This is a genomic window from Streptomyces sp. NPDC004134, assembly GCF_042874195.1.
GTDB lineage: Bacteria > Actinomycetota > Actinomycetes > Streptomycetales > Streptomycetaceae > Streptomyces.
Genome location: NZ_JBIAMS010000032.1, coordinates 1 through 57,671, shown reverse-complemented (window position 1 = coordinate 57,671; position 57,671 = coordinate 1). Strand labels below are relative to the sequence as shown.

Genomic DNA, 57,671 nt, shown 5'->3' with positions numbered 1-57,671 from the left:
CGCTCCCAGCGGGCCACCTCCTGGAGCCCCACGACCTCGGGCGCGCGGGCCGCCAGCAGGTCGGCGAGGGCCGCCGCGCGCTCGCGGAAGTCCGTCGCCTCCATCGCCGCGTACACCTCGCCCGCGCGCGTGACCAGCTCGGCCTGGCTGCCCGCGTCGAACAGCGGCTTCAAATCGGCGCCCAGGTAGACGTTGTACGTGGCCACGCCCACGGCGCGCGCCCGGCGCCCGTCGCCGTCCTCGCGCGCCTGCCCGTCCTCCCGCGCCCGTTCCGTGCCCGGCGCGTCGTGCTCCCCCGGTCCGCCGTCCGGCTCCGGCCCCTGCCTGCCCGGTGCACCGCACCCGGCACCCAGCGCCGTGACCAGCGCCGCCAGCACCACCAGACCGGCCAGCTTCCCGCTGCGCCGTACGCTCCGCATCGCTCCGCCTCTCCCGCGCACCGCCGGCCACCGGGACCGTACGCGCACACCGCATCCCAGCATCCGGGACACCCCCGGGCAAGCATGGTCATGTCCCGACCACGGCCCCTTTACGTGATCGTCCGTCTTGTTTAACGTCACGTCTTCAGCCTCGGCAGCACCACCAACACCACGAGAGCGAAGGTCAATTGTGAAGCTCGTGAGATCCCTGCTGCGGGCGGCGCCCGTCCTCGCGGCCCTGACGGCCGCCGGCATCCTCGCCGGCGCGTCCGCCGCCCAGGCCGCGCCCGCCGGGCCCGACGTCATCGCCCACCGCGGCTCCTCCGGCGTGGCGCCCGAGAACACCGCGGCGGCGACCCGGCTGGCGGTCCGCCAGGACGCCGACTTCGTCGAGATCGACGTGCAGCGCACCAAGGACGGCAAGCTCGTCAACTTCCACGACTGCAGCATGGAGCGGACCACCGACATCGAGGAGGTCTATCCGGGCCGGCCGGGCTACCGCGTCTCCGACTTCACCTGGGCCGAGCTGAGCCGCCTGGACGCCGGCTCCTGGTTCTCCGCCAGGTACGCGGGCGAGCCGATCATCACCGTCGACCGCGTCATCGACCTCGTCGACCGGAAGTCCGGCCTGCTGGCCGAGATCAGCCCGTGCGGGCACTACGACGCGAGCCTGCCCGCCGACCTGGCCGAGCTGCTGCAGGCCAGGCCGAGCTACGTGCAGCGCGCGCTGGCGGACGGCCGACTGGCCGTCCAGTCCTTCGAGCTGGACGACGCGCAGGGCTTCAAGAACCTGATGCCCGAGGTGCCCATCGGCTTCCTCGACGCCGACCGCCCCACCGAGGCCGAACTGGTCGCGCTGAGCGAGTGGGCGGACCAGGTCAACCCGCAGTACACCGTCACCGACCAGGCCCTGGTCGACCGCGTCCACGAGCTGGGCATGGACATCAACGTCTGGACCGTCGACGAGCCCGGCGCGATGCGCAGGATGGCCGGTCTCGGCGTCGACGGCATCATCACCGACTACCCGCAGTCCCTCACGTAGGGGCACCCGGGAGGCGAGGCGGCGGCGCGGCAATGGCACACCCCGCCAAAGACCCGCGCCGCCGCTTTGCTGGATCTCCACTGCCCAACCCGGGGCACACCCGGCAGACTCGAAGGGCAGCGGACGACCAGTCACCCCAGCGGAGGCGGCCCATGACCGGATCGCGGATCCTCGCCCTCGGCCACTACCAGCCAGGCAAGGTGCTGACGAACGACGACCTGGCGAAGTTCGTCGACACGAACGACGAGTGGATCCGCAGCCGGGTCGGCATCCGCGCCCGGCACGTCGCGGCCGACGACGAGACCGTGGACATGATGGCCGCGCACGCCGCCGCCAAGGCGCTCGCCGGCGCCGGCACCAAGACCGAGGACGTCGACCTGGTCATGGTCGCCACCTGCACCGCCGAGCACCGGGTGCCGAGCATGGCCGCGCGGGTCGCGGAGCGGCTCGGCATCCCCTCGCCGGCCGCCATCGACGTCAACGTCTCCTGCTCCGGCTTCACCCACGCCCTCGCCCAGGCCGACCACACCCTCCGCGCCGGCGCCGCGAGCCGCGCGCTGGTCATCGCCGCGGAGAAGCTGACCGGCGTCACCGACTGGAACGACCGCTCCACCGCCGTCCTCACCGGCGACGGCGCCGGTGCCGCCGTGGTCGCCCCCGCGGCCGGGCCCGAGGACGCGGGTGCCATCGGCCCCGTCGTGTGGGGCTCCGCGCCCGGCATGGGGCCGGCGGTACGCATCGAGGGCTCGCCGCCCGTCTTCGCCCAGGAGGGCCAGGCCGTCTACCGCTGGGCCGTCAAGGAGCTGCCGCCGATCGTCCGCCGGGTCTGCGAGCGCGGCGGGGTGGCGCCGGCCGACCTCGCCGCGATCGTGCTGCACCAGGCGAACCTGCGGATCATCGAGCCGCTCGCGCGCAGCCTCGGCGCCCCGCAGGCGGTCGTCGCCACCGACGTCACCGAGTCGGGCAACACCTCGGGGGCGAGCGTGCCGCTGGCCTTCTCCAAGCTGGTGGCGCGCGGCGAGGTGGAGTCCGGCGCGCCGGTGCTGCTCTTCGCCTTCGGCGGCAACCTGTCGTACGCCGGCCAGGTCGTGCGCTGCCCGTAGCGCCCCCCGCCCGGTCAGCCGCCGAGCGCCGACAGCCGGGCGAACTGCTCGTCCGACAGCGCCACATCCCGCGCCGCCACGTTCTCCGCCAGGTGGTCGAGCGACGTGGTGCCCGGGATGGGCAGCACGTTCGGCGCCCGCCGCAGCAGCCAGGCCAGCGCCGTCTGCGCCGGCGTGGCGCCCAGCTCGGCCGCCACCTCCGCGACCGCGCCGCCGGGCGCGGCCAGCGTGCCGACGGCCATCGGGAAGTACGGCACGAAGGCGATGCCCTCGGCGGCGGTGTAGTCGACGACGGCCTCGTGCTGGCGCATCGCCAGGTTGTAGAGGTTCTGCACGGAGGCGATCGTGGCGATCTCGCGCGCCGCGCGCAGTTGGGCGACGTCGACCTCGGACAGCCCGATGTGCCGCACCTTGCCCTCGTCCTGGAGCTCCTTCAGCGTCCCGACCTGGTCGGCGAGCGGCACGTCCGCGTCGACGCGGTGCAGTTGGAACAGGTCGATGCGGTCCGTACGCAGCCGGCGCAGGCTCAGTTCCGCCTGCTGCCGCAGGTACGCGGGACGCCCCAGCGGCACCCACTGCCCCGGGCCCGGCCGGGCGAGCCCGGCCTTCGTGGCGACCACGACCCCCTCCGGGTACGGGTGCAGCGCCTCGGCGACGACCTCCTCGACGGCGCCGAGGCCGTAGGAGTCGGCGGTGTCGACGAGCCCCACGCCCAGCTCGACCGCGCGGCGCAGCACGGCGACGGCGCCGGCCCGGTCCCGCGGCGGCTCCCAGATGACCGCCTCCGACGGGAGGATGCCGGGGTGGTCGGTGAGCCGCATCGTGCCGTAGCCGATGCGGCCGACCGGCATGTCGCCGCCGATGTCGAACGTGGGGCCCGCGGCGCCCGGTACCGGTGCGGTCGGTGAGTGCGTCATGCGGCGACGCTACAACCTGAGGCGGCGCCCCGGCCCTCACCGACGCGGGGGAGCGCCGGGGTGTCAGCCGGCGGCGTTCGGGAAGAGCGTGGTGAACGGCTCCAGCATGCCCTCCGAGTCCCGGACGTAGGGCTGGTCGAACTCCCAGACCAGGAAGAGCAGGAAGGCCAGCAGCCCGCTGTGCAGCCCGGCGAGGATCAACTCGCGCGCCGAGCGCTGGATCTGCAGCGCGAAGACCATGCCCATGGCCACCAGGCCGCCGGCGATCAGCCCGAACCACACCAGCGACGGCATCGTCGGCCCCGAGTTCAACGCCCGTTCGTTGCGGGCCTCCTCGGCCGCGGCGATCTGGTCGCCCAGCGCGTAGGCGGCGCGGTTCTCGGCGTCGGTCTCCGGCGCGTACGCGAAGAGCCCGCGGCGCACCTCGTCGAGCAGTTCGTCACCGCGCTCGCTCAGCCCCTCGCCGTCCTGCATCGCCGGCCACTCCTCGTGCACCGCGTAGCCGACGTACGCCGCGATGTCCGCCCGGATCTCCTCGCGCACCGGGGCCGGGTACTCGGCGAGCCGCTCGCTCGTCTCGTGCAGCGCGAACGCCTCCCGCTGCACCGAGTCCTCCGCGCTGCCCTTCGCCTCCCAGACGCCGGCGATCGCCAGCCCCAGCACGATCGCGTACACCACCCCGATCATCATCGTCATGTACTCGATGACGTCGGGGGTCTCGGTGGGGTCGAACTCCTCGTCCGGGCGGCGGTGCCGGAGGACGGTGACGAGCACGACGACCGCGATGGCCGCGGCCATCGCGAGGGTGAGCATGAGCCATTCGGACACGGGCTGCCTCCGGCGGTCGGGCTGCGGGGCGGTCAGGAGCGGTTGCGGGCCGCCGCGCCCGAGCCGCTGAGCGCGGCGGCGGCGAGGATCGCGGGGGCGACGAAGAGCAGCGTTCTGGTGACGGGCGAGGTGCCCTCGTCGACTTCCCGGGGCGGCGGCTCGTGGTAGAGGGGCCGCAGCGAGGGCGAAGGGGTGGGGGAGGGTGCCGGGCTCGGCGTGCGGCTGGGTGAGGGGGAGGGCGTGGGGGTGGGCGTCGGCGCGGGAGCCGGGGCCACGGGCACGGTGGGCGGCGGCGCGGCCGGCTCGGGTGCGGCCGGCTCCGGCGGGTCGGGCGCGGGTGCACGCGGCGACGGCGCAGGCGACGGCGGGGGCGGCGTGGGCGTCGGGGTGGGGCTCGGTGTGGGTGTCGGGGTCGGCGTGGGCTCGGGCGGTGTGGGGGTGGGCGTCGGCGAGGGCTTCTTGCCGCACCCCTGCCGTACCGCCTCCCCGACGCCCCGCTCCCGCGCGATCCGCCCCAGCTCGTCCAGCGGCAGGTCCACGCCGATGCGCACGCACCCGTCGGCGGGCAGCGCCCACCCCCGTACGGCGGCGGTCCGCGGCGCGTCGGCGGCGGCGGGGCCGGCGGCAAGGGCAGCGCCGGCGGCCGGGCCGGTGGCGAGGGCCGCCAGCAGCACGGCGGCGCGTACGGCGGGCCGCGCCGCGCGCGGTGTCATCTCCCGTGTCACGGACCGAAGTTGCTCCGCGCCGCGCCCGGCTACGCCCCCCGTGCCCGCAATCCACCCGCAGGCGCGGTCCGCCGCACCCGTACCTCGCACGAACGCTCGTCACTCGCGCCCCGGTTCGCCACCGCGCGGGCCCCGCCCGCGGCCCGTACGCCCTCCGGGTGGTTTCACGAGTTCTTCACAAACAGGCAATGGCGTTCTGCGGACGGCCGCCCGGATGATCGACGTCATGCCGAAAACGCCGCCGTCCGACGAGACCTCGTACGACCGCCGCCGCCTGCGCCAGTGGCTCGACGGCGACGCCCGCACCCCGGGCGTCGCCCGGCGCGACATGCTGCGGCTCTTCGCCGCCGCCGGCGGGGCCGGCGCGCTGGGCGCCCTCGGCGCCACGCCCGCGGGAGCGGCGCAGGCCGCGCCCCGGGCCGCCGCCGGCATCGTCAAGCCGCTGCCGCCCGAGCTGTTCACGATCCGCGGCACCAACGCGGAGACCAACTGGCCCGCCCTGAAGGACACCGGCTACCTCACGCCCGCCGACCGCTTCTTCGTCCGCAACCACACCGCCACCCCCGTGCTCGACGCCGCCGACTGGAGCCTGCGCGTCTGGGGCGACGGACTGCGGGGCGGCGAAGCCGAGTTCGGGCTCGACGACCTCAAGGCGCTGCCGTCCGCGGTCAGGTCCGCGTTCGTGGAGTGCGCGGGCAACGGCCGCAGCTTCTTCGCCAGCCAGCAGGGCGGTACCGTCTCGGGCACCTCCTGGACCCTCGGCGCGATCGGCGTCGCGCGCTGGCGCGGCGCCCGGCTGGGCGACGTGCTGCGGCGGGCCGGGCTCACCCGGCACGCGGTCGACGTGATGCCGAGCGGCCTTGACGACGTGTACCTGGCGGACGGGATCGACCTCGGCCACGTGCGCCGCCCGCTGCCGGTGGCCAAGGCGCTGGACGACGTGATCCTCGCGTACGAGATGAACGGCGAGCCGCTGCCCGCCGACCACGGGCACCCGGTGCGCGTGCTCGTACCGTCGTGGGTCGGCATCTCCTCCATCAAGTGGGTCGGCGACGTGCAGGTCTCCGCCGAGCCGCTGTACTCCCCGTGGAACACCGACTTCTACCGGCTCTTCGGCCCCTCCTACCCGCCGGAGGGCAGCGAGCCGCTCAGCCGGCAGACCCTCAAGAGCGCCTTCGAACTGCCCTGGAACGCCACCCTCGCCGCCGGCGAGACCCACCGCCTGACCGGCCGCTCCTGGTCCGGCGCGGGCGGCGTGCGGGCCGTGGAGGTCAGCACCGACGGCGGCACCACCTGGCGCCGCGCCAAGCTCGCCGACGCCCCGCGCGCCGGCGGCTGGGTGCGCTGGTCGGCCACCTGGCGCCCGGAACGGCCGGGCCCCGCCGACGTACGCGCCCGCGCCACCGACGTGAGCGGCAGGACCCAGCCCGCGCAGACCGTCCACAACGACCAGGGCTACCTCTTCGACGCGGTCGTCCGGCACCCGGTCACCGTCGCCTGAGCCGCGGGCGGTCTCCCGCGCGCCGGGGGTGAGCGCGCACACTGGTGATCCCCCGGCACCAGGCAGGAGGCCGCCCGTGACGTACGACCTGGCCGCACTACGCGCCCGTATCCCGGCGCTGAAGGACGGGACCGCCTACTTCGACGGCCCCGGCGGCACCCAGACGCCCGCCCCCGTCATCGAGGCGATGGCGGCGGCGCTGGCCGCCCCGCTGTCCAACCAGGGCCACGTCACCGCCGCCGAGCGCAACGCCGAGGCGATCGTGGCCGGCGCCCGGGCCGCGCTCGCCGACCTGCTCGGCGTGCCCGCCGGCGGGGTCGTCTTCGGGCGCAGCGCCACGCAGCTCACGTACGACGTCGCCCGCACCCTCGCCCGCGCGTGGGGGCCCGGCGACGAGGTCGTCGTCACCCGCCTCGACCACGACGCGAACATCCGCCCCTGGGTGCAGGCCGCCGAGCGCGCCGGGGCAGCGGTGCGCTGGTGCGACTTCGACCCGGACACCGGCGAGCTGACGCCGGGGCACCTGGCCGCCGTGCTCTCCGAGCGGACCCGGCTGGTCGCCGTCACCGCCGCCGCCAACCTCCTCGGCACCCGGCCGCCGGTGCCGGAGCTGGCCCGGATGGCGCACGACGCGGGGGCGCTGGTCCACGTCGACGGCGTGCACTACGCCGCGCACGCGGCCGTCGACGCCGAGGCGCTCGGCGCGGACTTCGTCGTCTGCTCCCCGTACAAGTTCCTCGGCCCGCACCTGGGCGTGCTCGGTGCCCGTCCCGAACTGCTGCGCAGCCTCGCGCCGGACAAGCTGCTGCCCGCCACCGACGCGGTGCCGCAGCGCTTCGAGCAGGGCACGCTGCCGTACGAACTGCTGGCCGGGGCCCGCGCCGCCGTCGACTTCCTCGCCGGCCTCGACCCCGAGCCCGCCGCCGGCGGCGACCGCAGGGCGCGGCTGATCCGGGCGTACGCGGCGATCGAAGCCCACGAGGACGCGCTGCGGCTGCGCGCGGAGGACGGCCTGGCCGGACTGCCCGGCGTCACCCTGCGCTCCCGCGCCGCCCACCGCACCCCGACCCTGCTGCTCACCCTCGAAGGCCGCAGCACCGGGGACGCGTACCGCTTCCTGGCCGAGCGCGGCGTCAACGCCCCGTCCGGCTCCTTCTACGCCCTGGAAGCCTCCCGCCGCCTCGGCCTCGGCGACGGCGGCGGGCTGCGGGCGGGGCTCGCGCCGTACAGTTCGGCCGAGGACGTCGACCGGCTGGTCGCGGGCCTCGGGGAATTCCTGCGTACGACGGCCTAGTTCCCCCGCCCCGGATGCGGTCCTACAGTGGCGCACATCACAGCGCCACGGACCCGTCCGTTCCGGGGAGGGCACATGAGCCGCATCTCGGTCACAGTCGACGGCACGACCTACGAGGACGACGTGGAGCCGCGCCTGCTCCTCGTGCACTATCTGCGCGACCGCCTGGGCCTGACCGGCACACCCGTCGGCTGCGACACCGGCAACTGCGGTGCCTGCACGGTCGACGTGGCGGGCGCCAGCGTCAAATCCTGCTCCATGCTGGCCGTTCAGGCGGACGGGACGGAGGTGACGACGATCCAGGGGCTGGCCGAGGACGGCCGGTGGCACCCGCTGCAGCGCGCCTTCCACGAGGAGCACGGGCTGCAGTGCGGCTACTGCACGCCCGGGATGATCCTCGCCGCCCGCGACCTGCTGCGCGCCAACCCGCACCCGACCGCCGAGGAGGTCAGGCACGGCCTGGAGGGCAACCTCTGCCGCTGCACCGGCTACCAGAACATCGTGCGCGCGGTCCTGGCCGCGGCCGAAGCGGGAGCAGGGGCGGGAGCAGGGGCGGATGCCGGAGCCGGCGACGGCGGGGAGGCCGCCATATGACCACCGCAGAGCAGGCGGCACCCGCCATCGGCCGCTCCCACCCGCGCAAGGAGGACGCGCGCCTGGTCACCGGCCGGACGAGCTGGACAGACAACATCACCCTGCCCGGCATGCTCCACATGGCGGTGCTGCGCAGCCCGATGGCGCACGCCCGCATCGACCGCCTCGACCTCACCGCGGTCCGCGAACGCCCCGGCGTCGTCGCCGCGTTCCGCGCCTCGGACCTCGACGGCGAGCTGGGCTCCCTGCCCTGCGCCTGGCCGGTGACCGAGGACATCGTCCACCCCGACCACCCGCCGCTGGCCGCCGTCGAGGTACGCCACGCCGGCGACCCCGTCGCCGTCGTCGTCGCCCGCGACCGCTACGCCGCCGCCGACGCGCTGGAGGCCGTCGAGGTCGACTACACCCCGCTGCCGCCCGTGCTCGACATGGAGGCCGCGCTCGCCGACGGCGCCCCGCTCGTACACGCGGACAAGGGCACCAACCGCTGCTTCGACTGGCCGCTGGCGAGCGGGGACTACGCCGCCGCCAGGGCCCGCGCCGACGTCGTCGTCACCCGCCGCTACGTGCAGCAGCGCCTCATCCCCAACGCCATGGAGCCCCGCGCCGTCGTCGCCGCCCCCGCGGCCACCGGCGCCGACGAGTACACCCTGTACTCCGCCACCCAGATCCCGCACATCCTGCGCCTCATGCTCGCCGTCGTCACCGGCATCCCCGAGCAGAAGATCCGCGTCATCGCCCCCGACGTCGGCGGCGGGTTCGGCTCCAAGCTCCAGGTGTACGCGGAGGAGGCGCTGGCGCTCGTCGTCGCCAAGCGGCTCGGCCGCCCGGTGAAGTGGACCGAGTCCCGCTCCGAGGGCTACCTCGCCACCCACCACGGCCGCGACCAGATCCAGGACGTCGAGGTCGCCGCGACCCGCGACGGCAGGCTGCTCGGCATGAAGGTCGACCTGCTGGCCGACATGGGCGCGTACCTCATGCTCGTCACCCCCGGCATCCCCATCCTCGGCGCCTTCATGTACCCGGGGATCTACAAGATGGACGCCTACGCCTTCCACTGCACCGGCGTCTTCACCACCAAGACCCCCACCGACGCCTACCGCGGCGCCGGCCGCCCCGAGGCCACGTACGCCGTCGAGCGCGTCATGGACGAGCTCGCCGCCGAACTCGGCCTCGACCCCGTCGAGTTGCGCCGGCGCAACTGGATCGGGCACGGCGAGTTCCCGTACACCTCGGTCGCGGGCCTCACCTACGACAGCGGCAACTACGAGGCCGCGACCGACAAGGCACTCGCCCACTTCGGCTACGCCGCGCTCCGCGCCGAGCAGCAAGAGCGGCACGAACGCGGCGACACCGTGCGGCTCGGCATCGGCGTCTCCACGTACACCGAGATGTGCGGCCTGGCGCCCAGCCGCGTGCTGCGCGACCTGCGGTACGCGGCCGGCGGCTGGGAGGCGGCGAGCATCCGCATGCTGCCCACCGGCAAGGTCGAGGTGATCACCGGCACCAGCCCGCACGGCCAGGGGCACGCCACCACCTGGAGCCAGATCGCCGCCGACGCGCTCGGCGTGCCCGTCGAGGACGTCGACGTGCTCCACGGCGACACGCGCATCGCCCCGCAGGGCATGGACACCTACGGCTCGCGCTCGCTCGTCGTCGGCGGCGTCGCCGTGCACGAGGCGGCGGTGAAGGTCGTCGGCAAGGCGCGCCGGGTCGCGGCCCACCTGATGGAGGCGAGCGAGGAGGACCTGGAGTTCACGGCGGGCACGTTCGCCGTACGCGGCTCGCCGGAGGCGACGAAGACGATCCAGGAGGTCGCCTTCGCGACCTTCACCGGCCACGACCTGCCCGACGGCATGGAGCCGACCATCAACGCGGGACACGTCGTGGAGCCGGACAACTTCTCGTACCCGCACGGCACCCACCTCTGCGCGGTCGAGGTGGACACGGAGACCGGGGCGGTCCGCATCCGCTCGTACGTCGCCGTCGACGACGTCGGCAAGGTCGTCAACCCGCTGATCGTGGAGGGCCAGGTGCACGGCGGTCTCGCCCAGGGCATCGCGCAGGCGCTGTACGAGGAGGCCGTCTACGACGACGACGGCAACCTCGTCACCGGCACCCTCGCCGACTACCACGTGCCCGCCGCCCCCGACCTGCCCGACTTCGTCACCGACCGCACCGAGACCCCCGCCACGTCCAACCCGCTGGGCGTCAAGGGCGTCGGCGAGGCCGGCACGATCGCCTCCACCCCCGCGGTCGTCGGCGCGGTCGTCGACGCGCTGCGCCCGCTGGGCGTCACGGATGTGCGGATGCCCTGCTCGCCGGAGCGCGTGTGGCGGGCGATCCAGGACGCACGGAAGGGAGGCCCCGCATGATTCCCGCGGCATTCGACTACGTACGCCCCGAATCGGCCGGCGCGGCCGTGAGCGCGCTGGCCGAAGCGGAGGCCGCCGGGCTGGAGGCGAAGGTGCTCGCCGGCGGGCAGAGCCTGCTGCCGCTGCTGCGGATGCGCCTGGCCTTCCCCGACCTCGTCGTGGACGTCGGCCGGATCCCGGGGCTCCGCGGCGTACGCGACGACGGCGACGCGCTGGTGATCGGCGCGCTGACGACCCACCACGAGGTGCTCGCCGACCCGCTGGTACGCCGCCACGCCGGGCTGCTCGCCGCGGCCACCGCCACCGTCGCCGACCCGGCGGTGCGGCACCGCGGCACCCTCGGCGGCTCGCTGGCCCACGCCGACCCCGCGGCCGACCTGCCGGCGGTGGCGCTCGCGCTGGACGCCGAGCTGACCGCGGAGGGGCCCGGGGGCCGGCGGACGGTGCCGGCGCGGGAGTTCTTCACCGACTACCTGACCACCGTGCTGGCGCCGGGCGAACTGCTGACCGAGATCCGGGTGCCCAAGTACGACGGCTGGGGCTTCCGCTACGAGAAGTTCAGCCGGGCCGCGCAGGCGTGGGCCCTCGTCGGCGTGGCCGCCGCGGTGCGGCGGCACGACGGCGGGCGGATCGCCGAGGCCCGGATCGGGCTGACGAGCATGGGCCCGACGCCGGTGCGGGCGGCGGCCGTCGAGGCGGCGCTCGCCGGGGCCGATACGACGGAGGAGTCGGTCGCGGCGGCGGCGTCGGCCGCGGCGCAGGGCACGCGTCCGGCGGCGGACCTGTCGGGGTCCGCCGCGTACCGCGCGCATCTCGCCCGGGTGCTGACCCGCAGGGCGGTGCTCGCGGCGGCCGGGCCGGCGTGACGGGCGGCCGGAACGCGACGGCCGGTGCCCGAGGAGGCGAGCGCGGTGGGGCGTGAGGAACCGGCGGGGGAGCCGGAGAAGCGCGGGCCGCACGGCGGCGCCCGCGACGCGCGGGCACCAAAGTCCGTGCGGCCCGCGTCGGGGGCCGCACGGCCCGAAGCGGCAACGGGCGCGCGGCCCGCGTCCGTCGGGGAGCTGCGGGCCCGGCTGGAGGCGACGGGCTATCTCGCGGACGACGGCCTCGCCACCGCCTGCCACCTCGCCCTCACCCTGCACCGCCCGCTGTTCTGCGAGGGCGAGGCAGGCGCCGGCAAGACCGCGCTGGCCGCCGCCCTCGCCGAGGTCGTGGGCGCGCCGCTGCTCCGGCTCCAGTGCTACGAGGGCATCGACGCCGCCCAGGCGCTCTACGACTGGGACTTCCCGCGCCAGTTGCTGCACCTGCGGGCGGCGGAGGCGGCCGGCGTCACGGACGCGGGCCGCCTGGAGGACGAGCTGTACGGCGAGCGGTTCCTCGTCGCCCGCCCGCTGCTGCGCGCGCTGCGGACGAGCCCGAGCGTGCTGCTGATCGACGAGATCGACCGCGCGGACGACGAGTTCGAGGCGTTCCTGCTGGAGCTGCTGTCGGAGTACGCGGTGACGATCCCGGAGCTGGGCACGCTGCGGGCCGAGACCCCGCCCGTGGTCGTGCTCACCTCCAACCGCACCCGCGAGGTCCACGACGCGCTCAAACGGCGCTGCCTCTACCACTGGTTCGCGCACCCCGGCTACGCCCGCGAGCTGGCGATCGTCCGCAGCCGCCGCCCGCGGGTGGCGCGGCGGCTGGCGGAGCAGGTGACGGCGGCGGTGCAGCAGTTGCGCGGCCTGGACCTGGTCAAGCCGCCGGGGACGGCGGAGACGATCGACTGGGCGGAGGCGCTGGCGGCGCTCGGCGCGACGGAGCTGGACGCCGATCTGGCGGTGGCCACGCTGGGCTCGGTGCTGAAGTACCGCGAGGACACCGAGCGGGCGGTGGCACTGGACCTGCGGGGGCTGCTGGCCGCGGCCCGGGGGAGCTGACCGCGGTGGGGGAGCGGGGAGGAGAGAGGGACGGCAGGGGTACGGGCCTGGGCGGGCCGGACGCGGGCGCGCCGGACTCCGGCCGTACGGTCCCGGGCCCGGCCGCCACGGGCCCGGGCGCCGCCGCGGGCCCGGTCGCGACCGGAGCCTGGGGCGACGGCGTCGCCGTGCTCGTCGGGTTCGCGCGGGCGCTGCGGGCGGCGGGGGTGGCGGCCGACGGCGAACGGGTGCAGGCGTTCCTCGGCGCCGTCGACGCGCTCGGCACCGGACGGCGTGACGTGTACTGGGCCGGCCGGGTCACGCTCTGCGGCCGCGCGGAGGACCTGGCGCCCTACGACCGCGCGTTCGCCGTCTACTTCGGCGACCGCGCGGCGCCCCCGCGCCCGCCCCGTACCGCACCACCGCCCCGCGTCCACCGCACCGCCCCCGCCGCCGCCGAGGCGCCCGGCGACGACGGCGACCGCACCGGGCCCGCGGCGCCCGCCGCCGCCCGCGCCGGCTCCGCAGAGGTGCTGCGGCACCGCGACATCGCCGGGCTCACCGCCGCGGAGCGCGCCGAACTGCACCGGCTGCGCACGGCGTTCGCGCTCCGCGGCGAGCACCGCCGCACCGCCCGCCGCCGCCCGGCCCGCCGCGGCGCCGTCGACCCGCGGCGTACCGTACGGGAACTGCTGCGCGGCGGCGGCGAACCGGCGGCCCTGCGCCACCGCGCCCCCGTGCGGAAGCCGCGCCGCGTCGTGCTGCTCCTCGACGTCAGCGGCTCCATGTCCCCGTACGCCGACGCCCTGCTGCGCTTCGCCCACGCCGCCCGCCACGGCCGCCCTGCCCGCGCCGCCCCCGCCACCGAGGTCTTCACCCTCGGCACCCGGCTGACCCGCGTCACCCGGCAGTTGTCCCACCGCGACCCGGACGCCGCGCTGGCCGCGGTCGGCACCGCCGTGCCGGACTGGAGCGGCGGCACCCGGCTCGGCGAGACCCTGCGGGCGTTCCTCGACCGCTGGGGGCGGCGCGGCCTGGCCCGCGGCGCGGTCGTCGTCGTGCTCTCCGACGGCTGGGAGCGCGGCGACGTCACCCTGCTCGGCGCGCAGGCCCGCCGGCTGCACCGGCTGGCGCACCGGGTGGTGTGGGCCAACCCGCGCAAGGCGCGCCCCGGTTACGCGCCGCTCGTCGGCGGCATGGCCGCCGTGCTGCCGCACGTCGACGCCTTCGTGGCCGGGCACAGCCTGGCCGCGCTCGAACGGCTGGCGGCGGTGGTGCGGGGAGCGGCCGACGCATGACGACGAACCCGGCAACGAAGGGACCGCCATGGAGCTGCGGCACGAGTTCACCGTTCCCGTACCGGCCGACGAGGCGTGGCGGGCGCTGCTCGACATCGAGCGCATCGCGCCCTGCATGCCGGGGGCGGCGGTCGAGAGCTTCGACGGCGAGACGGTGCGGGGCACGGTGACGGTGAAGGTCGGCCCGATCACGCTCACCTACCGGGGCACGGCGTCCTTCCAGGAGAAGGACGAGGCGGGCCGGCGCATGGTGCTGTCCGCGAACGGCAAGGAGGCGCGCGGCACGGGCACGGCGCGGGCCACGGTCACGGGGGAGCTGACCGGGACCGGCGACGGCACGCGGGTGTCGGTGGTGACGGACCTGGCGGTCACGGGCAGGCCCGCGCAGTTCGGGCGGGGGGTGCTGGCGGAGGTGGGCGACCGGCTGGTGGGGCGGTTCGCGGAGTGCCTGGCGGGGAAGCTGGCGGACGGCGGCACGCAGGCGGTCGGCGAGGACGCCGTTGCAGACGCCGTACGCGCACCCGCGGCCGGAAGCGAACCCGCGTCGGCCCCCGGGCCCGCCGCGCCCGCCGCACGGACCCCCGCCCCCGGGACCGAGCCGCTGGACCTGGTCCGTACCGCCGGCGTCCCCGTCGCCAAGCGGGCCGCCGCCGGCGCCGCGGTCGCGGCGGCGCTCGCCGCCGCCCTGGCCGTACGCCGCGCGCGCCGCCGCCGCTGAGCCCGGCGCGGCTACCGCCCAACCCCGCCCCGCTCGGCGGTTGCCGGCTTCGCGTGGTACTTCTGTTCTCCGGAGGAGGAGCGCGCCGCGCCAGGCGGCGCGCGCGTACCGGCCGACGGGAAGGGAGCAGGGGGGACGATGGCGGCGAACCCGGCGAGCGCGGGCCGCCTGCTGCGCCTCATCCGCAGCGGCGAGGCGCCCACCCGCGCCGAACTGCAGCGGGCCACCGGGCTGTCCAGGTCCACCGTCGGGCTCCGGCTCGACCAGCTCTTCCGCGCCGGCTGGATCCGCGAAGTGGCCGGCACCTCCACCGGCGGCCGGCCCTCCGCCCGGCTGGAGTTCGACGACCGGCACGCCGTCGTCCTCGCCGCCGACCTGGAGACCCGGCACGGCCGGGCCGCCGTGCTCGACCTCGCGGGCAACTTACTGGCGGAGAAGACCGGCCCGCTGGTCATCGGCGACGGTCCCGAGCCGGTGCTGGAGGAGGTGTGCCGCTGGTTCGGCCCGCTGCTGGCCGAGGCGGGCGAGAGCGCGGCGCGGGTCTGCGGCATCGGCCTCTCCGTGCCCGGGCCCGTGGACGTCGCGGCCGGCCGCGTCGTGGAGCCGCCGATCATGCCGGGCTGGGACGGCTACCCCATCACCGGACACCTGCGGCGTACGTTCGCCGCCCGGCTGGGCGGCGCCCCGGACGTCCCCGTGTTCGTGGACAACGACGCCAACCTCATGGCGTACGGCGAACAGCGCGCCGGCTTCCCCGGCTGCGCCGCCTTCCTGCTCGTCAAGGCGTCCACCGGTATAGGCGCGGGCGTCGTCGTGGACGGCGGGGTCTACCGCGGCATCGACGGCGGCGCCGGCGACATCGGGCACATACGGCTGCACGACAGCCGGGAGGCGCTGTGCAGTTGCGGCTCGTACGGCTGCCTCGCCGCCGTCGCCAGCGGGCACGCGCTCGCCGCCCGGCTGGACCGCCTCGGCGTGCCCGCGACCTCCGGCTCCGACGTGCGCGACCTGCTGGCCGCCGGGCACCCGGAGGCGGTGCGGCTGGCCCGGGAGGCGGGGCAGCGGGTGGGCGAGGTGCTGGTCACGGTGGTCACGCTGCTCAACCCCGGGGTGCTGATGATCGCCGGCGAGCTGTCCTCGGTCCCGTTCCTCACCGGCGTACGCGAGCTGCTGTACCGGCGCGCGATGCCGCGGACCACGGCGCACCTCGACGTCGTCACCGCCCGGCTCGGCGACCGCTCGGCGCTCGTCGGCGCCGCCGCCATGGCCGTCGACGGCCTCTACGCCCCGGACCGCGCCGACGCCCGCCTCGCCGCCGCGGTCGCCGCCGCCCCCGGAGCCGCCGGCCCCGGTGGCGAAGCGGGCGACACGGCGGCACGCCACCCCGGTTGATCGTTCCGGGCGGCCGCGGCCGTACGCTGGCTGCCGCGCAACCGGAGGAGGGCCACGTGCCGTCAATCATCGTCTTCGACCTGGAGTTCACCACCTGGCCGGGGGCGCCGGAGCGGGACTGGTCGGCGCCGGGCGAGCTGCGGGAGATCGTGCAGATCGGCGCCCTGCGGCTGGACGCGGACTTCGCCGTGACGGACGAGTTCGAAATCCTGGTCCGGCCCGTCGTCAACCCGCGGCTGTCCCCGTACTTCAGCGAGCTGACCGGCATCGACCAGGAGACCCTCGACCGCGAGGGCCGCGACCCCGCGGCGGCGCTCGGCGACTTCCTCGGCTTCTGCGCGGGCCGCTCGGTGCTCTCCTACGGCAACGACATGATCGTGCTCGGCGAGAACGTCGGCTGGGCCAGGGCCCGCGGCGAGCAGGTCGCGCACGGCTTCCTCGCCAACGGCTTCCACAACGTGCGCCCCTGGCTCAACACCCTCGCCCCGCAGACCGCCTCGGTCAACTCCGGCAGGCTCTGGCAGGCCCTCGGCCTGTCCAGCCCCGCCGCGGGCGCCGAGCACTCGGCGCTCTTCGACTGCCACTCCATCGCCGCCGCCCTCCGCCACCTCCGCGCCGGCGGCGCCGCGCTCCCCGCCGGCTGGCTCTAGCGGCTTGCCCTCTCGGCCTCTTCCGGCCGCGCGCCGGGCTCGTACGCTCCAGGCATGACACCACTCAGAGCGAAGGACATCACCGGGGTCTGGGGAACGCTGCTGCTGCCCCTGGACGCCGGTGACGCGATCGACCGGGGCCGGCTGGCGGGGCAACTGGACGTGCTGCTGGACGCGGGTCTGCACGGGATCTACGCGCACGGCACGGCCGGCGAGTTCCACACCCTGACCGAGGACGAGTTCGACGGCATCAACGAGCTGCTCGCCGAGCGGTGCACCGCGGCGGGCGTGCCGTTCCAGATCGGCGCCTCCCACCCGGTGGCGCAGACCGCCCTCGCCCGGGTGCGCCGCGCCCGCGAACTGGCCCCCGGCGCACTGCAGGTGATCCTCCCCGACTGGCTGCCGCTCGCCGACGACGAGGCCGTCGCCTTCCTCGCCCGGATCGCCGAGGCCGCGGACCCGGTGCCGCTGGTGCTCTACAACCCGCCGCACGCCAAGACCCCGGTGTCGCCCACGCTGCTCGGCCGGCTGCTGGACGAGGTGCCCGCGCTCGTCGGGCTGAAGACCGCGGGCGGCGACGACGACTGGTACGCCGCCGTACGCCCGTACGCCGACCGGTGCTCCGTCTTCGTCCCCGGCCATCTGCTCGCCACCGGCGTCGCCCGCGGCGCGCACGGCAGTTACTCCAACGTCGCCGCCCTCGCCCCGGCCGGCTCCGTCCGCTGGTACGAGTCGATGCACACCGACCCGGCCGCCGCCCGGGACGTCCAGCGCCGGCTGGCCGAGCTGTTCCGCCGGCACATCGCGCCGCTCCAGGTCCGCGGCCTGTCGAATCCGGCGCTCGACAAGTTCCTCGCCGCCGTGGGCGGTTGGGCCGACACGGGGGTGCGCACCCGCTGGCCGGCCACCCCCGCGCCCGAGGACGCCGTGCTCCCCGCCCGCCGCGACGCCCACGACCTGGTCCCGGAACTTTTTTCTCTCGGATGACAAAGTATGGACAGGCCCGGACGAAGTCTTTAGGCTCAGCGCCGCACCCGCCCGGAATCCGAAGGTTCTTCCCGCCCCCTTTCGCGTCTGGAGGAACGAATGTCCGCACGGCTGTACCACCGTGTCCGCAGACGGATGACCACGGTGCTCGCGGCGGCCTTCCTCGTCGGCGGGGTCTGGGCCGCACCCGCCGGCGCCGATCCCGCACCCGATCCGGCACCCGGTGCCGACCGGGCACCCGGCCCGCAGAACCAGCCCTTCGCCGAACTCCCGCCGCAGGAGCCAGGCGTGACGCTGCGCACGTACGACGTGCAGGTCCCGCTCGACGAGATCTGCACGCTCAAGCCCGCGCAGACCCCGAACGTCGACAAGCTCATGCCGCAGATCGACTTCTCGACCGCCGGGGACTTCGGCTTCGAGGACAACTTCGTCTCGCACACCATCGCCAACGTCAACGTGCCCCAGGACGGCACGTACGCCTTCCGCCTCACCAGCGACGACGGCTCGCGGCTGCTCATCGACAACCAGGTCGTCATCGACCACGACGGGCTGCACGGCACCGATCCCCCCAAGGACGGCACCGTCGAGCTGACCGCCGGCTACCACTCGCTCTTCATCGAGCACTTCGAGCGCGGCGGCGGCCAGCAGGTCACCCTGGCCTGGCAGCCCCCGGGCGCCGGTGGCTTCGCCACCGTGCCGAACTCGGTGCTCAGCACCGACGCCGGCGTCGTCCGCGTCACCGCGCCGGGCCGCAAGGAGTGCGAGGGCTACACCGACTCGCCCGGCGACGGCCTGCCGCTGAACAGCGTCCACCCGGACTTCGAGCTGACCGACCTGCGCCCCGACGGCTTCGAGCCGCAGGTCACCGCGATGGACTGGCTGCCGGACGACCGGCTCGCGGTGACCACCTGGGGCGGCACCGACAACGTCACCGGCGAGGTCTACCTCCTCGACAACGTCACCGGCGACACCTCGCCGGAGAAGGTGACGGTGAAGAAGGTCGCCGAGGGCCTGAAGGAGCCGCAGGGCATCAAGTACGTCGACGGCGACCTCTACGTCTCGCAGAAGCACGAGCTGACGCGGCTGAAGGACACCGACGGCGACGAGGTCACCGACGCGTACGAGACCGTCGCCACCTGGCCGTTCAGCGACAACTTCCACGAGTTCGCCTTCGGCCTGCTCTACAAGGACGGGTTCTTCTACCTGAACCTCTCCGTGGCCATCAACTACGGCGGTGCCACCACCGACCCGCAGCCCTCCGAGAACCGCGGCACGACCATCAAGGTCAACCGCAAGACGGGCAAGATCAGTTACGTCGCCGGCGGTCTGCGCACTCCCAACGGCATCGGCTGGGGGCCGAAGGACGACCTGTTCGTCCTCGACAACCAGGGCGGCTGGCTGCCGTCGTCGAAGCTCCTGCACGTCAAGCAGGACCGCTTCTTCAACCACTACACCAACCCCGACGGGCCGTTCGACGACCGTCCCGTCACCCAGCCCGTGCTCTGGCTGCCGCAGAACGAGATAGCCAACTCGCCCAGCACGCCGCTGTACATGGACAAGGGCACGTTCGCGGGCCAGCTCCTCTTCGGCGACGTCACCTACGGCGGCATCCAGCGGGCCGACCTGCAGAAGGTCAGGGGTGAGTACCAGGGCGCGGTCTTCCGCATGACCCAGGGCCTGGAGGCCGGCGTCAACCGCATCAGCATGGGCCCCGACGGCGCGATCTACGCCGGCGGCCTGGGCGCGGGCGGCAACTGGGGCCAGCCGGGCAAGCTCAAGCACGGCCTGCAGAAGCTGACGCCCGGCGGCAACGAGGCGTTCGACATCGTCTCCATGGACGCCACCGAGACCGGCTTCGAGATGAGCTACACCAAGCCGCTGTCGCAGGAGACCGCCGACGCGCTCGCCGAGAGCTACTCGGTCACCCAGTGGCGCTACGTCCCCACCCCCGAGTACGGCGGGCCCAAGGTGGACGAGGAGGTGCTGCCGGTGACCTCCGCGAAGCTGTCGGACGACGGCAAGAAGGTCACCCTGGAGATCCCCGGCCTGAAGCCCGGCCACGTGGTGCACGTGCGCTCCCCGCGCCCGTTCACCGCCGAGGGCGGCCAGGAGCTGTGGAGCACCGAGGCGTGGTACACGCTGAACAACATCCCCGGTGACGAGGAGCGCGTGCCCACCGCGTACGAGGCCGAGGAGGCCCGGCTCGAAGGCGGCGCGAACCTCGCCTTCGACCACGCCGGCCACTCCGGCCGCGGCTTCGTCGCCGGCTACGGCACCAAGGGCGCCTCCACCACGTTCGACGTCACGACCGCGAAGGGAGGCACCTACGACGTCGGACTGCGCTACTCCAACGGCCCGAACCCCTTCACCGGCACCAAGACGGTCAGCATGTACGTCAACGGCACCAAGGTGAAGCAGGCGCAGCTCGCGTCCACCGGCACCTGGAAGGAGTGGACGACCAGGACCGAGAAGGTCTCGCTGCGCGCGGGCAGGAACACCATCCGCTACGTCAACGAGGGCGACGACACCGGGCACGTCAACCTCGACATGATCAGCGTGCACCGCAGCGGCGAGCCCGTCACGCTCTTCGACGGCGCGGACCGCTCCGCCTTCCAGCACGTGGACGGCAGGACGCCCGAATGGCCGCTGCTCGACGGCGAGGCCATGGAGGTCTGCTGCGGCGACATCCGCACCAAGAAGGCGTACGAGGACTTCAAGCTGCACGTGGAGTTCTGGCTGCCCGAACTGCCGCCGGACGTCACCGGGCAGGACCGCGCCAACAGCGGCGTGTACCTCCAGGAGCGGTACGAGGTCCAGATCCTCGACTCGTACGGCAAGGACCCGCTGGCGAACGACGACGCCGCCGCCATCTACAAGAAGAAGGCGGCCGACGTGAACGCGGCGAAGCCGCCGGGGACCTGGCAGACGTACGACATCACCTTCCGGGCAGCCCGCTTCGACGCGGACGGCAAGAAGACCGAGGACGCACGCATCTCGGTGGTGTGGAACGGCGTCAAGGTCCAGGACGACGTCGCCGTCGACGGCCCCACCGGGGCCGGGAAGCCGGAGACGCCGGTCGCCGGCGCCATCCGGCTCCAGGACCACGGCAACGCGGTCCGCTACCGCAACATCACCGTCCAGCCCCTGTGATCCGGCGGTGAGCCCGGCCGGCCCCGGAGCCCTACGGCTCCGGGGCCGGTTCTCTTCCGCCGCCGCCGCGGGAAAGCGACCAAAGTCGTACCCGCCGCCGCGCTCCGCAGACCTTCGGCCGATCCGCCGCCCCGTCCCGCGTCCGTAGCGTCGCCGGGGACCGGCAGGAAGGACGACCGACGATGGATTCCGGAGCACCCGCGATGTCCTGTGACGACCGCGGCAGCGGCGAGCCCGACGGCGGACCCGGTGGCGAGCCCCGTGGCGGACCAGGTGGTGAGCCCGGCGGCGGATCCGGCGGCGACCGCCTCGCCAAGCGCGCCGCCGCCACGGTGGGCCCGGGCCTGCTGTACCGCCTGCTGCTGCTCGCCGGCCTGCCGGCGCTCGGCCTCTTCCTCGGCTGGCTCGTCCCGCGCGTCGCGGACGAGGTCGCGGGGCTGAAGTGGGCGCCGATGAAGGGCCCGTTCGAGCTGGTGGCCTCCTTCGACGACGGCTGGACCGCGGTCGCGGGCCCCGTCGTCGGACTGGTGCTGGGGCTGGCCGGCGGGCTCCTCGTGTACGTGCTGGCGATGCGGGTGACCTTCGAGGACGACACCGTACGGATCGACAAGGACGGCGAGTCCCGCATCCTGGCCCGCGCCGAGGTCGCCGCCGCCTTCCTGGACAAGGACCGGCTGGTGATCCTCGACGCCGCCTCCCGCCAACTGCTGCGCAGGCCCACCGACCTGGAGCCCGCCGACCTCGCCCGCGGCTTCACCGCGCACGGCTACCGGTGGCTGCACGAGGACCCGTACGCCGGCTGCTACCACCGCTGGGTCCGCGACTCCGCGGAGCTGTCCGCGGCGGCCAATGCCGTGCTGAAGGCCCGCGAGCACGCGCTCAAGAAGAAGAACGCCACGGACGCGGAGGAGCTGCGCGTCGAGGTGCAGCGCCTCGGCTACGTGCTGCGCGAGGAGGGCACGCGCCAGTACTGGCGCCCGCTGCGGCCCGGGGCCGCGGAGGACTGAGGGCGGCCGCTGCGCGGCCCGTACGGCGCCGCCCGCGGGACGGTGCCGTACGGGCGGACGTCAGTCGAGCCCCGGCAGCGCCGCGAGGCGGCGGTGGTCGGCGGGGGAGTCGCGGCGGTCCAGCCGGGTCTCCAGCAGCCGCCTGGCCGCCTCGCACCGGCCGCCCGACACCAGCGCGAACAGCAGTGTCTCCTCCACCACTTCGCGCTGCGCCGCGCTGCCGCCGACCTTGCGCAGCACCGGCCGGATCGACTCCAGCCGCGCCACCGCGTCCGGCCAGCGCTCCTCCAGCACCGCCTCCAGCGCGTCGCAGAGCGGGGCCACGACCTCGCGCTGCACCGGGTCCGCGCCCGCCGCGTGCGTACGCAGCCGGCGCAGCGCCGCCAGGTCGCCCGCGGCGGTCAGGGCCACCGCGCTGTGCATCGCCGTGAACGGCGTCGCCGGCCGTTCCACGACCTCCCGCTCGACCGCCGCGAGCACGCCCTCCACGGGCTGCTCGCCGGTCCAGCACCCCGACATCCGGGCCCGCCACAGCAGCGACCCCGAGTCCACCAGCGCCCGCACCCCGTTCACCCGGCCCGGCGCCAACTGGGCGAACCAGCGCCGCCGTACCGCGTCCGGGTCGTCGAGCGCCAGCTCGTGCAGGGCGACGTGCCAGGAGAAGTGCGCCCGGTGCGTGGCGCCGCGGCCCTGGTCGCCGATCCAGCCGTCCAGCCAGTCCCGTCCGCGCTCGTGGGCCCCGGTCTCGTAGTGCACGTGGGCGAGCGCGTGCACGGCGTGGCCCGCGGCCGGCTCCACGGCCAGCGCCCGGCGGGCCAGTTCCCCGGCCTCGTCGAAGCGGCCGTCGTCCTGGCGCATGAAGGCCAGCAGCGAGGTGTGGAACCAGTGCCCCTCGTACGCGGACGTGGTGCGCTCCACCAGCCGGCGGGCCATCGCGCCGTCCAGGTCGGTGACGCCGGAGAACGCGATCGTCGGCACGGCCACGCTCAGCGCCAGCGCGTCGCCCGGGTACGCGGCCAGGTGCCGGGTGAGCGCCTCGTCGCCGCCGGAGCCGGCGATCCGGCGGGTGACGACCTCCACGAAGGCCCGCTCGCGCTCGTCCGCGCGCTCGCCCGCCGCGCGCTGCGCGTCGGCCAGCGCCCGCGGCACGTCGACGCCGGCGCCGCACTCGTGCCCGACGAGCGCGAGCGCGGCGTGCCCCAGCGCGAAGCCCGGGTCCAGTTCCACGGCGCGGGCGAGCGCGGTCTCGGCCCCGGCGCGGACCTTCAGCAGCCGCTCAAGACCCGTGCGGTACGCGGCGGCGGCAGCGGCGTGCGTGGAGACGGGCAGGCCGTTGACGTCGGTGGGCCGGCGCCGGCCCCGTACCGGCTCACGCAGCGGCTCCAGCACGGCGGCGGCGACCTCGGCGGCCTGGACCCGGATCTCCGGCACGGCGGTGGTCTCCCACAGCTCGCCGCGGCGGGCGGCGCCGAGGGTGAACAGCGGCGGGGGAGCGGCGGCGGGCGAGCCGGCCCGTATCGCCGGGGCCCGCCCCGGGCGCAGCCGGCCGGCGTCGGTGGCCACCCCGATGCCCAGCGGGCCCGGCGTGGCCGTGCCGTCCGCGAGCAGCCCACGCCACAGCGGGTCGGCGCACTCCTCGACGCGCAGCCCCGGCCCCGTGCAGTCGACCACCCAGCCGACGTGCAGTGTCCGGCCGCCGCTCAGCGTGACCGCCAGGCCGCCGCCGGGAACCTCGGCGACGTCCCGCACCTGCCCTGTGTGCAGCCGCAGCCGCCGGGCGGTCAGGGCCCGCTGCACGGACTCCGCGGTGGCCGGGGGCATGCGGTGCCGGTGGACGTTCCAGCGGGAGGCGTCGCGGGCCAGGAAGTCGGCCCGGTCGCCGTCGGAGAGGCGGGCCCACATCGCCTGCGTCAGCGGGCGCAGCCCGTCCACCGCGGGGCGCCAGTCGCCGTGGGCGCGGACGGCGGCGGCCACGTGGCGGCGTACGGCGGCGCGCAGTTGTGCCAGCGGCAGGCCGGGCAGGCCGGGGTCCGCCTGGAGGGGCGGCAGCGCGGTCAGGGCGTGCGGGCGGGGCAGTTCGCCGCCGCGGGAGACGGCGTGCACGCGGCGGCCGGACCGCTCCAGGCTCAGCGCCATGTCCACGGCGGTCAGGCCGGTGCCGACGAGCAGCACGTCGGCGGCGGCGTGGGCGTCCCCGGAGAGCGCGTCGAGGGCGCCGGGCGCCCAGGGGTCGGGGACGAAGCGGTCGCTGGCGCGCAGGGCCGCCGGGGCCCAGCCGCGGGGGCTGGGCGCGGGTCCGGTGGCGATGACGACGCTGTCGGCCCGCCGGGTGCGACCGTCGGCGAGGCGCAGGGTCGCGCGCCCGCCGGCGGTCCACGTACAGCCCGTCGCCCTGGTCCGCAGCCGGCTCACCGCGACGGTGCCGTGGGCGCGGATGACGGCCTGGCCGAGGGAGTCGGCCAGATAGGCGCCGTAGCGGTGCCGGGAGACGAAGTCGCAGGCGGAGGCGTCCGGCTCGCCGTGGGCGCGGAGCCAGCGCACGAAGTGCGTGGGGTCGTCCGGGTAGCAGCTCATGCCGCCGGCCGGGACGTTCAGCCGGTGCCGGGGATCGGGGGTGGCGTACGCGATCCCGCGGCCCGCCTCGGGCGCCGGGTCGATCAGCACCAGCTCCAGCGGCGTGCTGCGCCGGATCGCGGTCTCGCAGAGCTGCATCGCGGTCAGGGCGCCGGCGGCGCCCGCGCCGACGACGGCCACGACGTGGCGGGCGGGACCAGCGGCGGGGGGAGAAGAAGGCGCGGCCACGGTACCTCCAGCTAAGCCGGGAACGGACTCGTCCATGATCTCGCGTCCCGGGGACCGGTCCACCCCCGGGCACCTGTTGACGCGACGAGGCTACTGCTTCCATAATTCCTAGCACACCGATGGGAATACTAGGAATCGGTGGGAGACGGTGAGCGGACCGCTGGGACGCGGACCCGCGCCGGGCTCCACACAGACGGGCAGGGCCCTTCGCTAACCCGGAGGAGTGCGAAGGGCCCTGCTCCCCGCTTCCGGCTCGCGCCCGCCGCTCGCGCGTGCGGCCGGGTTCACGGAAGCGTGCGTACGAGACCGGCGTACGCCCCCTCAGGACGCCCCTGCCGGTGCCAGCACCACCGGCGGGGGCACCTGTGGGCGCACGGCAGCGGCCCCGTACGGCTCGCTGAGCCATACGGGGCCGCTGCGCTGCCGGCGCCCCGGTCCTCCCGCGGGGGCCGGCGGTCGGGCGGGCCGCGGTCGGTCCGGGGTCGGTCCGGGGTCGGTCCGCGGCCGCTGGTCAGGCGGTCGGCGCCAGGTGCTCGCGCAGGGTCCGCCCGCGGTAGGCGGAGCGGAACACCCCGCGCTCGCGCAGCTTCGGCACCAGCCCGTACACGACCGCGAGCAGATCGGTGGCCGCGTGCGCCGGCAGCAGGTGGAACCCGTCGGCCACCCCCTCCGCGTGCCATTCCGCCAGCAGCCCGGCCAGTTCGGCCGGCGGCCCGGCGAAGTGCAGCGTCTCCGCCCGCGGCCGCAGCCCGCGCCCGCCGCCGCGGCCGAGGTCGACCCCGAGGCGCAGCAGCACCCGCAGGGCGTGCGGGTCACGGCCCGCGGCCGCCGCCTGGTGCTTGAGCGCCGCGCGGCAGACCTGGGCCGCGGCGGGGTGCTCGGCGTCCAGGAGCACCACGTCGGCGTGCCGGGCGGCCTGCAGCCAGCGCCGGTCGGGACCGTGCACGTCGAGCACCACCGCCACCGGCGGCCGGTGCGGCCGGCGCAGCCTGGCGGCGGACAGGGACCGGCGGGCGGCGGGGTGCCGGCCGGTCCCGGCGGCGTACGCGCCGCGGCCGTGCGGCCGTGTGCCGAACGGGCCCTCGCCGGGCAGCGCGGTCCGTACCAGCCAGCCGGCCCTGCCGTCGACGGCGATGCGCGCCGCCGCGGACGTCAGCGGCGCGAACCGGCCCGCGGGCAGCGCCGCGACGGCCGGGACGAGCCCGATGCGGCTGGTGGCGCCGGCCGCCCGGGCGAGCACGGCCGGCACGTCGAGCCGCCCGGGACCGCCCGCGCCGTCGAGGGTGACGAAGTCGAGACCGCCCTGCTCGGCCAGGTGCACCAGCCGGGTCCAGCGCGCGTACGGCGGCGGGGGTTGCGCGCCGCCGGCCCCGGCGGGGCGGTGGTCGGCGGTCGCGTCGTCGAGTGCTGCGGAGAGGTGGAGCTGGGCGGCCATGGGGAGCTCGCCTTTCGGGATCGGGGAACCGGAGACGGGGGGTGAGACCGGGGGGCGCGTCAGGGCTCGACCGGCTCGTACTTGTAGCCCATGCGCCGGACCGTCACGATCCGGTGCCGGTGCGCCGCGCCGAGCTTGCGGCGCAGCCGCGCGACGTGGACGTCGACCGTGCGGCCGTCGCCCACGTGGCTGTAGCCCCAGACGGTGGTCACCAGCGACTCGCGCGAGTGCACCCGCCGCGGGTAGGCGACGAGATGGGCGAGCAGCTCGAACTCCAGGAACGTCAGGTCCATCGGCTGCCCGTCCACCTCGGCCACCCGCCGCTCCACGTCGATGCGTACGGGCCCGCCGCCGGGCGCAGCGTCCGGCGGTCCCGCACTCTGCGGCGCCCGCTGCAGCGGCGCCGCGTCGGCGCCCTCGGCCAGCAGGTCAGCGGGATCCAGGCCCGGCGGCACCAGCACGACGTAGCCGAGGAGCGGCTTGCCGTCGGCGGTGCGCTCGCCGTGCCGCACGGGCTCGCGCACCAGGCGCAGATGGCGTACGCCGCCCGCGGCTTCGCCCCCGGCTGCCGGGACGGGGAGTGAGTGGGTCATCGGTCGGTCTCCTCTGGTGGTCGGAGCGGGACGGGCGGTCAGCCGGCGGCCGGCGCGGGGTACGGCAGCAGGCCGGCGTCGGTGCTCTCCCACGCGGTGCGCAGCCGGGCCAGCAACGCGGGTCGTACGGACGCCTTGTCGGCCCGCTCGCGCGGGTCGTGGGCAAGGTCGAAGAGGCGGTCCGCGCCGTCCTTGCCGCGGTGGTACTTCCAGTCGCCGCGGCGCAGCGCCCGCTCGCCGCGCACCCGCCAGAACAGGTCTCGCTCCGGCGGGTCCTCGCCGCGCAGCAGGTAGCCGGCGAGGCTGCGGCCGTCCAGCGGGTGCGAGGCGGCCGGGCGGGCGCCGCCCAGCTCCAGCAGCGTGGCGGTCCAGTCGGGGGAGTACAGCGGTACGTGGCTGACCTGGCCGCCGTCGAGGCGTGCGGGCCAGCGGGCGATCTGCGGTATGCGTATCCCGCCCTCCTGCAGCGACGCCTTCTCGCCGGACAGCGGCCACTGGTGGGACCAGCGCTCGCCGCCGTTGTCGCTGGCGAAGACGACCAGGGTGTCCCGCTCCTGGCCGCTCGCGCGCAGCGCCGCGAGTACCTGGCCGACGGAGCGGTCGAGGTCCTCGACCATCTCGCGGTACTTCGCCAGCGAGCCGCCGTCCGCGTGCCACAGGGCGCGGCGGTCGCCGGCCTGGATGCGGCGGACGATCTCGGCGCTCTCCGCCTCGTCGCCGTCGGCGATCCACGGCCAGTGCGGGGTGGTGAAGTTGAGGTTGAGCAGCCACGGCTGCCGGTCGCGGGTGCGCAGGTGCCGGACCGCGCGCTCGGTGAGCACTCTGGTGTAGTAGCGCAGGTCGCGGTACTCGACCTCGCCCTCGTACAGGTCGTACTCGCCGCCGGAGCCGAGCTTGGAGTAGTACTCCAGGGCGCCGCCGAAGTTGCCGAAGAAGCTGTCCCAGCCGGAGCGCGTGGGGCTGTAGTCCGGCAGGTAGCCGCAGTGCCACTTGCCGATGAGCGCTGTCGCGTACCCGGCGTCGCGCAGCAGCGACGCCAGCGTCGGGTGCCCGGGCTCCAGGCCCGCGGACCTGTCGGCGATCGGCTCGGCGAGGCCGCCTTCCGTACGGCCCGGGTGCCGGCCCGTGTAGAGCGAGAAGCGGGTCGGGGAGCAGGTGGCGGAGCCCGCGTACGCCTGCGTGAACCGCACGCCTTGGCGGGCCAGCCGGTCCAGGTGCGGGGTGCGGATGTGCGGCGATCCGTAGCTGGAGAGGTCGGCCCAGCCGAGGTCGTCGGCGAGGACGAAGAGGATGTTGGGCCGCCGCGCCGTGCGGTCGGCGGCGGCGCGGAAGGGGGTTTCGGAGGTCTGGGCGGCCGCGGGCGAGGCGGCGGTGCCGAGGGCGGCCGCGGTGGCGGCGGAGCCCAGCAGTCCGCCGAAGGCGCGGCGGGACGGCGAGGAGGACATGGGTCTCCCGAGGACGGAGGGCAGGGGGAGCCGGCCCACCGGCGCGCGGACGGCGACGGCCGCGGCGCGGGCGGGGCAGGGGTACGGAGGAAGTCGTCCGGCGGCTAGCCGTGACGGCAGACGGCGCTGGCCACGTGACAGAAGTCGACGTGCCTGCGACGGAAGAGGAGCGCCCGCGTCGAGGACATGCCCACCATCCTGCGTACCGCGCTGGCCTGCGTCAATGGTTTTCCTAGAAATTTGGTCGGAAAACTGTGGAACGGCTGAATGCGACCCCCCGGCCGGGGGTACGGGGACGTTGCGGCGGGCCCGCTAGCGGGCCGGGTCCGGCGCCAGCCGCAGCGCGGCGATGGTCGTGGCGAGCATCTCGTAGTGCCCGGCGAGCAGCAGCAGTTCGATGGCCCCCTGCTCGTCCAGGTGGGTGCGCAGCCGCTGCCAGAGCGCGTCGTCGAGGTCCCGGTCGTGGTGCAGCGCGTCGACGGCGGCCAGCAGCGCGCCCTCGCGCTGGGTCCACCCGTCCGCCCCGGGTCCTGCCTCGACCCGGGCGACGTCGGCGGGGGTCAGCCCGGCCCGGCGGCCGAGCCTGCGGTGGTGCTCGAACTCGTACGCGCAGCCGCACAGATGCGCCACCCGCAGGATCACCAGCTCCGTCTCCCGGCGCGGCAGCGTGCCGCGGGGCATCAGCCGGCCGGCGAACCGCAGCCAGCCCCGGAACAGCCGGCGGTGCCGGCCGAGGACGAGGAAGAGCGCGGGCGGCCGGGTGCCCGCGACACGGCCCGCCGCGCGGCTGAGCAGCCAGGTGGCCGCGCCGACGTCGCCGCGCCCGCCGGGGGCGATGCGCGGCGCGCTCACCGTGCGCCCCCGTCCTTCGGCGGCACCGGGCCGCCCTTGGGCGCCGCCGGTTCTGGCGGGGCGAGGACCGCGCGGCGCAGCAGCCGGTGGGTGGCGGAGTTCATCGCCCGCATCGCCAGCGCGTACAGCGGCGGCGCCGCGCGCTGCAGCCCGTGCGCGGCCCGTACCCGCCCGGAGGTGTGCACCAGGTAGCGGTTGCGTGCCACGCCCTTGAGGATCATCCCGGCGACCGCCTCCGGCGACTCCGCCTGCCTGCGGAAGCCCGCCTGGAGCCGCTTGAACGCCTTGCTCTCCTTGTCCACGCCGACGATCTCCACGGTCTCGGTCAGCGGCGTGTCCACCGCGCCCGGGCAGACCAGGCTGACGCCGATGCCGTGCCGGCGCAGGTCGAAGCGGAGCACCTCGGAGACGCCGCGAAGACCGAACTTGCCCGCGCTGTACGCCGCGTGCCACGGCAGCCCCAGCAGGCCCGCCGCGGAGGAGACGTTGACCAGGTGCCCGCCGCGGCCGCCCGCGATCATCGGCGGCACGAACGCCTCGATGACGTGCACCGGACCCATCAGGTTGACCTCGACCATGGCGCGCCAGTGCCGGTGCTCCAGATGCTCCACCGTGCCCCAGGCCGAGATCCCGGCGATGTTCATCACCACGTCCATCGGCCCGTCCGCCGCGGCGTGCACGTCGCCGGCCACGGCCCGTACGGCGTCGAGGTCGGTGACGTCGGCGGCGCCCGCGTAGCGAACGGTCCCGCCCCGGGCGCGTATCCGCGCGGCGGTGGCGTCGAGTCGGTCCCCGTCCAGGTCGGTGAGGAACAGCTCCGCGCCGCGGTCCGCGGCCAGCGCGGCGGTGGCGCGGCCGATGCCGCCCGCCGCGCCGGTGACGAAGATCCGCCGTCCCGTCAGGTCACTGAGCCCCGGTCGCTTCATCTACCGCACGGTAACGTCCCGCGCCCGCGACCGGAATGGGGCGTGCGGCCACCGGTGCCCGCGGGCCGCGCTGCGGCGGCCCGCGGGGTCGCCGGTGCTACGCGGCCGGGTCCAGCCGCTGGACCGGCCCGCCGAGGTCCAGCACGTACAGCTCGCCGTCGCCGCCCTGGACGAAGGAGATCACCTCGCCGCCGCTGACGCCGAGGTCGCTCTCGCCGGTGACCTCGCCGTTCTCGACTTCGAGGGCGCGCACGGTGCCGTCGCAGTAGTCGCTGAACAGGTACTGGCCCGCCAGGTCCGGGATCGCCTCGCCGCGGTAGACGAAGCCGCCGGTGACCGAGCAGCCGAGCCCGTCGCGGCCGTACTCGTGCACCGGGGGCACGTGGTTCGCCGGCTCCTCGCCGTCGAAGACCTCCGAGCCCTCCATCCGGCCCCAGCCGTAGTTCTCGCCGCCGGGGCTGTCGCCCGGGGCGTAGTCGATCTCCTCGACCCGGTTCTGCCCGACGTCGCCGATCCACAGGTCGCCGGTCTCGGCGTCGAAGGAGAACCGCCACGGGTTGCGCAGCCCGTACGCCCAGATCTCGTCCCGCGCGTCCGCGTCGTCCACGAAGGGGTTGTCCTCGGGGATCGCGTACGGGTCGCCGCCGCCCGGGTCGATCCGCAGCAGCTTGCCGAGCAGGGTGTTCAGGTTCTGGCCGTAGTCGTGCGGGTCGCCGCCCGCGCCGCCGTCGCCGAGGGCGATGTACAGCATCCCGTCGGGGCCGAAGGCGATCTGGCCGCCGTTGTGGTTGGAGTAGGGCTGCTCCTGGGTGAGGACGGTACGCCGCGAGCCGGGGTCGAGTTCGCCGTCGGCGACCGCGAACTCGTCGATGGTGCTGGTGCCCTCCCGGTCCGTGAAGGAGACGTAGAAGTGCTCGAACTCCGGGTCGAAGGCGATGCCGAGCAGCCCGCGCTCGCCGTCGGTGGTCGTGTCGTCGGAGATGTCCAGCACGGGCTCGCCGAGGCCGGAGCCGGTGAGGACGCGGACGGTGCCGGCGCGTTCGGCGATCCAGACCGAGTCGCCGGGGCCCGCGGTGCCGGCGCTGGGGTTCTTCGCCTCGGCCACGGTGGTCAGCTCGACCGCCGCCCGTCCGTCCTTCGCGGGCGGGTCTGCGCTGGCCGCGGACAGGGCGACGCCGGAGACGGCGAGGCAGAACCCGGCGGCGATCGCCGAGATGGTACGCACTCTCATGGTGACCCTCCTGGGGTGGGGTTGAGGGTGTGGGGGAACGGTGCGTGCGCTCGCACGGTCGGGGGCATGCCCCTGGTGCGCAGGAGGATAACCCGCGCGCCGTTCCCGTTGAATACCGCAACCTCGCCCCGGGGAAGGGGAGTTCGGGCCCCGGTCCGCCGCGCGGGACCGGGGCCGGGGAGCGTACGGCGGTGCCGTACGCCGTGCAGCGCCGCGCGCCGCGGGGGACTCGCGCCGCGGGAGGGGCAGGACGTGTCCCGCGGGCCGCCGCGGCGCGCGGCGCCGTCTCTCAGAGCTTCCCGGCGCCGGCGCCGCCGGTCACGGTGCTCTTGACGCTCTGCGCGGGCTGGACCGAGTAGCCGTACGGGATGTCCGCGACGGAGCCGCCGGCCTGGCCGGTGCCGGAGTTCTGGAAGTGGTTGTCGCGGGCCTCGATGGTGCCGGGGCCGGAACTGGCCTCGCCGAGATGGAACGGGTCCTCGGTGTTCTCGAAGTAGTTGCCCTCGATCAGCACGCCGGCGTCCTCGGTGGAGGCGACGCCGTACGAGCCGATGTCGTCGTAGTAGTTGTTGAGCACGTGCACCGGGTTGCCGAAGCGGACCCGCGGGTTGCGCTGGTTGGTGCCGTCGAACCAGTTGAAGGCGTACGTGACGTGCAGGGCGTCGGCGTCCTCGCCGGCGTTGGAGTCGCTGTGGCCGAGCAGCGCGTTCTTGTCCTGGCCGTGGAACCGGTTCCACGAGACCGTGATGCCGTCCGACGCGCGCTTGATGTCCAGGTTGCCGTCGCTCGCGTCCGTCAGCGTGTTGTGGTCCAGCCAGACGTCCGTGGAGTACTGGACGTTGACGTTGTCGTCGTCGCTGCCCGAGATCGTCAGGTTCTGCACGATGACGTTGCTGACCTCGCTGATGTTCAGCCCGCCGCCGCCGGTGATGCGGCCGTTGCCGCCGACGCCGACGACGGTCTTGTCGGACGCGACCTTGGTCATGCCGCCGAGCTGGATGGTGCCGTCGACCTGGACGATCCGCGGTCCGGCGCTCTGCACCGCGGCGGTGAACGCGGCCGCGTCCGACACCCTCACGGTCGGGCCGCCGGCGCCGCCGGTGGTGCCGGCGCCGAAGCCGATCGGGGCGGCCGCGGCCGGGGCGGCCTCGTCGGCCAGCGCGCCCGGGACCAGCAGGGCGGCGGTGGCGGCGGCGGTGGCCGTCGCGGTGGCGACGGCGTACATGGTGCGGGGCTTCCTCCTGTGCGTGCGCATGTGCTGCTCTCCGTCCGGTACGTGTGCGGGTGGGGGGATGCGCGCCCGCGTGGCGGCGGCACGCTCCGGCCGTGGGTTGCCGCCGGACGGCGGGAGGTTGCCGCCCGCGGTGCCGTGACGGAGGGACGAATCCCCGGGCGCCGCACGCAGAGGAGTGCGGCGGGACCGGGGAGCGGAGGGCCCGGCTGCTACGGACCGGCCGGCGGCTCCGCGGGCGGCGCCGTGCTCTGCCGTACCACCAGCCGGGTGGCCAGCTCCATGCGCAGCGCCCCCTTGCCGGGCTCGCGCGGGCGCAGCAGCATCTGCGCCGCCTCCTCCGCCATCTGCCGCAGCGGCTGGTGGACGGTGGTGAGCGCGGGGCTGGACCACTGGGCGAGGGGCACGTCGTCGTAGCCGACGACGGACAGCTCGTCCGGCACGCTCAGCCCCTTCAGCCGGGCCGCCTCCAGCACCCCGAGGGCCTGGAGGTCGCTGCCGGCGAACACGGCGGTGGGCCGGCCGGGCCCGTCGAGCAGCTCCATGGCGTGGTCGAAGCCGCCCTGGACGTGGAAGTCGCCGAAGCGGACCTGCGCGGGGTCGACGTCGAGGCCGGCCATGGCCATCGCCGAGCGGTAGCCGTCGAGCCGGGCGAGGGAGCACATCATGTCCTCGGGACCGGTGATGATGGCGATCCGCCGGTGGCCGCGCTCGATGAGGTGGCGGGTGGCGGCCATGCCGCCGGACCAGTTCGCGGAGCCGACGGAGGGCACGTCGGGCTCGGGGTCGCCCGCCGGGTCGACGATGACGAACGGGATGGCGCGCGAGCGCAGTTGCTTCTTCACCCGGTCGGGCAGCGTGGAGAAGACCAGCACCACGCCCAGCGGGCGGCGCCGCAGGACGCCCTCGATCCAGTCGGGGTCAGGCGCGTGCCGCGTACCGCTCTCGGTGAGGACGACGCTCGCGTGGTTCTGCTTGGCGACGTTCTCCACACCGCGGATCAGCTCCATCGCCCAGACGCTCTCCAGCTCGTGGAAGACCAGCTCGATGAGCGGCGCCTGCGGGGCGGCCTGGGCCCGGCGGCGGTAGCCGTGGGTCTCCAGCAGTTGCTCGACTTTCGTACGCGTCGGCCGAGAGACATCGGATCGCCCGTTGAGAACTTTCGAAACCGTCGAGAGCGACACCCCGGCCTGAGTCGCCACCTCGGCCAGGGTCACCCGGCCGTCCACGTCGTCGTCTTCACGCATGGTTCGAAGGATAAGGCACGGTCAGCGGTAACGGTTTGGTCGCGCGGCCGCGGGCCCGTTGACCGTCTGCGGTCGCTCGCCTACTGTCCAGCCCTACATCGACTTTCGGTGATCGGGACGAAATTTTCGAGAGGCGTACGTATGAAGACGCGAAGGCGGATGCCCCGCATACTCGCCGGCGGCGTGGCGCTCGGGCTCACGCTGACCCTGGCGGCCTGCGGCGACGACGGCGGATCGGCCTCCGGCGAGAACGAGTTCACCGTCCTCGTCTACGGCGACGCCACCAACAAGGTGGAGAAGAAGCTCGTCGCCGAGTTCAACAAGACGTCCGAGGTCAAGGCCCGACTGGACACCATCCCGGGCGCCGACTACCAGCAGAAGCTGCAGACGATCATCAGCACCCCGCAGGCCCCCGACGTCTTCTTCCACTGGGGCGGCGGCAGCATCAAGCCGTTCGTCGACGCCGACCTGCTGCTGCCGCTGGACGACTTCATCAAGAAGGACCCGGGCCTGAAGGACAACTTCCTGCCCTCGGTCTTCGACGCCTCGGTGGTGGACGGCAAGGCGTACGGCGTCCCGATGCGCGGCACGCAGCCGGTGCTGCTCTTCCACAACAAGAAGGTGCTGGCCGACGCCGGCGTGGAGCCGCCCGAGACCTGGGACGACCTGCTGGCCGCGGTGGCGGAGCTCAAGGACGCGGGCGTCACCCCGATCGCGCTCGGCGGCGGCGACATGTGGCCCACCCAGATGTGGTTCCAGTACCTCTACGACCGCATCGCGGGCCCCGAGCTGTTCCAGCAGGCGCTGGACGGCGACAAGGAGGCGTGGGCGAGCGACGACAGCCGGCGGGCGCTCGGCATGATCCGCGAACTCGTCGACGCGGGCGCCTTCGGGGACACCTACGACTCGGTGAAGTTCACCAACAACGGCTCGCCGCAGCTCGTCGCCTCCGGCAAGGCCGGCTTCGAGCTGATGGGCTCCTGGTACTACTCCACCCAGCAGAGCCTGGACGAGACGTTCGCCGCCGAGGACCTCGGCTACAGCGCCTTCCCGGCCGTCGACGGCGGCAAGGGCGACCCGGAGAACCTCGCGGGCAACACCAACAACTACTACTCGGTGATGAAGAAGGCCGAACACCCCGAGGCCATCGCGGAGTTCCTCAAGCTCATGTACTCCGACACGTTCGTGAAGGACCAGTTGTCCATCGGCAACCTGCCGACCACGACCAACACCCCGGACTTCCTCGACCAGGCGGCCAGCCCCGAGTACTCGAAGTACCAGTACGGCCTGGTCGAGAAGGCGCCGCACTTCCAGCTCTCCTGGGACCAGGCGTATCCGCAGTCCGCCGCCACCGACATGCACAAGGCCGTCCAGCAGTTCTTCAACGGACAGCTCGACGAGGACGGCTTCGTCTCCGCCATGCAGGCCCTGCCGACCTCCTGACGACCCATGACCACACAGATGACGCGCGTCCGCCCCGCCGCCCCGCCCGCCGAGCGGCGGCGGCGCCGGACGCGGACCGCGAACGTCGCCGACGTGGGCCGCCCCGGCTTCCTCTGGGCGGCCCCCGCCACGCTGTTCTTCGCCGCCTTCGCCGTCGTGCCGCTGATCATGGTCGGCGTGCTGTCGTTCATGTCCTGGAACGGCATCGGGGACCCGGAGTTCGCCGGGCTCGACAACTGGCGGCGGGTCTTCGACGACCCCGTGATGATCAAGAGCATCTGGCTCAGCCTGCTCCTCACCGGGCTCGGAGTGGCGATCCAGACCCCGCTGAGCATCGCGCTGGGCGTCTGGGCCGCGGGCAAGCAGCGCAACCGCGCGGTGCTCTCGGCGATCTACTTCGTCCCGCTGCTGCTCTCCGCCACCGCCGTCTCCGTCGTCTGGCGCGCCCTGCTGGACCCGAACTTCGGCGTGCCCGCGGAGGCCACCTGGCTCTTCGGGGACGGCAACCTCTTCGGCGAGCAGGCGTCGGCGATCGGCGTGCTGGCCTTCGTGAGCACCTGGCAGTTCACCCCGTTCCACACCCTGATCTACCAGGGCGCGGCCCGGGCCGTACCGCAGGTGCTCTACCAGGCGGCCGAGATCGACGGGGCCGGGCGCTACCGGCAGTTCTTCCACGTCACGCTGCCGCAACTGCGCAACGCGATCATGACGTCGATGATCCTCATGGTCGTCGGCGGGCTCACCACCTTCGAGACCGTCCTGATCCTCACCCAGGGCGGGCCCGGCACCGACACCACCATCAGCGCGTACTACATGTACGAACGGGCCTTCAAGGGCTTCGACTTCGGCGCCGGCGCGGCCATCGCGCTCGTCCTGGTGCTGGCGGCGACGCTCATCTCGCTGATCATGGTGCGGCTGTCCGGCTACGACAAGATGCGCAGCACCACGGAGGGCCTGTGATGAGGCGACGTCCCCACTACCTCGCCGGCGCGGGCTCGCTGGTCTGGCTCTTCCTCATCGGCCTGCCGCTGTACGTGATGGTCTCGGCGACCCTGAAGTCGCGGTCCGACTTCGCCCAGGGCGGGCCGCTCGCCCTCCCCGAGGACGTCACCCTCGACAACTTCACCGGCGCCTTCGACACCGGCTTCGGCCGCTACTTCCTCAACACCGCCCTGGTCACCGCCTGCGTCGTCGGCATCGTCCTGCTGCTGGTGCCGCCGCTGTCGTACGCCATCGTGCGCAGCCGCGGCCCGGTCACCACCGGCGTCTTCCGGCTCTTCCTGCTGGGGCTGGCGATCCCGCTGCAGGCCGTGATCGTCCCGATGTTCTACCTCATCAGCGAGGCCGGGCTCTACGACAACCTCATCGGCGTCATCCTGCCCACCGCCGCCTTCTGCCTGCCGGTCTCCGCGCTCATCCTCAGCGGCACCATGCGCGACATCTCCCGCGAGCTGTTCGAGGCCATGGCCATGGACGGCGCCAGCCCCCGGCGGATGTTCTTCCAACTGGTCCTCCCGCTCTCCCGGGGCGGGCTCGCCACCATCGTGGTCTTCTCCGCCCTCCAGGCGTGGAACGGCTTCCTCTTCCCGCTCGTCCTGACCCAGTCCGACGACACCAAGCTGATCACGCTCGGCCTCTACGACTTCCAGACCGAGCGCGGCATCGACGCGCCCGGGCTGCTGGCCGCCGTGGTCCTGTCGATGATTCCCGTCCTGCTCGTCTACCTGTTCGCCCGGCGTGCCCTGGTCCAGGGCCTCATGGGCGTCGGAGGAAAGTGACCGCGAACGTGGCAGTAGAGACACCCCGGGCAGACGCCCCGGACACGGCCACCCCCGTGTGGAACGACCCCGCACACGACACCGGCACCCGCGTGTCGGCGCTGATCGCCGCCATGAGCGTGGAGGAGAAGGTCGCCCAGCTCTTCGGGGTCTGGGTCGGCGCCTCCGCCGAGGGCGGCGAAGTGGCGCCGTACCAGCACGAGATGGAGGAGGTCGTCGACCTCGGCGCGCTGCTGCCGGCCGGGCTCGGCCAGTTGACGCGGCCGTTCGGCACCGCGCCCGTCGACCCCGCGCTCGGCGCGCTGTCGCTGCAGCGCACCCAGGAGCGGGTCGTGGCCGCCGGGCGCTTCGGCATCCCGGCCCTCGCCCACGAGGAGTGCCTGGCCGGCTTCGCGACCTGGGGCGCGACCGCGTACCCCGTGCCCCTGTCGTGGGGCGCGACGTTCGACCCGGCGCTGGTGCGGCGGATGGCCGCGGCCATCGGCCGGGACATGCGGGCCGTGGGCATCCACCAGGGGCTCGCGCCGGTCCTGGACGTCGTACGCGACGTGCGCTGGGGCCGGGTGGAGGAGACCATCGGCGAGGACCCGTACCTCGTCGGCACGGTGGCCACCGCCTACATCCAGGGCCTGCAGTCCGCCGGCGTCCTCGCCACCCTCAAGCACTTCGTCGGCTACTCCGCCTCCCGCGCCGGGCGCAACCTCGCGCCCGTCGCCGTGGGCGAGCGCGAGCGCGCCGACGTGCTGCTGCCGCCGTTCGAGATGGCGCTGCGGGAGAGCGGCGTGGGTTCCGTGATGAGCTCGTACACCGACACCGACGGCGTGCCGTCCGCGGCCGACGCGTCGCTGCTGACCGGGCTGCTGCGGGACACCTGGGGCTTCGAAGGCACCGTCGTGGCCGACTACTTCGGTATCTCGTTCCTCCGTACGCTGCACGGCGTGGCCGGCGACTGGGCCGGTGCCGCCGGCGCCGCGCTCGCCGCCGGGGTGGACGTGGAGCTGCCGACGGTCAAGACCTTCGGGCCGCCGCTGCTCGCGGCGATCGCGGACGGGCGGGTCGACGAGGGCCTGGTCGACCGGGCGCTGCGCCGGGTGCTGACGCAGAAGGTCCGGCTGGGACTGCTGGACGCCGGCTGGTCGCCGGTGCCCGAGGCACTGGCGGACGCGCACGCGGACGCAGAGGCAGACCCCGACGCGGGGGCGGAGCCGGACGCGGTGCGCGGCACCGTCGACCTGGACTCCGCCGCCAACCGGGAGCTGGCCCGCGAGGTGGCCGAGCAGGCCGTGGTGCTCCTCGCCAACGACGGCACACTGCCGCTGGACCGCCCCCGCCGTATCGCGCTCGTCGGCCCCAACGCCGAGGAGCCGCACGCCGTCCTCGGCTGCTACTCGTTCCCCGTCCACGTCGGCGTCAAGCACCCCTCGACGCCGGTCGGCATCGGGCTGCCCACGCTCCACGAGGCGCTGCGCCGGGAGTTCCCGGACGCCGCCGTCACCGTCGCCGCCGGCTGCTCCGTCGACGGCCCGGAGACGGACGGTTTCGCCGAGGCGGTACGGGCCGCCCGCGCGGCCGACGTGGTGATCGCGGCGCTCGGCGACCGCGCCGGGCTCTTCGGCCGCGGCACCAGCGGCGAGGGCTGCGACGCGGAGTCGGTGGCGCTGCCCGGCGTCCAGCAGGACCTGCTCGACGCCCTGCTGGACAGCGGGACCCCGGTGGTGCCCGTGCTGCTGGCCGGACGGCCGTACGCGCTCGGGCGGGCGGCGGACGGGGCGGCCGCGATCGTGCAGTCCTTCTTCCCGGGCGAGGAGGGCACGGCGGCGGTGGCCGGCGTGCTCGGCGGGCGGACGAACCCGTCCGGCCGGCTGCCCGTCAGCGTGCCCCGCGGCCCGGGGGCGCAGCCGACGACGTACCTCGCGCCCCGTCTCGGCCAGGCGAACGAGGTGTCCAACGTCGACCCGACCGCGGCGTTCGCCTTCGGCCACGGGCTGTCGTACACCGCCTTCGCCTGGTCCGGCCTGGAGGTGGCGGCCTACGAGTGCCCCACCGACGGCGAGTTCGCGCTGTCGTTCACCCTCCGCAACACCGGCGAGCGGGACGGCACCGAGGTCGTCCAGCTCTATCTGCACGACCCCGTGGCCTCCGTCGTGCAGCCCGTGCAGCGCCTCGTCGGCTACGCCCGGGTGGCGCTGCGCGCGGGGGAGGAGCGCCGGGTACGGGCCGTCGTGCCGGCCGACGTGGCGTCGTTCACCGGCCGCGACGGGCGCCGCGTGGTGGAGCCGGGCGCGCTGGAGCTGCGGTTCTCCGCGTCGAGCGCGGCACCGCGGCTCACCGCGGAGGTGACGCTGACCGGCCCGCCGCGGTACGTGGACCACACCCGCAGGCTGCACGCCGAGTTCGACCCGCACCGCGACCCGGGCACGCCGGCCGCGGCGCCGGACGGCGAGCCGCACGGCGGGTGAGAGCCCCCTGACACCCGGCCACCGGCCGGGCAGGCGCGCCGCACCGGGCTCCTCCCGGTCCGGTGCGGCGCGCCGACCTCCTCTCGCTACGCGAGCCCGCCGAGCGCCGCGGGCAGCGCGTCCGCGTACACGACGCCGAGGCGCTGCGTCGCCCGGGTCAGGGCCACGTACAGGTCGCTGCCCCCGAAGAGCGCCGGCTCCGCCACGATCACCGTGTCGAACTCCAGCCCCTTCGCCTGCCGCGGCCCGAGCAGCACCACCGGCCGGGTCAGGTCGGGCGCCGCGCCCGAGGCCGCGTCCGGCAGCGCCACCGCCAGCGCCGGCAGCAGTTCCCGCGGCGCGATCACCGCCAGCCGCCCCGCGCCGCCCGACTCGCGGGCCACGGCCGCCGCGACCGCCGCGGGCACGGCGCCGGGCGCCTCGCCGGCGCGCTCCGCCCAGGGGCGTACGCCCGTGGCGCGCACCGACCGCGGCGGCGTGTACCCGGGATCCTCCGCCCGCGCGACCTCGGCCGCGACCTCCATGATCTCCGCCGGCGTACGGTAGTTGACGCCCAGCGTGATGTGCTCGAAGCGCTTGTCCACGTACGGGCCGAGGATCGCCTCCCACGCCCCGCACGCGCCCGGCTCCGCCGTCTGCGCCGGGTCGCCGACCAGCGTCATCGAGCGGGTCGGGCAGCGCCGCATCAGCAGCCGCCACGCCATCGGCGACAACTCCTGCGCCTCGTCGACGATGATGTGGCCGAAGGCCCAGGTCCTGTCCGCCGCGGCCCGCTCCGCCGCGGTGCGGTGGTCGGCCTCCTCCTGGCGCTCGGCCAGCCGCTCGGCGTCGATGAGGTCGTGCGCGGCCAGCACCTCCGCCTCGTCGTCGTCGCGGTCCTCGAACTCCTGGGTGCGCGAGCCGTACGACATCTCCAGCACGCCCTGCGCGTACGCGATCCGCTCCTGCCGCTCCGCCTCCGCGCGCGCCCGCGCCGCCGCCTGTGCCGGTCCCTCGTCCCCCAGCAGCTCCGCCGCCTCGTCCAGCAGCGGCACGTCCGCGGGCGTCCACGGCCCGCCGGCGCGGCGGATCAACTCCCCGTCGGCCGCCGGCAGATGGACCGGCTCGGCGAGGAAGTCCGCGACCAGCTCCTGGGGCGTCAGCAGCGGCCACAGCTCCGCGATGGCGGCGTGCACCTCCTCGTTGGCGGCGACCGCCTTGCCGAGCTGGGCGATGTCGTCGGGGCCCAGCAGGTTCTCCTCGCCGAACGGGTCGTCGCCGAGGCGGTCGGTGAGCTGCCGGGTCAGCCCGTCGATGACGTTGAACGCGAAGTGCGGCTGGGCCGCGTTGTGCGGCAGCTCGGTGTCCCGGGCGCGCTTGCGGGCCGCGTTGGCCAGCCAGTAGTCGAGGTGCAGTTCGCCGTCCTCGTGCGGGATGACGACGGTCGACTCCGGCAGCCGCTGGCGGTCTTCGAGGTACGCGGCGAGCGCGCCGGCCATCGCCGTGCCGCCCTTGACCGCCGCCGCGGCCGGGGTGTCGGTGCCGGTGGCGTCGACGCCGGGGAACAGCTCGCCGGGGGTGGCCAGCAGCACGCCGGTCTCGCCGAGGGCGGGCAGCACCTCGGAGATGTAGCCGAGGAAGGCCGGGCCCGGGCCGACGATGAGCACCGCGCGGCGGGCGAGCTGCTCGCGGTGGGCGTAGAGCAGATAGGCGGCGCGGTGCAGGGCCACGGCGGTCTTGCCGGTGCCGGGCCCGCCCTCGACGACGAGGACGCCGCGGTGCGGGGCGCGGATGATGCGGTCCTGGTCGGCCTGGATGGTCTGCACGATGTCGTGCATCCGGCCGGTGCGGGCGGCGTCGAGCGCGGCGAGGAGCACCGCGTCGGCGTCGGCGCCCTCCAGACCGGTGCGCTCGGTGTCGGTGAGGTCGAGGATCTCGTCGTGCAGGCCCGTGACCCGGGGTCCCTCGGTGGAGATGTGCCGCCGCCGGCGCAGGCCCATGGGGGTGTGGCCGGTGGCGAGATAGAAGGGGCGGGCCACCTCGGCCCGCCAGTCGACGACGAGCGGCGTGCGCTCCTCGTCGTCCGCGCGCATGCCGATGCGGCCGATGTGGTGGTCGCGGCCGTCGCGGAAGCTCAGCCGGCCGAAGCACAGGCCGTGCTCGCCGGCGTTGAACGCGGCCAGCAGCCCGGACTGTTCCGCCACCAGCACGTCGCGTTCCAGTCTGGCCTGGAGGGTGTTGCCCCCGTCCCGGCCCAGGGCCGCCCGCACCCCCGCCGCCGCGCCGTCGCGCAGCTCGGTGAGGCGCTGCCGGAGCAGGTCAAGGAATTCCTGCTCCCGTCGCATTTCCTCGTTCTGCACCTCGTCCGACACCTCGTTTGACAATTCAACTCCCGCACGGATAGAATGCCCGCATCGCACTTTCCCCTGGCGCTAGTTCACGATTTCTGAATATGCGCAGAGAATTCCTCAGCATAGCATTCCGAGGCTCCGACCGAATTCCGGCGGAGCCTTTCGCATGCGCCCGCAGGTTACGCTCGGGGCATGAGCACTGCAGACACCCCCGAAGACGTGGCGCACCTTCTGGTGCGCTGCCTGGAGGCGGAGGGCGTGACGCACGTCTTCGGCGTGCCGGGCGAGGAGAACATCCGCTTCGTCGACGCCGTCAACGCCTCACCGTCCATCGACTACGTCCTGGTCCGCCACGAGCAGGGCGCGTCGTTCATGGCGGAGATGTACGGCCGTATCACCGGCCGCGCGGGGGTGTGCTCCGCGACCCTCGGCCCCGGGGCCATCAACCTGCTGCTCGGCGTCGCCGACGCGCACACCAACAGCACCCCGGTGGTCGCGCTCGCCGCGCAGGGCGGTCTCGACCGGGTGCACAAGGAGTCGCACCAGGTCATCGACCTGCCCGCGATGTTCGCCCCGGTCACCGACTGGTCCCAGCAGGTACGGGCCCCGGGCGCGGTGCCGGAGATGGTGCGCCAGGCGTTCAAGACCGCGCAGAGCGAGCGGCCCGGCGCGGTCTTCCTCGCGCTGCCCGAGGACATAGAGGGTGTCGTCCCCGACCCGCCGCTGAACCCGCTGCCCATCAACAGGCCGCGCCCCGAGGCCCCGTCCCCGGCGCAACTGGAGCGCGCCGCCGAGGTGCTTGCGGCCGCCTCGCGCCCCATCCTGCTGGCCGGCCACGGCGCCACCCGGGCCGGCGCCAAGGACGCCCTGATCCGCTTCTCCGAGCGGCTCGACATCCCGGTGGCGACGACCTTCAACGGCAAGGGCGTCTTCCCCGACGACCACCCCAACGCGCTGGGCGCCGTCGGCTTCATGCGCCACGACTACACCAACTTCGGCTTCGACAACGCCGACGTGCTCATCTGCGTCGGCTACGAGCTGCAGGAGTTCGACCCGGTCAAGATCAACCCGCAGGGCGACAAGCAGATCCTGCACCTGCACCAGTTCCCGGCCGAGGTCGATTCCCACTACCCGGTCGCGGTCGGCGTGCTCGGCGACCCGTCGTCCTCACTCGACGGTCTCGCGGAGGCGGTCGGCCGCACCTTCCACGGCGACGGCCGGCTCATCCGCGGCCTGCTCGCCGAGGAACTGGCGCACGGCCGCCGCAACTCGTCCTTCCCGCTCGCCCCGCAGCGCGTCGTCGCCGACGTCCGCGAGGCGCTGGGCCGCGAGGACGTGGTGCTGGTCGACACCGGCGCCGGCAAGATGTGGATGGCCCGGCTCTTCCCCACGTACGAGCCGAACACCTGCCTGATCTCCAACGGCCTGTCCACCATGGGCTTCGCCGTGCCCGGCGCCATCGGCGCCAAGCTCGCCCGGCCCGACGCGCAGGTGCTGGCGATGACGGGCGACGGCGCGTTCCTGATGAACTCCCAGGAGCTGGAGACCGCCGTCCGCGAGAACATCCCGATGACGGTGCTCGTCCTCGTCGACGACGAGTACGGGCTGATCACCTGGAAGATGGAGCTGGAGATGGGGCGCCACTCCCACACCCGCTTCGCCAACCCGGATCTGGTGACGTACGCGGAGAGCTTCGGCGCCCGCGGGCACGCGGTGAAGTCCGCGGACGAACTGCTGCCCACGCTGCGCGACGCCCTCGCCCACGACGGCGTGGACGTCATCTCCTGCCCCGTCGACTACACCGAGAACCTGCGGCTGACCGACCGGCTCGGCGCCCTCCAGGGCCCGTTCTGACCCACCCGTCCCCGGTGGTCCTCAGCCCGCCGGGCTGAGGATCACCGAGCGGGTCAGGTGGCGCGGCTCGTCCGGGTCCAGGCCGCGGGCGCCGGCCAGCGCCACCGCCAGCCGCTGCGCCCGGACCAGCTCGGCGAGCGGGTCGAGCCCGCCGGTGACCCAGAGCGCGCCGGTGGCGTGCACCTCTTCCTCCAGACCCGCGGGCGCGTCGCCGATCATCCAGGTCGCGGTGCCCGAGGTGGTGATGCTGATGGGGCCGTGCCGGTACTCCATCGCCGGGTACGACTCCGTCCACGCCAGCGCGGCCTCGCGCATCTTCAGCGCCGCCTCGTTCGCCAGGCCCACGGTCCAGCCGGCGCCGAGGAAGGTGAACTGCCGGGCGGCCAGCAGCCCCTGCGGCAGCGGCTCGACGAGCGCCAGCTCCGCGTCCTCCACCGCCGTGGCCGGCTGCACCCCGAGGTGGGTGCGGAGCAGGGTCAGCGCGGTGGTGGCGAAGCGGGTCTGCACCACGGAGCGCTCGTCGGCGAAGTCCAGCACCACCGTGTCGTCCGCGGCCTCGGCCACCGGCGTGGCGCCGTCGGCGACGATCGCCGTGGTACGCACCGAGCCGTCCAGCGTGCCCAGCAGCCGCAGCACCTCCGTGGTGGTGCCGGAGCGGGTCAGCGCCAGCACCCGGTCGTAGCGCCGGCCGGCCGGGAAGCCCGAGGCGGGGAAGGCGTCCGTCTCGCCGTGGCCGGCCTCCTCGCGGAGCGCGGCGTAGGCCTGCGCCATGAAGTAGGAGGTGCCGCAGCCGACGGCGGCGACCCGCTCGCCGGGCTGCGGCAGCAGCGGCCCGTGCACCTCCGCCAGCTCCGTCGCCCGGCGCCAGCACGCGGGCTGATCGGCCAGCTCAGCGGCTACGTACGTCATCTTCATCGCCCGCCCTGTGTGAGAACCATTGTTCAATCATGCATGCTAAGGCAGAATTCCAAGCATCTTCAAGCATCATCGGTGGGAGGATTCGGGTTGAACCAGCACGAACGGCACGGTGCGCTGCTGCGGCTGCTGGCCGAGCGCGGCCGGCTCGACGTGGAGGCCGTGGCGGTCGAGGTGGCCGTGTCGGCGGCGACCATCAGGCGCGACCTGGACCAGTTGGCCGAGCAGCAGTTGCTGGTCCGCACCCGCGGCGGCGCGGTGCAGAACGACGTCGCGTACGACCTGCCGCTGCGCCACCGCGCCGGGCGGGACGCCGCGGAGAAGGAGCGCATCGGCCGGGCCGCGGCCGCCATGGTCGGGCGCGGCATGGTCGTCGGCCTCAACGGCGGCACCACCACCGCCGCGGTGGCCCGCGCGCTCGCCGCCCGCGCCGACTGGGGCGACGGCGAGGGCGGGCTGCCGGATGCCGCCCGCGGCGACGACCGGCCCGCCGTCACCGTCGTCACCAACGCGCTCAACATCGCCGCCGAGCTGGCCGTGCGGCGCAGCGTGAAGGTCGTCGTCTCCGGCGGCGTCGCCATGCCGTCCTCGTACGAACTGGTCGGCCCGCTCGCCGGGCACATCCTGCGCGAGATCCGCCTCGACATCGCCTTCGTCGGCGCCGACGCCGTCGACGCCGAGCACGGCGCCAGCGCCCGCGACGAGCACGAGGCGAGCATCAACGCGCTGCTCGCCGCGCAGGCCGGGAAGCTCGTCGTGGTCGCCGACTCCACCAAGCTCGGGGTGCGCACCTTCGCCCGGATCTGCCCGCCGGCGGACATCGACGTGCTCGTCACCGACGACCGGGCGGCGGACAGGGCGCGCCGGTTCGAGGAACAGGGGATGTCCGTGGTGCGGGCATGAGCGGGCGCGGGAGCATCGTGACGGACCTGCGGCTGGGCGTCGTCGGCCTCGGGCTGCGCGGCAACCTCGCCGACGCCGCCCACCGGCCGGGGGTGGGCTCCGTCGTGGCCGCGGTCGCCGACACCGACCCGGTGGTGCGCACGGGCGTCGCCGCGCGCTTCCCCGGCGCCGTCGCGTACGCCGACCACCGCGGGCTGCTCGACGCCGCCGACGCCGACGGCGTGGACGCGATCGTCGTCACCACCCCCGACGACACCCACGCCACCGTCGCCCGCGCCGCGCTCGAAGCGGGCAAGCCGGTCTTCGTCGAGAAGCCCCTCGGCATCACCGTCGAGCAGTGCGACGCGATCCTGCGCACCGCGTACGAGACGGGCACGCCGCTGTACGTCGGGGACACCATGCGGCACACGGGCGTCGTCCGGCTGATGCGCGACATCATCGCGCGCGGCGACATCGGCGTGCCGCGCACCGTGTGGGTGCGGCACTTCGTCGCGTACGGCGGTGACTACTACTTCAGGGACTGGCACGCCGACCGCCGCCGCACCACCGGGCTGCTGGTGCAGAAGGCGGCCCACGACATCGACGTCGTGCACTGGCTCGCCGGCGGCTACACCAGCCGCGTGCACGCCCTCGGGGCCCTCATGCTCTACGGGGACCTGCCCCGCCGGCCGCCCGGCACCCCGCGCCCCGCCGGCCGGCACCGCGACGACACCTGGCCGCCGGCCGCGCGCCGCGACCTGAACCCCGTGGTGGACGTCGAGGACGTCTCCGTGATGAACATGCGCCTCGACAACGGCGTCATCGCCGCCTACCAGCAGTGCCACTTCAGCCCCGACTACTGGCGCAGCTACACCGTCATCGGCACCGAGGGCCGGCTGGAGAACTTCGGCGACCGCCCGGGCGACGAGGTCCGCGTCTGGCACACCGGCCCCTCCGGCTACCGCCCCGGCGCGGACGCCATCCACCGCGTGCCCGCAGGCGAGGGCGCGCACGGCCGGGCCGACGACCGGGTCGTCGCCGAGTTCTGCCGCTTCGTCCGGCTCGGCGACGCCACCGACACCTCACCGCTGGCCGCCCGGATGAGCGTCGCCGCGGGCGTGCTCGCGACCCGGTCGCTGCGCACCGGCGGCACCGCGTACGACGTACCGCCGCCGGACCCCGCGCTCGCCGCGTACTTCGCGGCCGGCCAGCGCCGCCCCGCGCACCAGCACTGAGGCCCGAGCACCGACTTCCCCGGAGGGAACCGATGAGCGTGAACCGCAGGCACTTCCTGGCAGGGACGTCGATCGCCGGCGGCGCCGTGCTGCTGCCGGCCCTCGGCCTCGCGGCGCCCGCGGCGGCGCGCGGCGGCGGAGCCGGCGCGTACGGCGAGGGCGACGGAGGCGGGGACGGCGCCGCGGGCGCCCGCCGGGCGCTCGCCCGGCTGCTGCCCCGCCACCACCGGCAGTTCGAGCTCTCCCTGCTCCCCGCCGACGGCCCCGACCGCTACCGCGTCACCGGTGCCCCCGGTCGGATCGCGGTGGCCGCCACCGGCACCGGCGCGCTGCTCACCGGCGCCGGCGCGTACCTCAAGCGCACCGCCCGCGCGCACATCTCCTGGAACGGCGACCAGCTCGACCTGCCCGCGCAACTGCCCGCCCCCGGCGCCCCGCTCACCGGCGAGGCACACGTGCCGCACCGCTTCGCGTACAACGACACCAACGAGGGCTACACCGGCGCCTACCGCGACTTCGCCGCCTGGGAGCGCGCCCTCGACGTGCTCGCGCTCCACGGCGTCAACGAGGTGCTGGTCTGCGTGGGCACCGACGCCGTCTACTACGAGACCTTCCGTGCCTTCGGCTACTCCGACGAAGAGCTGCGCGCCTGGATCCCCGCCCCCGCGCACCAGCCCTGGTGGCTGCTGCAGAACATGGCGTACTTCGGCGGCCCCGTCTCCGCCCGGCTGCTGCGCCTGCGCGCGGAACTGGGCGCCCGCATCACCGCGCGCGTCCGCGAGCTGGGCATGACGCCCGTGCTCCCCGGCTACTTCGGCACCGTCCCCGACGGCTTCGCGGAGAAGAACCCCGGCGCCCACGTCGTCCCGCAGGGCGGCTGGGTCGGCTTCGACCGCCCCGGCTGGCTCGACCCGCGCGACCCGCGCTTCGCCGAGGTCGCCGCCGCCTTCTACGGCCACCAGCGCGATCTCCTCGGCCCCGCGGGCCTGTACAAGATGGACCTGCTGCACGAGGGCGGCGACCCCGGCGACGTCCCCGTCGGCGACGCCGCCCGCGCCGTGGAGGCCGCGCTCCGGCGCGCCCACCCCGACGCCCTCTGGGCCATACTCGGCTGGCAGCACAACCCGCGCCGGGAGATCCTCGACGCCGTCGACCGCGACCGCATGCTCATCCTCGACGGCCTCTCCGACCGGTTCCCCACCGTCACCGACCGCGAGGCCGACTGGCTCGGCACCCCCTATGCCTTCGGCGCCATCTGGAACTTCGGCGGCCACACCCCCCTCGGCGCCAACACCCCCGACTGGGCCGGGCTCTACCCCGCCTGGCGCGACAAGCCGGGCAGCGCGCTGGCCGGCATCGCGATGATGCCGGAGGGCGCCGACAACAACCCCGCCGCGATGTCCCTGCTCACCGAACTCGCCTGGACCCCCGGCCGGATCGACCTCGACGCCTGGTTCCGCGAGTACGCCACCGCCCGCTACGGCGCCGCGGACCCGCACGCGGCCGCCGCCTGGCAGGTGCTGCGCGAGACCGCGTACGGCACCACGCGCGCCGACTCCTGGAGCGAGGGCGCCGACAGCCTCTTCTGCGCCCGCCCCGGCCTCACCGTCCGCAGCGCCGCCGCCTGGAGCCCGCAGGCCGACCGCTACGACATCGCGGCCTTCGACCGCGCGCTCACCGAACTCCTCGCCGTCGCCCCCGGACTGCGCCGCTCCGCCGCGTACCGCTACGACCTCATGGACGTCGCCAGACAGGCGGTCGCCAACCGCAGCCGCCCGCTGCTGGCGCGGATCAAGGAGGCGTACGAGGCCGGCGACCGCGGCGGGCTGCGCGAGCTGACCGCCGCCTGGCTGGAGCTGATCCGGCTGCTCGACCGGGTGGTGGGCACCGACGCGCAGCACCTGCTGGGTCGGCATCTCGCCGAGGCCCGCGCCTGGGGCGCCGACCGCGCCGAGCGCGACCGACTGGAGTACGACGCGCGCTCGCTGATCACCACCTGGGGCCCGCGCGCCGGCAGCGAGGCCGGGCTGCACGACTACGCGAACCGCGAGTGGCAGGGCCTGCTCGGCGACTTCTACCACAGCCGCTGGAAGACCTACTTCGCCACGCTCGACACCGCGCTGGCGACCGGCGAGGAGCCCGCCGCCGTCGACTGGTTCGCGTACGAGGACGCCTGGGCGCGCCGCCGCGACCGCTACCCCGAGAAGCCGCGCGGCGACGTCCGCCGGCTCGCCGAGGAGGCGGTGCGCGTCCTGGCCCGCGAACCGCTCGCCGCGCTCGTGCGCTGAAGCCCCGTTCCTGCGGGGCCACGAAGCCGCGGTACGGGTACGGGTTGCCACCACCCCGTACCCGTACCGCCTCTCACACCCGCCGCTGGACGTGCAGCAGATACTCCTTGCGGTCCAGCGGGTTGTGGTCGGTGCGCGGCCGGTACGGGGCCGGACCGCGCACCGCCCGGTAGCGGCCGAACGCCGTCTCCAGCACGCCCTCGCCCCGGGTCAGCCCCGGCAGCCGCCGTTCGAGACCGTGCACCCGCGCCGCCGGCACCTCGCCCTCCAGCACCGCGACCTGGCCGCGCACCTCCTGCCCGTCGACCACGGCGGCCAGCGCCGCGAACACCGGCCACAGCGCGGGCACCGCGTCCTCCGGCGCCTCCAGCCGGAACCGCTGCACGGGCTCGTGCACCCGCGTACCCGCGCGCTTCAGCGCGTCCGCCAGCACCAGCGGCGTGACGCCGCGGAAGTCGGCCCCGGTGCTCGACATGGCCTTGCTGAAGCCCTGGTGGGCGTGGCTCTGCCGGGGCCAGTAGCCGGAGTGCGTCATCGTCACCCGCGCGTCGGGGATCTCCCAGCCGGACAGGCCCTGGTGCAGCGTCGCGCGGACCGTGTCCTCGACGGCCTTGAAGAACGCGTACGGCATCGAGCCCAGCTCCACCGCCAGGTCGAAGCGGACGCCCGTGCCGGGCGGCGCCGGCTTCACACACAGTCCGACCGTGGCCAGGAAGGGGTTGGTGCCGGTGTCGCCCTTCTCGTACGCCGAGCCGCTGCCCGCCAGCCGCTCGACGTGGATGACGGACGATTCGCGGAAGGAGACCGGCAGCCCGTACTCCTCGGCGAGCGTGGCCCCGATGACCTCCTTCTGCACCTCGCCGTAGAGGGAGACGTACAGCTCCTGCAGACCGCCCGGCCCGGCCCCCTGGCGCAGCGCGATCAGCGGGTCCTGCTCGGCCAGTTGGAAGAGCGCCGCGTGCAGCGCGCCCCGGTCGGCGGCCCGGTCCGGCACCACCACCGTCTCCAGCGTCGGCGGCGCGAAGTGGTGGCCCCGCGCGTCCGCCGCCCGGCCCACGGCCGCGCCCACCGCGTCGCCGATGCGCACCCCGGCCAGGCCCCGCACCAGCCCGATGCGGCCCGCAGCCACCCCGGCCGCGGGCACGGCGGCGCCCTGCTCGAAGACCTCGACCCCGGTGACCTTCTCCGTCACGGGGGCGCGGTCGCCGTCGCCGTACGCCAGCTCCTGGCGGGTGCTCAGCGTGCCGGCGAGCATCCGCACGTACGCGACCTTCCCGCCGCCCGGAGCGCGCTCGACCTTGAAGACCGTGCCCGCGGCGGGGCCTTCCGGGTCCCCGGCGGACGCCGGCAGCAGCTCCTTGATGCCCGCGGTCAGTTCCGCGACGCCCGCGCCGGTGGCGGCGGAGCCGAAGTACACCGGGTGGACGAGCGCGGCCGCGGTCTGCTCGGCGAGGCTCTTGCGCAGCCTGCGGTACGTCACCGCCGCCTCGTCCGCGACGTAGTCCGCGAGCAGCGCGTCGTCGTGGCCGGAGAGGACGTCGGCGAGCCGGCCGGCGAAGGCCGCGCCGGCCTGGTCGCCGGGGTGGCCGGGGCCGTACGGGGTGAACGCGGCGGCGCGGGTGCCGAGTCCGCGGACGGCGCCCATGGCGACGGCGCCGGGGGTGAGCTTCGCGGCGATGTCGCGCACCAGGGCGTCGTCGCGCGCGCCGCGCCGGTCGGTCTTGTTGACGAAGACGAGCGTGGGGATCGAGAGCCGCCGCAGCGTGCGCATCAGCACGCGCGTCTGCGCCTGCACGCCCTCCACCGCGGAGACCACGAGCACCGCGCCGTCGAGCACGTGCAGCACCCGCTCCACCTCGGCGATGAAGTCCGGGTGGCCGGGCGTGTCGATGAGGTTGACGGTGATGCCGTCGAGCGCGAAGGAGACGACGGCGGACTTGATGGTGATGCCGCGCTGCCGCTCCAGCGCGAGCGAGTCGGTGCGGGTGCTGCCGTCGTCGACGCTCCCGACCTCCTCGACGACCCCGGCCGCGTACAGCAGCCGCTCGGTCAGGCTGGTCTTACCGGCGTCGACATGGGCCAGGATTCCCAGGTTCAGCGTGTGCACGGAGCGTCATGTCCCTTGCGTAGGTGGCGATGGCCTGCTGGGTGGACATGAACGCTGCGCGCATGCGCGTTTCCTCTCGGTCCTGGGACATGGGTCTGCCGTGCCCGGCCAGTGGAGCAGCGGCCGGCCGGGCGCGGCAACCGAATTAACGCCTCAGCGGCGGCCGAACCGCTCGATCAGCTCGGACTGGTGGGACGTCGTGCCCTCGACCCGCTCGTAGCTCCCCACGGCCCAGGGACCGCCGTGCCGCCCGCCCGGGGCGAGGGCGGCGACCTCGTAGGACTGCGTCTCGCCTGCCGCCACCGTGGCGCCCTCGTGGCGGGTCCAGCGCCGGCCGTCGTAGTGCCAGAGCACCGGCGGGCCCTCCCACCCGTACGGGTCGCCCGACACCCAGATGCCGCCGCGGCCGTCGCCGGTGAGGGCCTCGGCGAAGAGCCCGCTCACCGGACCGGTGACGTCCCGCCACCCGCGGCCGTTCCAGTGCAGGACCCGGGGCTCGGCGAAGCCCTGGCCGTCGGCCGCGGGGACGCGGCCGGTCGCCCAGACGCTGCGGTCGGACTCCACGTGGACGTCGGTCAGCCGCAGGTCCGGGTCGGCGGGGGCCTCGGCCTCGGTCCACCGGCCGTTCCGCCAGCGCAGCACCACCGGGCGGCTCTCCTGGCCGACGTGGGCGAAGCCGCCGACGGCCCAGGCGCTCCGGGAGGAGCGCGCGTCGACGTCGGTCACGTCCAGCCCGTCCGGCAGCTTCTCCGACGTCCAGGAGCCGTGCGCGTAGGTGCTCAGCCACTCCCAGCCCGCCACCCACACGCGGCCGCGCTCGGCGGCGATCTCCGCGGAGCCGTGGTGCTCGCCGCCGGGCAGCTCCGGCAGGGGCACCTGGCGCCACTTGCGGCCGTCGTGGCGGACGACGTACTCGTCGTCGTAGTTCCAGCCGTACGCCCACACGTCGCGCGGCGAGGAGGCGTCCACGCTGTTCCAGTAGTAGACCGGCGGCAGGGCGGGGTCCTCGGTCTCCCGCCAGCGCCGGCCGTCCCAGCGCAGCACGACGCCTTCCGGCATGCCCTCGTAGAGGCCGTCGGCGCCGACGGCCCAGGCGCTGCCGCCCGCGGACGTCACCGAGTGCAGCCAGGCCCCGTCCGGCAGGCTGCCGGCCTGCGATATCTCCCAGCGGGGTTCGTGCGCGCGGCCCGCGGCCGTCGCGGGGGCGGCGAGCGCGGCGCCCGCGGCGAGCGCCGCGGCGATCGCCATGGCGGTGCGTACCCGTGTCCTCATCCGTGAATTCCCTTCCAGCGGTGCGGTCTGACACGGGGTCAGACCGCCCGCCGTGGGTGAGGGTTGTCCGGGTATTTCAGGTATGTCAGTACGTCACCGGGGGTGCGCCCCGGTGTCGCCCGGCGTTCACCTGGCCGTGCCCCGCGGGGCTCACCGGGCGCGTACGGCGTCCAGTTCCGCCACCGAGGCGAAGGTGTCCGACGCACCGTGCTCACTGAGCACCTTCAGCGCGATGTGCCTCGCCTTCACCTCCCGGAAGGGCACGGTGAACTCCGTGCGGTCCTCGGGGAAGCTGCCCGCGGCGACCTTCCGCCAGTGCTCGCCGTCGGCGGAGACCAGCACCTCGTAGTCCTCGACGCGGCCGTTGATGCCGCCGTCCTGCCGCGGCATGTAGCGCACCCCGGCCAGCCGCCGCTGGGCGCCCGTGTCGACGGACAACTGCTGCGGCAGCCGGGCGCCGTAGTCGCTGTGCCAGTGGGTGTACGGGTCGTTGTCGACGGCGCGCGCCGCACCACCCGGCTCGCCGGTGCTCTCCTCGCTGGTGGCCGTCGCCGTCCAGCCCTCCTGCCCGTACAGACCGGGGTTGGCGCCGATCTGCGACTCGGGGTCCGCCGGGTCGGAGACCGTGACCGGCAGCGCGTCGCCGACGCGGTCGTAGGCGTCGAGGAACGGCTGCACGGGGGAGCCGGCCGGGGTGGCCCAGGTGCGGTCGGCGACGACGGCGAGCGGGCGGCGGGCGAAGTAGTCGACCCAGCCGACGGAGTAGTCGTAGGTGCGGTCGGACCAGCGGGCCATCCGGTAGCCGAGGATGTTGGGCGCGGACTCGAACGGGTAGTCGCGGTACACGTCGCGCACGTCGAAGAAGGCGTAGTCGCCGGGCGTGGCACCGAATCCGGCGCTCATGTACAGCTTGCTCTCCTCCATCCCCACCGTCGGGTAGCCCTCGGCGGCGCGGCCGCCGGGGGGCGAGAGCCATTCGGTGACCCCGGTGCGCTTGTCCGGGTCGATGCTCGTGGGCTGCTGGAAGTCCCACCACTGCCAGACCTGCGCCGCCTTGCCCTCGGCGCGGACGGCCCCGGCCAGGTCGTCGATGAACTCCACCAGCACGTCGCCGGGGTAGGGGTAGCCCTGCTTCTTCTGGTACGCGACGAGTTCCGGGCACGCCTCCTGCGCCGGGCGCAGCGGGATCTCGTCGGTGCCGATGTGGAGGTACGGGCTGTCGAAGACGTCCGCGACCTCGGCGACCAGTTCGCGGGCGAAGCGCCGCGTCTCCGGCTTGGTGTAGTCGAGGGTCCAGTGGCCGCGGTCCGAGCCCTCCCAGCCGTTGCTGGGCCGGGACATCGACTCGCAGGCGAACGCCAGGTCGGGGCGGGCGTCGCCGATGGAGACGGCGTGCCCGGGCAGGTCGATCTCCGGTACGAGGGTCACGCCGTAGCGTGCCGCGTAGTCCTCCAGGTCGCGCAACTCGCGCTTGGTGTAGTGCTGTTCCGCGACGATCTCCGGGAACTCGTCGCTCTCGATGCGGTAGCCGTTCCAGTCCGTCAGGTGCAGGTGGAAGGTGTTGAGCTTGTACCAGGCGAGCTGGCGGATCTGCTGCTTGAGGTAGTCCACGGAGTAGTACCGGCGGCCCGCGTCGAGCATCGTGCCGCGCTCGCCGTGGGTGGGGTGATCGCGGACGGTACCGCGGGCGACCTCGTGCTCCGCGGTGCCGGTGCGCAGCGCCTGGAGCAGGGTGCGGGTGCCGTAGAGCACGCCGCGGCGGTCCGGGGCGGTGATCCGGGCGGAGTCGGCGAGGTCCAGCTCGTAGCCCTCGGGGGAGGGGGCGCCGCCGCCGAGGGCCAGGCCGATGTCGCCGCGGCCGGGGCGGCCGGTGGCGATCCGCGGGCGCAGCCCCTCCTGGAGGTCCAGTTCGCGGGCGAGTATCGCCGCGGTGGGCGCCAGTCGCCCGGCGTCACCGCGGTCCAGCACGATCCGGCTGTCCCGGGTCAGCTCCCACGTGCCCGTGCCGCCCTCCCACGAGCGCACCGAAGGGACCGTGACGGGCGCGGGGTTGGGCTCGGCGGCCTGGCTCACGGGCACGCCGGGGGCGAGGGACAGCAGCATCCCGGCGGCCGCGGCGAGCCACGGCGCCCGGCTGCGGGGACGCCGGTTCCGGCGGCGGGCGTACGGCCCGGGGTGCGGCGTCGTGCGTACGGACGGGCTGCGCGGTGCTGGCGCTGGGGTCTCCTGCGGCATGGCGGCTCCCTCGGACGACGGCAACTGCCCAGGCGTACCAGCCCGTTGGCGGCGGCGGCCATGGACGGAAGCGCGGCGCGGCGTGGACTTACGCGCCGGCGTGCCCGATGCCGTATCGCCCATTGCCATATCGTGTGAGGATCGGTCAAGCTGTTTGTGGATTAATCGCCCGGTCGAGGGAAACTTGACCGGCTCGTTTCCGCCAACCTCGCCCCTGTCCCGACATGCCGCACTACGGTTGGCGGTCCACCCAGGACCCCGGTGACTATGACCTCGGCTGCCTGCCCCCGGCTGGGCAGAACGGGCCCCGTGGGGGGAGCACGTGGTGTACACAGACGACGTGACCGGAGCTTCGTGGCGTACCGGCGGCGACGACCACGCCGACCGGGTGGAGTCGCGCTTCGCGCGGAGCTACCGGCTGCACGGATTCACGGTGCTGGAGCTGACCGGCGAGATCGACCTCGCCGCCCAGCTCGATGTCGAGCCGTATCTCGACGTGATCACCGGCGCGCCCGCGCCGCGCGTGGTCATCGACCTGCGCCGGACGGAGTTCCTCGACTGCTCGGGACTGCGGCTGCTGGTACGCGCCCGCAGGCGCACCGGCGACCGCGGCGGCGAGCTGCGGCTGGTCTGCCCCGAGGGCGCCGCCGCGCACCGGGTCCTGCGGTGCTGCGGCCTGCTCGACGCGCTCGGCCCGGTGCCGACGCTGGCGGATGCCCTGCCCGGAGAAAACCCGGAAGCGGTCGCTAGTCAAATTTGATTAGAATTGCGCTCATGTGTTCAGCGCAAGCAGCAGAGAACGACCCGCCGGGCCCGGGGCCCGCGGCCGGCGCGGCGAGCCTCGCCGACACCCACGACGTGATCAAGGTGCGCGGCGCCCGGGCGAACAACCTGGCCGGCATCTCGCTCGACATCCCCAAGCGGCGGCTCTCGGTCTTCACCGGCGTCTCCGGCTCCGGCAAGTCCTCGCTCGTCTTCGGCACCATCGCCGCGGAGTCGCAGCGGCTGATCAACGAGACGTACAGCGCCTTCGTCCAGACCTACATGCCGAACCTGCCCCGGCCCGACGCCGACGGGCTGCACAACCTCTCCGCCGCCATCGTCATCGACCAGGAGCGGATGGGCGCCAACTCCCGCTCCACGGTGGGCACGGCCACCGACGCGTACGCGATGCTGCGCATCCTCTTCAGCCGGCTCGGCGAGCCGCACGTGGGCACCTCCGGCGCGTTCAGCTTCAACATCCCCGAGGGCATGTGCCCGCGCTGCGAGGGCCTGGGGGAGGTCTCGCAGATAGACGTCGGCCAACTCGTCGACCGCCGGCGCTCGATCAACGAGGGCGCCGTCACCATTCCCAACTTCGCCGTCGGCAACTGGTACTGGGAAGTCCTCGTCTCCTGCGGCTTCTACGACCCGGACAAGAAGCTCGCGGACTTCACCGACCAGGAGTGGCACGACCTCCTCCACAAGGAGACCGTGAAGGTCAGGGTCGGCAGCCACAACATGACATACGAGGGCATCATCCCGAGGATCACCCGGATGTGGCTGGTGAAGGAGCGCGAGGCGCTGCAGGGCCCCATCCGCGCCTTCGTCGACCGCGCGGTCGTCTTCGCCGAGTGCCCCGACTGCGGCGGCACCCGGCTCTCCGCCGCCGCGCTCTCCTCGAAGATCCGGGGCCGGAACATCGCGGAATGCGCCGCCCTGCAGATCACCGACCTCGCCAAGTTCGTCCGCGCGATCGAGGACGAGTCGGTGGGGCCGCTGCTGGACAACCTGCGCGGGGTGCTGGACTCGCTGGTCGAGATCGGCCTCGGGTACCTCAGCCTCGACCGCCCCTCCGCGACCCTCTCCGGCGGCGAGGCGCAGCGCGTGAAGATGGTCCGCCACCTCGGCTCCAGCCTCACCGACGTCACGTACGTCTTCGACGAGCCCACCATCGGGTTGCACCCGCACGACATCCGGCGGATGAACGACCTGCTGCTGCAACTGCGCGACAAGGGCAACACCGTGCTCGTCGTGGAGCACAAGCCGGAGGTCGTCGCGATCGCCGACCACGTCGTCGACCTCGGCCCCGGCGCGGGCAGCGACGGCGGGCACGTCACCTTCAGCGGCGACGTGCCGGGGCTGCGTGCCTCCGGCACGCTGACCGGCCGTTATCTGGAGCACCGGGTACGGCTGCGGGAGCGGCCCAGGCAGCCGCGCGGGCACCTCGCCGTCGAGGGCGCCGACCTGCACAACCTCCGCGACGTCGGCGTCGAGGTGCCGCTCGGGGTGCTCACCGTGGTCACCGGCGTCGCCGGCTCCGGCAAGTCCTCGCTCGTGCACGGCTACCTCGCCGGCCGGGAGGGCGTCGTGGTCGCCGACCAGTCGCCGATCCGCGGCTCGCGGCGGTCCAACCCCGCGACGTACACGGGGCTGCTCGGCCCGATGCGCACCGCCTTCGCGAAGGCCAACGGCGTCAAGGCCGCGCTCTTCTCGGCCAACTCCGCGGGCGCCTGCCCCAAGTGCAAGGGCATCGGGCTGATCTACACCGACCTCGCGATGATGGCCGGCGTCGCGTCCGTGTGCGAGGAGTGCGAGGGCAAGCGCTACACGGCCGAGGTGCTCACGTACACGCTGCGCGGCAAGAACATCAGCCAGGTGCTGGAGATGTCCGTCGCCGAGGCGCACGGCTTCTTCCCCGCCGGCCAGGCGCACGCCATCCTCGGCCGGCTCGCCGACGTGGGCCTGGGCTACCTGCGCCTCGGCCAGCCGCTCAACACCCTCTCCGGCGGCGAGCGGCAGCGGCTGAAGCTGGCCATCCACATGGCCGAGAAGGCGGCGACGTACATCCTCGACGAGCCGACCACCGGGCTGCACATGGCCGACGTCGACAAGCTGCTCGCGCTGCTCGACCGGCTGGTCGACGACGGCAACTCGGTGGTCGTCATCGAGCACCACCAGGCGGTCATGGCACACGCCGACTGGCTGATCGACCTCGGTCCCGGCGGCGGCCACGACGGCGGCCGGGTGGTGTTCACCGGCACCCCGGCCGCCCTGGTCGCGGAGGCGGACACGCTCACGGCGCAGCATCTGCGCGAGTACGTCGACCGGGACTGACCCGGCCCCGGACAGAACACCTAGGTGTATTGATCACGAGCGTTGTTAACGGTCGTGGGTATTGATCATGGCGAAGACCTCCGGTGTGGTGGAGGTGTCGAGTCTTCACCGCGC

The 57,671-nt window shown here is 74.5% G+C and carries 43 protein-coding genes (1 of these 43 running past the window's edge); 25 read left to right on the top strand and 18 right to left on the bottom strand.

What is annotated here, in order from left to right; translation table 11 throughout:
- Window positions 1-419, bottom strand: partial view of an endonuclease/exonuclease/phosphatase family protein gene (locus tag ACFYVJ_RS30680; protein WP_388898388.1) — the 5' portion only. 757 nt of this gene lie to the left of the window's left edge; only the first 419 of its 1,176 coding nucleotides appear in the window; it begins with the start codon at window positions 417-419; its stop codon lies off the left edge, out of view.
- 190 nt (window positions 420-609) lie between these two features.
- Between ACFYVJ_RS30680 and ACFYVJ_RS30675 the strand changes: the two genes are divergently transcribed.
- Both ACFYVJ_RS30675 and ACFYVJ_RS30670 read left to right on the top strand, forming a co-directional pair.
- On the top strand, window positions 610-1,461 hold the full coding sequence (locus tag ACFYVJ_RS30675) for a glycerophosphodiester phosphodiesterase (protein WP_388898385.1): 852 nt from the start codon (window positions 610-612) through the stop codon (window positions 1,459-1,461).
- 152 nt (window positions 1,462-1,613) lie between these two features.
- Window positions 1,614-2,564 (top strand): beta-ketoacyl-ACP synthase III, encoded by a 951-nt coding sequence (locus ACFYVJ_RS30670; protein WP_388898382.1) that lies wholly within the window; start codon window positions 1,614-1,616, stop codon window positions 2,562-2,564.
- A gap of 14 nt (window positions 2,565-2,578) precedes the next feature.
- Here the strand turns inward: ACFYVJ_RS30670 and ACFYVJ_RS30665 are convergent, their stop codons facing one another.
- The 3 genes from ACFYVJ_RS30665 to ACFYVJ_RS30655 all read right to left on the bottom strand — a co-directional run bounded on the left by ACFYVJ_RS30665 (window position 2,579) and on the right by ACFYVJ_RS30655 (window position 5,034).
- Window positions 2,579-3,481: an aldo/keto reductase gene (locus tag ACFYVJ_RS30665; RefSeq protein WP_388898380.1), complete on the bottom strand. Its 903-nt coding sequence runs from the start codon at window positions 3,479-3,481 to the stop codon at window positions 2,579-2,581.
- Window positions 3,482-3,544: 63 nt separating this feature from the next.
- Window positions 3,545-4,309, bottom strand: a complete 765-nt coding sequence (locus tag ACFYVJ_RS30660; RefSeq protein WP_388898377.1) for a hypothetical protein — start codon at window positions 4,307-4,309, stop codon at window positions 3,545-3,547.
- A gap of 32 nt (window positions 4,310-4,341) precedes the next feature.
- Window positions 4,342-5,034, bottom strand: a complete 693-nt coding sequence (locus ACFYVJ_RS30655; RefSeq protein ID WP_388898374.1) for a hypothetical protein — start codon at window positions 5,032-5,034, stop codon at window positions 4,342-4,344.
- A 214-nt stretch (window positions 5,035-5,248) separates the two neighbouring features.
- Here ACFYVJ_RS30655 and ACFYVJ_RS30650 point away from each other — a divergent pair, with 214 nt between their 5' ends.
- The 13 genes from ACFYVJ_RS30650 (at window position 5,249) to ACFYVJ_RS30590 (ending at window position 21,901) form a co-directional block, all read left to right on the top strand.
- Window positions 5,249-6,535 (top strand): sulfite oxidase, encoded by a 1,287-nt coding sequence (locus ACFYVJ_RS30650; RefSeq protein ID WP_388898372.1) that lies wholly within the window; start codon window positions 5,249-5,251, stop codon window positions 6,533-6,535.
- Between the two features lie 76 nt (window positions 6,536-6,611).
- Entirely contained in the window at window positions 6,612-7,829 is a 1,218-nt protein-coding gene (locus ACFYVJ_RS30645) for a cysteine desulfurase-like protein (protein ID WP_388898370.1), read from the top strand.
- Between the two features lie 75 nt (window positions 7,830-7,904).
- Window positions 7,905-8,423, top strand: a complete 519-nt coding sequence (locus ACFYVJ_RS30640; protein ID WP_388898368.1) for a (2Fe-2S)-binding protein — start codon at window positions 7,905-7,907, stop codon at window positions 8,421-8,423.
- Complete coding sequence (locus ACFYVJ_RS30635) at window positions 8,420-10,798, top strand: xanthine dehydrogenase family protein molybdopterin-binding subunit (RefSeq protein ID WP_388898366.1); 2,379 nt, start codon at window positions 8,420-8,422, stop codon at window positions 10,796-10,798. Before ACFYVJ_RS30640 ends, ACFYVJ_RS30635 begins: the two co-directional genes overlap by 4 nt.
- Entirely contained in the window at window positions 10,795-11,664 is an 870-nt protein-coding gene (locus ACFYVJ_RS30630) for an FAD binding domain-containing protein (RefSeq protein WP_388898364.1), read from the top strand. Before ACFYVJ_RS30635 ends, ACFYVJ_RS30630 begins: the two co-directional genes overlap by 4 nt.
- Before the next feature lie 45 nt (window positions 11,665-11,709).
- Complete coding sequence (locus tag ACFYVJ_RS30625) at window positions 11,710-12,720, top strand: AAA family ATPase (RefSeq protein ID WP_388898362.1); 1,011 nt, start codon at window positions 11,710-11,712, stop codon at window positions 12,718-12,720.
- A gap of 5 nt (window positions 12,721-12,725) precedes the next feature.
- On the top strand, window positions 12,726-13,997 hold the full coding sequence (locus ACFYVJ_RS30620; RefSeq protein ID WP_388898360.1) for a VWA domain-containing protein: 1,272 nt from the start codon (window positions 12,726-12,728) through the stop codon (window positions 13,995-13,997).
- 28 nt (window positions 13,998-14,025) lie between these two features.
- Window positions 14,026-14,715 (top strand): SRPBCC family protein, encoded by a 690-nt coding sequence (locus tag ACFYVJ_RS30615; protein ID WP_388898358.1) that lies wholly within the window; start codon window positions 14,026-14,028, stop codon window positions 14,713-14,715.
- A gap of 138 nt (window positions 14,716-14,853) precedes the next feature.
- On the top strand, window positions 14,854-16,107 hold the full coding sequence (locus ACFYVJ_RS30610; protein WP_388898356.1) for an ROK family protein: 1,254 nt from the start codon (window positions 14,854-14,856) through the stop codon (window positions 16,105-16,107).
- Window positions 16,108-16,163: 56 nt separating this feature from the next.
- Window positions 16,164-16,757: an exonuclease domain-containing protein gene (locus tag ACFYVJ_RS30605; RefSeq protein ID WP_388898354.1), complete on the top strand. Its 594-nt coding sequence runs from the start codon at window positions 16,164-16,166 to the stop codon at window positions 16,755-16,757.
- Window positions 16,758-16,811: 54 nt separating this feature from the next.
- Window positions 16,812-17,744 (top strand): dihydrodipicolinate synthase family protein, encoded by a 933-nt coding sequence (locus tag ACFYVJ_RS30600; RefSeq protein ID WP_388898352.1) that lies wholly within the window; start codon window positions 16,812-16,814, stop codon window positions 17,742-17,744.
- 99 nt (window positions 17,745-17,843) lie between these two features.
- Window positions 17,844-20,894: a family 16 glycoside hydrolase gene (locus tag ACFYVJ_RS30595; protein WP_388898350.1), complete on the top strand. Its 3,051-nt coding sequence runs from the start codon at window positions 17,844-17,846 to the stop codon at window positions 20,892-20,894.
- Between the two features lie 182 nt (window positions 20,895-21,076).
- A complete protein-coding gene (locus tag ACFYVJ_RS30590; RefSeq protein ID WP_388898348.1) occupies window positions 21,077-21,901 on the top strand; it encodes a hypothetical protein in 825 nt (274 codons plus the stop codon).
- Window positions 21,902-21,961: 60 nt separating this feature from the next.
- Here the strand turns inward: ACFYVJ_RS30590 and ACFYVJ_RS30585 are convergent, their stop codons facing one another.
- From ACFYVJ_RS30585 to ACFYVJ_RS30545, 9 genes are all read right to left on the bottom strand, one after another.
- Window positions 21,962-24,655, bottom strand: a complete 2,694-nt coding sequence (locus ACFYVJ_RS30585; RefSeq protein ID WP_388898498.1) for an FAD/NAD(P)-binding protein — start codon at window positions 24,653-24,655, stop codon at window positions 21,962-21,964.
- A 559-nt stretch (window positions 24,656-25,214) separates the two neighbouring features.
- Entirely contained in the window at window positions 25,215-26,138 is a 924-nt protein-coding gene (locus ACFYVJ_RS30580) for an LLM class flavin-dependent oxidoreductase (protein ID WP_388898346.1), read from the bottom strand.
- A 59-nt stretch (window positions 26,139-26,197) separates the two neighbouring features.
- Entirely contained in the window at window positions 26,198-26,731 is a 534-nt protein-coding gene (locus tag ACFYVJ_RS30575) for a winged helix-turn-helix domain-containing protein (protein WP_388898344.1), read from the bottom strand.
- Window positions 26,732-26,769: 38 nt separating this feature from the next.
- The gene (locus ACFYVJ_RS30570) at window positions 26,770-28,176 is read right to left on the bottom strand and encodes a sulfatase (protein ID WP_388898342.1); all 1,407 of its coding nucleotides are present in this window, start codon (window positions 28,174-28,176) and stop codon (window positions 26,770-26,772) included.
- A 312-nt stretch (window positions 28,177-28,488) separates the two neighbouring features.
- Window positions 28,489-29,028 carry a carboxymuconolactone decarboxylase family protein gene (locus ACFYVJ_RS30565; protein WP_388898340.1) on the bottom strand — a complete coding sequence of 180 codons (540 nt, stop codon included), beginning with the start codon at window positions 29,026-29,028 and terminating at the stop codon, window positions 28,489-28,491.
- A complete protein-coding gene (locus ACFYVJ_RS30560) occupies window positions 29,025-29,954 on the bottom strand; it encodes an SDR family oxidoreductase (RefSeq protein WP_388898337.1) in 930 nt (309 codons plus the stop codon). The genes ACFYVJ_RS30565 and ACFYVJ_RS30560 overlap by 4 nt, the downstream gene beginning before the upstream one ends.
- 97 nt (window positions 29,955-30,051) lie before the next feature.
- Window positions 30,052-31,185, bottom strand: a complete 1,134-nt coding sequence (locus tag ACFYVJ_RS30555) for a PQQ-dependent sugar dehydrogenase (protein ID WP_388898334.1) — start codon at window positions 31,183-31,185, stop codon at window positions 30,052-30,054.
- Window positions 31,186-31,474: 289 nt separating this feature from the next.
- The gene (locus tag ACFYVJ_RS30550) at window positions 31,475-32,440 is read right to left on the bottom strand and encodes a polysaccharide lyase family 1 protein (protein ID WP_388898331.1); all 966 of its coding nucleotides are present in this window, start codon (window positions 32,438-32,440) and stop codon (window positions 31,475-31,477) included.
- Between the two features lie 188 nt (window positions 32,441-32,628).
- The gene (locus tag ACFYVJ_RS30545) at window positions 32,629-33,663 is read right to left on the bottom strand and encodes a LacI family DNA-binding transcriptional regulator (RefSeq protein ID WP_101420278.1); all 1,035 of its coding nucleotides are present in this window, start codon (window positions 33,661-33,663) and stop codon (window positions 32,629-32,631) included.
- Between the two features lie 141 nt (window positions 33,664-33,804).
- Here ACFYVJ_RS30545 and ACFYVJ_RS30540 point away from each other — a divergent pair, with 141 nt between their 5' ends.
- From ACFYVJ_RS30540 to ACFYVJ_RS30525, 4 genes are read left to right on the top strand one after another with little or no spacing between them, the layout of a single operon-like run.
- Complete coding sequence (locus ACFYVJ_RS30540) at window positions 33,805-35,106, top strand: ABC transporter substrate-binding protein (protein WP_388898328.1); 1,302 nt, start codon at window positions 33,805-33,807, stop codon at window positions 35,104-35,106.
- Between the two features lie 6 nt (window positions 35,107-35,112).
- Window positions 35,113-36,066, top strand: a complete 954-nt coding sequence (locus ACFYVJ_RS30535; protein WP_388898325.1) for a carbohydrate ABC transporter permease — start codon at window positions 35,113-35,115, stop codon at window positions 36,064-36,066.
- Window positions 36,066-36,884 (top strand): carbohydrate ABC transporter permease, encoded by an 819-nt coding sequence (locus ACFYVJ_RS30530; protein WP_388898322.1) that lies wholly within the window; start codon window positions 36,066-36,068, stop codon window positions 36,882-36,884. Before ACFYVJ_RS30535 ends, ACFYVJ_RS30530 begins: the two co-directional genes overlap by 1 nt.
- Window positions 36,881-39,343, top strand: coding sequence for a glycoside hydrolase family 3 N-terminal domain-containing protein (locus ACFYVJ_RS30525; RefSeq protein ID WP_388898320.1), 2,463 nt, complete (start codon window positions 36,881-36,883; stop codon window positions 39,341-39,343). Before ACFYVJ_RS30530 ends, ACFYVJ_RS30525 begins: the two co-directional genes overlap by 4 nt.
- 86 nt (window positions 39,344-39,429) lie before the next feature.
- Here the strand turns inward: ACFYVJ_RS30525 and ACFYVJ_RS30520 are convergent, their stop codons facing one another.
- Window positions 39,430-41,667 (bottom strand): HelD family protein, encoded by a 2,238-nt coding sequence (locus ACFYVJ_RS30520; protein ID WP_388898496.1) that lies wholly within the window; start codon window positions 41,665-41,667, stop codon window positions 39,430-39,432.
- A 198-nt stretch (window positions 41,668-41,865) separates the two neighbouring features.
- Here ACFYVJ_RS30520 and ACFYVJ_RS30515 point away from each other — a divergent pair, with 198 nt between their 5' ends.
- Window positions 41,866-43,527 (top strand): acetolactate synthase large subunit, encoded by a 1,662-nt coding sequence (locus ACFYVJ_RS30515; protein WP_388898317.1) that lies wholly within the window; start codon window positions 41,866-41,868, stop codon window positions 43,525-43,527.
- Window positions 43,528-43,548: 21 nt separating this feature from the next.
- Here the strand turns inward: ACFYVJ_RS30515 and ACFYVJ_RS30510 are convergent, their stop codons facing one another.
- Window positions 43,549-44,436 (bottom strand): SIS domain-containing protein, encoded by an 888-nt coding sequence (locus ACFYVJ_RS30510; protein ID WP_388898493.1) that lies wholly within the window; start codon window positions 44,434-44,436, stop codon window positions 43,549-43,551.
- 96 nt (window positions 44,437-44,532) lie between these two features.
- On the opposite strand from ACFYVJ_RS30510, the gene ACFYVJ_RS30505 reads away from it, so the two are divergent.
- The 3 genes from ACFYVJ_RS30505 to ACFYVJ_RS30495 are packed head-to-tail and all read left to right on the top strand — an operon-like array spanning window position 44,533 to window position 48,847.
- Window positions 44,533-45,345, top strand: a complete 813-nt coding sequence (locus ACFYVJ_RS30505) for a DeoR/GlpR family DNA-binding transcription regulator (RefSeq protein WP_388898314.1) — start codon at window positions 44,533-44,535, stop codon at window positions 45,343-45,345.
- Window positions 45,342-46,559, top strand: a complete 1,218-nt coding sequence (locus ACFYVJ_RS30500; protein WP_388898311.1) for a Gfo/Idh/MocA family protein — start codon at window positions 45,342-45,344, stop codon at window positions 46,557-46,559. The genes ACFYVJ_RS30505 and ACFYVJ_RS30500 overlap by 4 nt, the downstream gene beginning before the upstream one ends.
- 32 nt (window positions 46,560-46,591) lie before the next feature.
- Window positions 46,592-48,847 carry an alpha-N-acetylglucosaminidase gene (locus tag ACFYVJ_RS30495; RefSeq protein WP_388898308.1) on the top strand — a complete coding sequence of 752 codons (2,256 nt, stop codon included), beginning with the start codon at window positions 46,592-46,594 and terminating at the stop codon, window positions 48,845-48,847.
- Between the two features lie 73 nt (window positions 48,848-48,920).
- Here the strand turns inward: ACFYVJ_RS30495 and ACFYVJ_RS30490 are convergent, their stop codons facing one another.
- From ACFYVJ_RS30490 to ACFYVJ_RS30480, 3 genes are all read right to left on the bottom strand, one after another.
- Window positions 48,921-50,954 (bottom strand): GTP-binding protein, encoded by a 2,034-nt coding sequence (locus tag ACFYVJ_RS30490; protein WP_388898305.1) that lies wholly within the window; start codon window positions 50,952-50,954, stop codon window positions 48,921-48,923.
- Between the two features lie 153 nt (window positions 50,955-51,107).
- The gene (locus ACFYVJ_RS30485; protein ID WP_388898302.1) at window positions 51,108-52,226 is read right to left on the bottom strand and encodes a hypothetical protein; all 1,119 of its coding nucleotides are present in this window, start codon (window positions 52,224-52,226) and stop codon (window positions 51,108-51,110) included.
- A gap of 150 nt (window positions 52,227-52,376) precedes the next feature.
- Window positions 52,377-54,461 carry a family 20 glycosylhydrolase gene (locus ACFYVJ_RS30480; RefSeq protein ID WP_388898300.1) on the bottom strand — a complete coding sequence of 695 codons (2,085 nt, stop codon included), beginning with the start codon at window positions 54,459-54,461 and terminating at the stop codon, window positions 52,377-52,379.
- Window positions 54,462-54,786: 325 nt separating this feature from the next.
- On the opposite strand from ACFYVJ_RS30480, the gene ACFYVJ_RS30475 reads away from it, so the two are divergent.
- On the top strand, window positions 54,787-55,221 hold the full coding sequence (locus ACFYVJ_RS30475; protein WP_388898297.1) for an anti-sigma factor antagonist: 435 nt from the start codon (window positions 54,787-54,789) through the stop codon (window positions 55,219-55,221).
- 98 nt (window positions 55,222-55,319) lie between these two features.
- Window positions 55,320-57,557 (top strand): ATP-binding cassette domain-containing protein, encoded by a 2,238-nt coding sequence (locus ACFYVJ_RS30470; protein WP_388898491.1) that lies wholly within the window; start codon window positions 55,320-55,322, stop codon window positions 57,555-57,557.
- Window positions 57,558-57,671 lie beyond the last annotated feature (114 nt).

Coding starts and splice junctions, on each gene's coding strand:
- ACFYVJ_RS30485 (WP_388898302.1), bottom strand. CDS start 52,226: ATGAGGACACGGGTACGCACCGCCATGGCGATCGCCGCGGCGCTCGCC.
- ACFYVJ_RS30600 (WP_388898352.1), top strand. CDS start 16,812: ATGACACCACTCAGAGCGAAGGACATCACCGGGGTCTGGGGAACGCTG.
- ACFYVJ_RS30580 (WP_388898346.1), bottom strand. CDS start 26,138: ATGGCCGCCCAGCTCCACCTCTCCGCAGCACTCGACGACGCGACCGCC.
- ACFYVJ_RS30530 (WP_388898322.1), top strand. CDS start 36,066: ATGAGGCGACGTCCCCACTACCTCGCCGGCGCGGGCTCGCTGGTCTGG.
- ACFYVJ_RS30570 (WP_388898342.1), bottom strand. CDS start 28,176: ATGTCCTCCTCGCCGTCCCGCCGCGCCTTCGGCGGACTGCTGGGCTCC.
- ACFYVJ_RS30630 (WP_388898364.1), top strand. CDS start 10,795: ATGATTCCCGCGGCATTCGACTACGTACGCCCCGAATCGGCCGGCGCG.
- ACFYVJ_RS30540 (WP_388898328.1), top strand. CDS start 33,805: ATGAAGACGCGAAGGCGGATGCCCCGCATACTCGCCGGCGGCGTGGCG.
- ACFYVJ_RS30575 (WP_388898344.1), bottom strand. CDS start 26,731: ATGACCCACTCACTCCCCGTCCCGGCAGCCGGGGGCGAAGCCGCGGGC.
- ACFYVJ_RS30650 (WP_388898372.1), top strand. CDS start 5,249: ATGATCGACGTCATGCCGAAAACGCCGCCGTCCGACGAGACCTCGTAC.
- ACFYVJ_RS30535 (WP_388898325.1), top strand. CDS start 35,113: ATGACCACACAGATGACGCGCGTCCGCCCCGCCGCCCCGCCCGCCGAG.
- ACFYVJ_RS30555 (WP_388898334.1), bottom strand. CDS start 31,185: ATGAGAGTGCGTACCATCTCGGCGATCGCCGCCGGGTTCTGCCTCGCC.
- ACFYVJ_RS30495 (WP_388898308.1), top strand. CDS start 46,592: ATGAGCGTGAACCGCAGGCACTTCCTGGCAGGGACGTCGATCGCCGGC.
- ACFYVJ_RS30615 (WP_388898358.1), top strand. CDS start 14,026: ATGGAGCTGCGGCACGAGTTCACCGTTCCCGTACCGGCCGACGAGGCG.
- ACFYVJ_RS30590 (WP_388898348.1), top strand. CDS start 21,077: ATGGATTCCGGAGCACCCGCGATGTCCTGTGACGACCGCGGCAGCGGC.
- ACFYVJ_RS30560 (WP_388898337.1), bottom strand. CDS start 29,954: ATGAAGCGACCGGGGCTCAGTGACCTGACGGGACGGCGGATCTTCGTC.
- ACFYVJ_RS30480 (WP_388898300.1), bottom strand. CDS start 54,461: ATGCCGCAGGAGACCCCAGCGCCAGCACCGCGCAGCCCGTCCGTACGC.
- ACFYVJ_RS30545 (WP_101420278.1), bottom strand. CDS start 33,663: ATGCGTGAAGACGACGACGTGGACGGCCGGGTGACCCTGGCCGAGGTG.
- ACFYVJ_RS30510 (WP_388898493.1), bottom strand. CDS start 44,436: ATGACGTACGTAGCCGCTGAGCTGGCCGATCAGCCCGCGTGCTGGCGC.
- ACFYVJ_RS30515 (WP_388898317.1), top strand. CDS start 41,866: ATGAGCACTGCAGACACCCCCGAAGACGTGGCGCACCTTCTGGTGCGC.
- ACFYVJ_RS30640 (WP_388898368.1), top strand. CDS start 7,905: ATGAGCCGCATCTCGGTCACAGTCGACGGCACGACCTACGAGGACGAC.
- ACFYVJ_RS30520 (WP_388898496.1), bottom strand. CDS start 41,667: ATGCGACGGGAGCAGGAATTCCTTGACCTGCTCCGGCAGCGCCTCACC.
- ACFYVJ_RS30665 (WP_388898380.1), bottom strand. CDS start 3,481: ATGACGCACTCACCGACCGCACCGGTACCGGGCGCCGCGGGCCCCACG.
- ACFYVJ_RS30635 (WP_388898366.1), top strand. CDS start 8,420: ATGACCACCGCAGAGCAGGCGGCACCCGCCATCGGCCGCTCCCACCCG.
- ACFYVJ_RS30670 (WP_388898382.1), top strand. CDS start 1,614: ATGACCGGATCGCGGATCCTCGCCCTCGGCCACTACCAGCCAGGCAAG.
- ACFYVJ_RS30610 (WP_388898356.1), top strand. CDS start 14,854: ATGGCGGCGAACCCGGCGAGCGCGGGCCGCCTGCTGCGCCTCATCCGC.
- ACFYVJ_RS30500 (WP_388898311.1), top strand. CDS start 45,342: ATGAGCGGGCGCGGGAGCATCGTGACGGACCTGCGGCTGGGCGTCGTC.
- ACFYVJ_RS30595 (WP_388898350.1), top strand. CDS start 17,844: ATGTCCGCACGGCTGTACCACCGTGTCCGCAGACGGATGACCACGGTG.
- ACFYVJ_RS30550 (WP_388898331.1), bottom strand. CDS start 32,440: ATGCGCACGCACAGGAGGAAGCCCCGCACCATGTACGCCGTCGCCACC.